Here is a 57671-nt window from a genome sequence, read left to right as displayed (position 1 = left end):
TTTCCACCCTAGTGCAGAATGGCGGAAATAACTGACCAGTTACAAAATCCTAAAAGCCTTACCAATCAATACTTCTGACTTCTGACTTCTGACTTCTGACTTCTGACTTCTGACTTCTGACTTCTGACTTCTGACTTCTGACTTCTGACTTCCGCGTAGCGGCACTAGGAAGGATAGATGGAAAGATTTGATGAGGAAAAAACTAACCGTTTAGGGCAAGCTATACAAGATGAAAAGATTTTTGGTACTGTTTCTGGGAAAAAATCCTCAATCTTTGATTGTCTCTAATCTTTGATTGTCTCTTGGTAATGAAGTTTAGTTGAATAAAAAGTCATGCGTATAGACGAACAACTCCATCTAAATATTATTCTATCACAATTTGGGGGAGGATGGAACCTTATATACTTTGACGCGCCGACTTTTTTGAGCTTCATAAAATGACAATATGGAAGATTTTCCACCCTAGGAAGGATAGATGGAAAGATTTGATGAGGAAAAAACTAACCCTTTAGGGGAAGCTATACAACATGAAAAGATTTTTGGTACTGTTTCTGGGAAAAAATCCTCAATCTTTGATTGTCTCTTGGTAATGAAGTTTAGTTGAATAAAAAGTCATGCGTATAGACGAACAACTCCATTTAAATATTATTCTATCACAATTTGGGGGAGGATGGAACCTTATATCCTTTGACGCGCCGATTTTTTTATAAGCTTCATAAAATGAAAATATGGGCGATTTTCCACCCTAGGAAGGATAGACGAAAAGATTTAATGATGGGAAAAATCTAATTCTAATCTTAAAAGCAGGGGAGTAAGGGAGCATTTTTCAATCTTTTTCCTGCCAAAAAAAGCCTCTACTCTATTCTATTCCCGACTCGTAACTCAAAAATTTCATTGCAGACAAAGATACCATAAGGGTTCTATAATTCTCCTGACTCCTGAGGACTGACTCCTACCCTTTAATTAATTAAAGCAAATGGCAACCCAGTAAGAAGAAACATAATAGGTAGTGTTATAGCTGATTTTTCTTCAGAAATATTAGAAATTTTTTGGCAACCACTATACATAGTTAAAATTGTATAACACAAAGCAAAAATAGCTAAAATAATACTAATTACCCAATTATTTAAAACCCCACTGACTAGCACCATCAAACCTAGAGGTAATAGTGATGCACCTGCTATAAATAAATCTCCTGTTAAACTACCATCAGCTTTGAACATAAGTCTGGCAAAACCACTTGTAACTGTCAAATTGACAAAGGGAATTATACCGATAATTATTAATAATAATAATTCTGTATGATTTGCTTTATCTAATCTCTGTAAAATTAGACTCATTCCTGCTACAAAGCAAATTTCAAATATTATGCCAAATAAAACTGCAACGTTAAATGCTCTTTTTTGTTCTAACTGAGTAAAAGCTGGTAATAAACCTCCTATGGGATTAGGAAGAAAAATCTTTACTGCTATCCAAGCATCCTGAATAGTTGTCTGAAATATTTCTAGTATTTCTAACCATGAAAAATGGTGTAAATTTTTAATAGCTTCTAGCGCTCTTTGAGAATTAGCTTTATCTCCTTGGTCTGCAAAAAGTTGAGCAGCTTTTCTGAAATCAATTATTGCCAGACGATGTTCTTTCAGCTCTAGATAAACTAAACCACGTTGATAATAAACGTGAGCAAAATAGGGATTTATTTCTAATGCTTTGCTATAGTCTTCCATACCAGCCTGAATGTATCTTAATTTCATACGACATAGACCCCGATAATAATAAACTTCTACTAAGTTTGGGTCTAAAAATAATGCCTTTGTATAATCAAGATCGGCGCTCCGGTAATCTTGCAGTTTATAACTAGCAAATCCTCTGTGATACAAAACTTCTGCCCAATTAGGATTTATTTCTAGTGCTTTTGTGTAATCTGCTATTGCTCCTTGATAATCTCCAAGCTGACTTTTTCCAACTCCTTGTTTATATAGTTCTTTAGCTTCCCCTACCCTTTGATCGTATTGCGATCGCTTCAATGGATCAGAAAGAATTTCATACATTAAGTTGATTTCTTTGAATTTTTCTGCTGCATTTATATCCCCTGGATTTACATCAGGATGATACTGACGTGCTAGGCTATGATAAGCTTTTTTAATCTGTTCTGTGGAAGCATTTTTTGATACTCCTAGAACTTCATAATAGTTACACTCTTTTTCCATCTAACCCTAGTTTCCCAAAGCACTATTTTAGGCAATTATTGCTGATTATATCATAAAGTATTTCAATGTTTATTGGAAACCAGATATTTATCAATTTGCAAGAATTTATATATTGAATTTTTAACTTTATATCGATGGATGAGTATTAATATCAAATTCGATTGAATACTTATTATATAGTTGGGAGAGATAGGGAGATGGGGAGGTAGTCCGATTTAATATTTAAGTGTGGATATAATTATAAACATATACTGTATAACCGGATTCTATAATAACAACAAATATTAAAGTCTGTATAGAAAAATTTCTCAAATTTTGAAAAATGGTCAAAGTAATCAGGAAGAGAAAAAATACTGTATCTAATTAATATAATAACTTGTATATCTACTACTCAGATATATTGTCTATTTACTGTTCCTTCTCTAGCAAGTTTCAGTTGAATTTGAACATTTATCGAATTAGATGCTTATAGACATTTAGAGCAAATAAAAATGCTGAATAGATTGAATGTTAAAGCCGTTTTTCATTTAATGAAATACATAATTTTAGAGCAATAGGGAATAGGGATGAAGATTAAACTAGATATCTGGTGGAAACTAAGTTTTTTGCCCAGGCATTACCAGGGTTTGAGATTAATTATCACCAGAAGTCTACTGTACATTACTATTTTAAAAAGTGGTTTAATATGAATTTCAGCAGACTCAAACAAATAAATAGCCTTTAAAGTACCTTTATCTCTTGAATAGAAACTAGTTTTTGCCAAATCTTAAAAACCTTAAAAAAAGCTAAGTAGAGAATAAATGAAAAACTAAAGACTGTCAATTCATTTATCAGTTATCAGTTAGCCTATTTACAGAGGAAATGCAGGCTTCAGTACCTCCTGCGGGAAACTTTGAAGATGCAGAGTTTTCTTTTTTCTCCCCTTAAAAGGCTATCCATTACCCACATTTTTTCTTAACATAAAACTTGACAAAATAGATAAGTTATGTATAAAAAATTGATAGACTTTTTCTGGAGAAAAGCGTATTGAAAAATACATTTTTTTGAGAACTGTAGACAGAATTCTTACTCCCCACACTCCCCACAAAGTTTTCAGGAGTTCCGTATAAGGGGGGAGCTTGATACCTGATTTTTTGATCAGAAATTTACATCCGAAGATTTTGTTGTTTAGTACAAACAAGGCTATAGATAAAGCAAAAAAACTTGATCTTGAGATATAGAACTAAAATTCTATTTTATACATAAAAAAAAGTAAATATAGTCCAAGTTTAGTCATATTATATAGAGACAACTATTCACTTTAATTATTTTTAATTATCATTTTCTTACTGGGGCGGAAGGATTCGAACCTCCGAATGGCTGGACCAAAACCAGCTGCCTTACCGCTTGGCGACGCCCCAATTCGTCAACAGTTAATATAATAGCATTTATATCCAGGGATTTGTCAAGGATTTTTTTGAATAATCTTGAAATTTTGAATTTTGAGGATTTATGGACTTTAATCGGATAATTAGTTAAATATAGCAGTGGAAGGAAAAGGCGCGGACATATCAAAAGCTTAAAACTCAGAGAACGCAAGATTTTTCCTTCTCTCCTAGATAACTAAAACCTTCTTCCTTCTGCTATGTAAGAGCTTATTCATCAACTTAGCTGAAACTCTGTAATATCAGCTAGCTCTCTGGCATTTTAGGATCTACTGAACTATAATTTCCAAAACCTAAGTATAGCAAAGAATTTAGCTTCTTAATATTTACTATATAAATCAGATATAAAAGACATAGAGATTGAAAGTGTTTAAATTATTGATTCAAGGACTCTAGGTGCTTTAATAGGGATCTGAATGATAAATTCTGTCCCTTCTGCTGGTTGTGAAGTGCATTTCAAGATACCAGAATGTTTGTCCACTATGATTTGATAGCTAATAGAAAGGCCAAGACCTGTTCCTTTACCTACTGGCTTAGTGGTGAAAAATGGATCAAAAACTTGATTAATTATTTTTTCTGTCATTCCTGGGCCATTATCTTTAATAGATATGACAGCATATTTCAGATTAGCTGTGGATAGATGTTGATTTTCATTTGAATTATTTACTGTTTCTACTGACTCAGAGTTCATCTGGGTAGTAATTTTAATTTTTCTTGGTTTTGGTTGACCTTCGAGGGCATCAATTGCATTATTAATAATATTCAGAAATACTTGATTTAGTTGCCCTGGGTAACACTCTAATTTAGGTAATTTACCATACTCTTTAATAATTTCAATTCCAGAATCTTTTCCGCTTGATTTAATCCGGTGATCTAAAATTAATAAGGTGCTATCAATACCTTCATGGATATCTACTATTTTCTTGTCTGATTCGTCATGACGGGAAAAGTTTCTTAAAGATATGACAATTTGACGGATACGTTCGGTTCCCATTTCCATTGAAGATAGAATTTTTGGTAAGTCTTCGATTAAAAATTCTAAGTCTATATCTTCAGCCTTATCTTGAATTTCTGGTATAGGATCTGGATAATACTTTTGATAAATGTTTAATAATTCAAGAATATTGTTGATATAATTTTCAACATAAGTAAGATTGCCATGAATAAAGTTCACAGGATTATTAATTTCATGGGCTAAACCTGCCACCATTTGACCTAGAGATGACATTTTTTCTTGCTGAATTAACTGAGCTTCTTTTTGTTGTAAACTCTGTAAGGCATCACTGAGATAGTGAGCTTGGGTTTGAGCAGCTAAAGCAGCAGCACGGGTTTGAGCATAAAGTTCGGCCTGGTCAATGGCGATCGCTAGTTGGTCTACTACTGCTTGCAATAATTCTACTTCACTATCCCTCCAAGGTCGAGGACTACTATATTGGTTACAAATAACTCCCCCTTGTTGACCAGAAAGAGTTTGTAATGGGAGCAATAATGTAGATTTCACTGCCAATTTTTGCAGATATGTCTGTATTGGTTCAAGATGAGGTTTATTGATTGTTTCAATATTATCAAATCGTATAATCTCACGATTACGAATTTTATCTGATAAAATTTTTACCTGTTCTGTAGGATAATCTGGGGTATGAACTGATATTTCTGGGTTAGAATCTTCATGGGTAACGGCAATGCTAGTGATTTGATTGGGTAAACACCAAATGAATAAACATTGGTCAATTTGTAGAAGATTTCTAATTTCTGCAACTGCTGTTCCCAATATCTTATCAAGGTCGAGGGAATCTCTGATTTGACTAGCGAGGCGAAATAGTAAAGCTTCTCGGTTGTTTAATAGTTGTTCTTGGGTGATAATTTTATCAATAGTAGTAGCGATCGCATTAGCTATCCAATTGAGCACATCTCTAGCTGACTCGGCAAGAACTTGACTGCTCCATATACACATTACCCCAACAACTCGATTATCGGAAGTCAGGAGGGTAAAATCATTTGTGAGGATTTGTTGTTCGTTGTCATACTTAATTTCAGAATTTAGACTGTCAGAAGGTAAGAGACTCTTAGGAGTCAGTAGTCTTTGTCTATATTCGATGTCTAATTCTAAATTGTTACCAGATAATGCTTGTAGGTCTAGTTGACTGGTTTGAGTGTTAAGAGTCCATATACCCGAGCAAATCACATCTAGTTCTGTAATGATCGCTTGGGTACAACGTTGAAGGATATCGCTCAGAGAACCACCTTCTCCCATAGCAACTCCCACTTCAGCTTCTAGAGCTGATAAATGCGATCTTTCTATTAAAGCTGCTTCTATACGTTTACGCTCTGTGATGTCTCGTGAAACTGCAACTAATTCTATTACTTTACCTGTCTGTGGGTCGTTAATTTTTTGACAAGTAGTTTCAAACCAAATATAATGCCCTTTTTTGTGGCGTAGTCGATGAGTGAAGGTATTGCTTTCTAGATGTTTTAGGTTGTTGAGTTCATATAATTTTTTGTCTTCTGGGTGGAATAAGTCATCGTAAAGACAACACCCCACTAACTCTTTTGGTTCGTATCCCAGGAGATCGCGACTAGCAGGAGAGGCGAACAAAAATATACCTTCTATAGTTTGCCTAGAAATGAGGTCAGTAGAATGATTGGTTAAGAGTCGATAACGTGCTTCACTTTCTCGGAGTGCTTCTTCCCCTTGTTTTTTTTGAGTGATATCTGTTTGGATACCAATAAAGTTTGTCAGACGACCATCGTTGTCTCTGACTGGAGATATTGCTAATTCGTTCCAAAAGGTAGTACCATCTTTGCGGTAATTTTTTAAGGCGACTAAGCAATTGGTTTCTAACTTAAGTGCTTGGCGAATTTGAGATACTGCTGTAGGATCGGTGTCAGCACCTTGTAAAAATCTACAGTTTTTTCCTAATATTTCTTGACGAGAGTAGCCTGTAATTTTTTCAAAGGTTGGGTTACAGTAAATAATAGGGTTATCAGGTTGAGTATTATCAGAAATTACTATGCCATTATTGCTGGCAGCGATCGCTCTTTCTAGCAGATGTAGTGTTTTTTTATCTTGATTTTCGTCAACTTTTTCTTGTGATTCGATAAATTTTCCACTAAAGTTATACAGTTTATATTGTAGTTTGACTTGGGTACTGATATGAATACTTAGTTTTTCTAATAATTTTTGACATTTATTTGTTATAGTTCTCGATACATAATCCATTACTGACAAAATACCGATTTGTTTGCCATTAATATTAATCGGAATTCCGGCATAAAATCTAATTTTAGTTTCTGATATTACTAAGCTATGATGTGCTGTCCTTTGATCGGCTAGTGTATCAGATATAATTAATTGTTTTGTTTCTTTCTCCTGTAGAGTGCCTAGAATAAGTTTCACAAAGTCTAGATAGTCATTTTTTTTCTGATGAATACCTATTTGAGATTTTAACCATATATAGTTAGAATCTATAAAGCTAATGAATGCAATTGGAGCCTCAGCAATGTGTGCTGCTAACTCTACTGTTTCTTCAAAGGAAGTTTCAAGAGCTAATAAATGGTATAGTGATTTTACTTCCATTTTCTTGACCTTATTTGTTTGATTTTTTATTCTTATAATTCGTAATTTTGTAACGACCTATTACTTTCTTTATCGTATAGTTTTGAATATATTAGCAACTTTAAAAATCATTAAATCACATTGATTTATGATAGAAGTATAACATCAACCAACAGTTTTTGACTACAAACTTATCTAATCATTGATTTGGCGTTGTACAGTTACTACCTATTAACAAGCTACGATTATTACTCAGCAATTAGTGAGCAATACTTTGCTCTAATTTGAATGTAATAAAGTCTGGGTTGAAATTTATTTTCAAACTATAAGCTACTGATTATTATTTTTAGGCAATTTTGTAGGAAATACTGACTGTTGTTGGCTAATAATACTAAATCCGGTTTATAGAACCCATTTGATAGCTATATAATTATGGTAGCCAAGTCTTTTCGCGCATCAATGAGTGAGGAAAAATCTGAAAAGGAGTGTTGAATTTTTTGTATTATTTCTCCCCACATCTTCCCTCTTCCCTCTTCCCTCCTGTCTCCTGTCTCCTGTCTCCTGTCTCCTAGCTAAAAAAATTTAATATTTATGAAGATACGCTTAGGGGTTCTATAGAGTACCCTTTTGTGTCGATAAGGATATGGGGTATAAAGCAGATCAGGAGAGAACTAGAGAATATTTTTAAAAGTGCCTTTTGATAACCGGATTTGCTATAACTTCGTAAGTAGGTGAGCATCAATAAACGCAATATTAGAGGGCGGATTTTGAGAACTAGATCGTTCTTACATCAAGACTTTCGGTTAAACCCACCCCCTACAATTTTTTTAACGTTTAATTAGACCTACCTACTTAGGAAATACTATTTAAAATAAAATAGATTACTTTATCTTTTTCTCAATCAGCAGTAAATGTAAGTAATAATAGAGTTGTTGGGAATCAAGCTAAAAAAATGGCTAAAACCCTTATTAGTCAACGTTTATAGTGTTTTTAACCCTCCAATCCTGAAAATCTTATATAGTAAGCTTTTGAGGCTTTTGAATTTTTATTTCCCAACAACTCTAATATATCTGGAACTGAAAATATGAAAAAAACAATTTTAGCAGTAGATTATAGTACTATTATGCATCAGATTTTCAAACAAGCTTTGAGTCAAGAATATCGGGTATTAGTAGTTGATAATGCTATAGATGCTTTGTCAATGATTTACCATGAGCAGGTGAAAGTTATTTTGCTAGATATTTTAATGCCTGGTATAGATGGTTTAGAACTTTGTCGGACAATACCTAGTATTCCTCAATTTCAAAATCTACCAACTATGATGTTAACAGCAACAGATAGTTATTTTGATAAAGTTCAAGGACATTTAATATCAAATCCGTTGGCTTCGGAGTGATATAATTCTGTTGATCGTTATACAATGTGTAAGGGCGAATGGCCATTCGCCCCTACAGTTCTTTAATACTGAATAACACCGATGCTACCGGATTTGATATAACTGGTGCTACAGAAGATCTGACTAAACCTTTTGAACTAAAAAAGTCACATCAGGTAATTCATAGGCTGTTAAATTAATTTGAAGTAGTATTAAAATTTTTATTTATCTGCATTTACTAATAGAAATCTGTTCAATAATTGATAATTGATAATGACATTGCTGAAATGTAAATGTAATGGTAAGTAGCTGAAGGTAAAATTGAAAAACTTATGTTTTGCCTTGATACTTAATTTAAAAATCATTACCATTCAGCAACGCCTAATTTTGACCTTTGAACTTTGACTTTTGAATCTTAATTACATTCCCTTACGCTGGATAAATTCGCAGACGTCGGTTAGGCTCATCTCCAAAACTAGAAGACTTCAAGCGATAATGCTCCACAAGTTCATGCTGCATCTTCCGCACCTTTGGAGAACGTGGCAAAAGTTCCACAGGTTGCCCCTTTGGAATCACAATTTGCTCCACTGCTAATCGTGCTTCTTCCAAAGCCTCCATCTCATCTTCCGAAGCTGAAGCAGCAAACAAATTCAAGTCAGCAAACTCAGGAGTGCTAGGATCTTCCATATCCAATAACCGTCGCAGTGCCTTAGCAATTTGAGGCAAACCACTATTCTTAATCACATGAATAGGTACATGACGAGCCTTAGCAATATGCCGTAACTTAGACTGCTTCCGAGTGTGCGTTCGCAAAGCCAACACCACATCCGCACTATCAATATCCTTAGTCAAAACCACAGGCAAACCCAAAGTACTAATCACCTGTTCCATTTGATGACGTGGAATTGCATAAGGATAAATATGCAAAGGCAAATCCTCACCATTCGGACCCGTCGCCTGAGCTTCCCAACGCCCTACATTACCATTAGAAAACATCCCATTTCCCGAGAAAGACTCATCCAATAATTCTTCAAAAGACTTAGACTCAGAAAACTCCACTGGTTGATTAACATGACCCGTACTAGGCAATGGCATGATATAACCAGAATCACGAAAACCACTACGAGAAGTCAACATTCCCCCTGACTTTCCCAATAGCGCTCCCGCATTGTGATTAACACCCCCACCCAATCTTGGAGTACCATTATACTCCCGTGTTATCTTCACCTCACCATTCTCATCCACAGTCCTCACTTGTGGATTAGGTTTCTGCCCCCGCAGTAAAGCATCAACAGTATCAGCCACTTGCTCGTGAACCACCCAACGCTGTCTTTCCAACATTTCCACAGCAATTTCAAAAGTAGGCGGTGCTTTACGTTCCAGAACAGTTTTTTGAGAACCCCGACGTCGTGCCTCATCATCACCCAAAGTCACAGCCTGAATACCCCCAATTAAATCGGATAGAGTCGGATTTTTCACCAAATTTTCCATCTGATTACCATGAGCAGTTCCCACTAACTGTACGCCACGCTCCGCAATAGTTCTCGCTGCCAGAGCCTCCAATTCCGTACCAATCTCATCAATCACAATCACCTCTGGCATATGATTTTCCACCGCCTCAATCATCACTTGATGCTGTTGTTCCGGGCGAGCAACTTGCATACGACGGGCACGACCAATAGCAGGGTGAGGAACATCTCCATCCCCAGCAATTTCATTAGAGCTATCAATAATCACCACCCGTTTTTCTAAATCATCAGCCAGCACCCTTGCAATTTCTCGTAGTGCCGTTGTTTTTCCTACACCAGGGCGACCGAGCATCAAAATCGACCTTCCGGTTTCCACTAACTCGCGAATCATACCAATTGTGCCAAAGACTGCCCTCCCCACTCGGCAAGTTAAACCAATAACTTCTCCCGTGCGATTGCGAATAGCACTAATCCTGTGTAGCGTTTGCTCAATACCTGCTCGATTATCGCTGCTAAAATTACCAACTCGTTCTATGGAATAATTGAGGTCTTTTCTAGAAATAGGAATTTCGCCCAGGTATTCTGCATGGGATGGAAAACGAGCTTCTGGGAGACGACCCAGATCCATCACAATTTCGATTAGGTTATTTCGCTGTTGATGTTGCAGTAGAGGCCGTCTAATTTGGTCTGGTACAATTTCTAGTAATCTATTAAGGTCGTCTGTAATCTGCATACTTTGTTAAAAGTGACTTCTATTCTACTGGGTAAGAAAAAAGCTTTTGAGGCAAAAACTGAAACTATGATTTATATCAATTCCGGCAACTGACCGAATGATAGATAAATCTTTAGGGGGGTGAGCTTAACACATACATATTGAAGTTTAAGCGTTTTTACCCTGATTTCAACCTGCCTTCTATTTCCATGTTGGTATCAAATAAAATTCTATTATGGAAATTCATTACTAATTCCTCATTTTACTTAAGATCCGATGTTTTGATTTGGGAAACCAGAGAGTTAGCTAAACTGACAGCTTCCCAAAGAAGTTCCGGTAAAACTTCTAGCTTCGTTAGCTGGGAATCATTAGTGAGTTCTTTGGCATGAATGCTAGTTGTACCGTAGGCAAATTCAATTGCCTGCAGCTGTGATTTGTGCATTTTTTCTAATTTTTCCAAAATTGGTGACAACAAAACGCGGGCATAGCTACCATAAGCTACACCAGAAACAAATCTATTTTCCGGAATATAAGTATTTAAATTTTTAGCAGAGTTTTCCTGTTTGTTATTCTCAGAAGCTAGCAAACCTTTAGCAACAAGCTTGGCTACAGTAAAATTATTTGTGCCTCCTGCTAACTGTACATACCCTGGTAGTTTTGCATTCAGCACCTTTTGACTAAATCTGATCGCAGCCATTGTGCTACCTGCCCCAATATCCCCACTCATCGGTTTACCATCAGTTTGCCAGATTAGAGCGCAAGGAAGAGGAGAAATAATTTCATACAGACTTTGTAAATATTCTACTAACCCTTCTCCGTCAGGGCAACTAATAGCAATTAGTTTTAATTGATTTACCCAAGGTTTTATGCTTTTCCAGAGTCGCTGAAAATCACTTTCTCTTCCCACTTGAGTATGAATTTCAATGGCATCTACACCAGTCTGCAATACTAATGATGCAATAGAACTAGGAGTGGATACATAAGAGCGAGCCTGTATTAGTTGCTTAGGACATACAGACAAACATCTTCCACAACCGTAGCAAAGTTCATCAATAACCCCCGAATTACCACAAGTTATAGTATTTCTATCTTCAGAAAAAACTATAGCGTCTGCCGGACAAACTTTCTCACAAGGTCGCCAGCAGTCTGTAGGGCAAACACTAGGGTCAAACTCAGCTTTCCGGAAATGAGGATCTTCTCCATCATTGATACTTACCATTATCCATGGTAACGCTTGGTAGCCAAATCCCTGAGACTTGGCCCAATCCTGGAGGCCACTTGCAACCTGTAAAGCCTGACCAGCAGAAGCGATCGCCGCCGGATCGGCAGCCACATCAATACAATCTGCACCTGCCAAAGTATAAGCTAATGTTAAATTTCTTACTGTTGGCAGGTGTTGAAAGCTGGCCCCACAGATTAATTTAAACCAGTGGCCTTTTTTTAGCGAAATTAGGGGAGAATAGCGTTCTCTCACGCTGTATATAGTAGAGCCTTTAGCTCAAAAAAATTTGAAGTACAAAGATAAAATGTTAGCTCAAAAAATTCTTTAACTAGCTATCAGCTTTTCCGTTCCGGAATGCTCGGCAAACAGCATTTAGCTGTCAGCTGAAAATTCGAGGGTTTAAGTCCCCCACTATATTTGAAAAAATTAGTGGTAGGTGTTAATGTAGGTTTTAATTCCTCATTATACACCAAGAATAAGCTGACTGCTGATAGCTGACTGCTGACTGCTACTTTAAGCAGGTACCAAAGCATTTTGAAGTGGTGTCCATCTAAAGAAGCGATCGCCACCCATTTCCACTATCACCTTAACTCGTGGTTCTGATTTAGGTAGGACAGTTAAATACTCAATTTCTTGACTAGATAGAATCTGACCTTCTATAATCCACAAAACCAAACCCTTAGCTTTAGGTGGTAAGTGTTCCAATCGATAACTCACAATTGGCGGTACATAGTAAACATAACCAACTGCTGGGCCATTACCCGTACTTTTCTTACCTAAGTGAGGAGGTCTGACTCCATGCACCCCTGTCAGATACATGGCCAAATCTCCAAGACCTCTAGCAGTAATATTGTGACTTACATAGCCAGAAGCCCTTAACCGACGTTGATAACGCCCTTCAAACCCTCCTTCCAAAGGAACATAAACGGCCAAAGACCCAGACTTCTCCAAATCCTTAATCATTCCTCGACCAGTCGTAATCAGTGCCATGGTTAATCTTGTCCCTAATCTTTAAATTGTAGGTAATTATATGTGACGTTCTCTCCCGCTAAATAAGAATGATTATAGCGGGAATCTCTCTCCTCCTCACGGATGGAGTTTCCTGTTTCCCTGGCTGACTAATGTCTACGCCTCCACAGGCAGCAACGATGAGACCCACCGCCACTCTTGTACTACAAAGTTCTATACTCACCCGGTTTCCTTCAAGATTTTACCTCAAATACCGAATTACCAGGACTTCTGAGTTGAACCCCATATCTTGAGTTTTCTAGCTTCAGCAGTCAGGTGCGTATTACCGCCACTCCTAACTGGCCTGAGCAAAGCACGCTTCAGCTACCTTGTCAACTAAAGAACGCTACTAGTTTTTTTGCGGGTTGCCCTCTGCCCTCCCCTTAATCCTAACGGGTATAACGAGAAACCCAGAGCGATATCTAGTTGGTCTACATTATAGTTGTTTAAACCAAAGATACTTGTGTTCCTAGCGACCTCAAAAAAAATTATTTAAACCACTAGACAAGTCTTAGTAAATAATATACAATTATATATTGTCGCCAAAAAAAAGTGATGTAATAGGTAAGTATGGCCTATGTTAACCCTATGATTGAGTTCAATCGTTAAATGGGGATTATACAAAGGTTAGTAAATTATTACCTAGCTAGCTATTTCAAGGCTAAAAATCAAGAAGTAGTTAGTTGTGTAAATTTCTATACTTCCTAAAATAAAAAGGATACTGATTAGCAAGCTACTCAAGTCCTGGTGACCATAAAGTAAGAACTAGAGCTAAAGACAAAAAGCTAAAAAATAATAGCTGGTAAACATAAATATTATCGTTATCAGCAAACGGTAATATATTGTCTTGCTGGGTATTAGTTGCATAATTTCTCTAGTATTAAGAGAAAAAAAATGAGAATCAAAACTAATACAAACTTAAGTCATTAGTCAAATCTAGCAACACTACTGGTTTAATCCTTGGCTGAATATTTTCCTAAGAATATCTTTTATAGATCGACTTGGTTGAAACAGTAAAACCTATCCCAATAAAATCAATCAAACAGAAGTTGAGTATGACGAACAATTGACTTAGGCAATCAACCCTAAGAAATAGTCAGGAAATTAACAACTGTTGTAATAAGGATAAGTTTAAACTATTATCTATGGTGAAAAAACTAAAAATCACCAAGATAAATTTTTATGTGTAAATAGTATGATTTATTAACTATTAGGTAAAAAAAAGTCTGTTAAAAAAGACAAATTATTTCCATAAAAAAAAATTATTGTTGTAGTGCATAAATAAAAGTATCAGGAGAGCGACAGTGGTAGTTGGTATCCTTGGCAAAAAACTAGGCATGACACAAGTATTTGAACCTGAAACAGGAGCAGCAATTCCTGTAACAGTTGTACAAGCTGGTCCATGTGTAGTTACCCAAATTAAAACCGAACAAACAGATGGTTATACTTCAATTCAAATAGGATATGGAGAAGCCAAAAATAAAACCCGTCAACTCAATATCAAAGAACCAAAAGAAGTTAATAGATACTTGACTAATGCTCAACAAGGACATTTAGTTAAGTCAGGCGGTATTCCCTTACGTCATCTACGAGAATACAGAGTAGAAAATACAGGTGACTTTGAACTAGGTCAACAAATAAAAGTCGATCTATTTGAAGCAGGCCAACTCGTTGATGTCACAGGAAAAAGTATTGGTAAAGGCTTTGCTGGTTATCAGAAACGTCATAACTTTAGACGTGGACCAATGGCTCACGGTTCCAAAAACCATCGTTTGCCTGGCTCCACAGGTCCAGGAACAACACCAGGGCGTGTTTATCCAGGTAAGAAAATGGCAGGACATTTAGGAAATGTGCGAGTCACTACTAGAAAACTCAAAGTAGTGAGAATAGATACAGAAAGAGACCTATTGCTGATCAAAGGAAGCATTCCTGGTAAACCAGGCACATTAGTCAGCGTTGCTCCAGCCACAATAGTAGGTCAGAAATAGAAAAAATTTTTGAGAAAAAAAGATGGTTGATTGTGTCATAAAAAACTGGCAAGGTGAAGAAGTTGGACAAGCAACTCTCAACTTACGAGTAGCAAAAGAAGAAAGTGCAGCTCATGTTGTTCATAGATCCTTAAGACTACAAATGGCGAATAACCGCCAAGGAACAGCCAGCACAAAAACAAGATCTGAAGTCAGAGGTGGAGGTCGTAAACCTTGGCGACAAAAAGGAACAGGTAGAGCAAGAGCAGGTTCCATCCGTTCCCCTCTATGGCGTGGTGGTGGTGTAATTTTTGGTCCTAAACCAAGAGACTACTCCCATAAAATGAACCGCAAGGAAAAACGTCTAGCACTCAGCACTGCCTTCCAAAGTCGTTCAGAAGATTTAATTGCGATCGAAAACTTTTCCGACCAATTAACAAGGCCGAAAACAAAAGAATTAGTCCAAGCGATCACTCGTTGGGGAGTAGAAGCAGGATCTAAAGTTCTGCTGGTATTAGAAGATAAACAAGAAAATGTATATCTGTCAGGTCGTAATATTGCGAAACTGAAAATCTCTCTAGCTAATAACTTGAATATTTACGATATTCTGGCAGCAGATAAAATCATAGCGACAGCAGCAGCAATAGAGAAAATTCAGGAGATGTATGGGGATAAAAGTTGATTCACGAGACTTAGTGGATATAGTCAAATGTCCAGTTGTCACAGAAAAAGCTACTAGATTAATGGAACTAAATCAATACACATTTGATGTAGATCCAAGGGCAACAAAGCCAATGATCAAAGCAGCAATTGAACAACTATTTGAGGTAAAAGTAACAGGTATGAATACCCTAAATTTACCAAGAAAAAAGAAAAGAGTAGGTAAATTTCAAGGCTTCAAACCTAGATATAAAAGAGCTATTGTCAGCTTAGAAGATGGGGAACCAATTAGGAAAGTTCTATTCCCAGACCTCTAAAAAAACTCAACTAAATTTAAAATCTTTAAATCTGTAAAATCTCAAGTGGCATAGAAAATTAATTATGGGTATTCGTTCCTATCGACCCTATACTCCAAGTACCCGAGAACATAGCGTATCAGACTTTGCTGAGATAACTAGCTCAACACCAGAAAAATCTCTGGTAAAAAGAAAGCATAGACGAAAGGGTCGTAATAACCGTGGTGTAATTACCTGTCGTCACCGAGGCGGAGGTAGCAAGAAACTATATCGTGTTATCGACTTCCGTCGTAACAAACATAATATTCCGGCCAAAGTAGCATCAGTAGAATACGACCCGAACCGGAACGCCAGAATAGCACTACTACATTATCAAGATGGAGAAAAACGTTATATCCTTCATCCTGTAGGATTAAAAGTTGGTGCGTCCGTTATTTCTGGCATCAACGCTCCAATCGAAATTGGCAACGCTTTACCTCTGAGCCAAATTCCCCTGGGTACAGATGTTCATAATGTAGAACTTGTTCCAGGTAAAGGAGGACAAATAGTCCGTGCTGCTGGTGCCGCGGCTCAATTGGTAGCAAAAGAAGGCGAATATGTAACAGTCAAACTCCCTTCTGGCGAACGCCGTAAAGTTAGAGCAAGTTGCTACGCCACTCTTGGCCAAGTAGGTAATGTCGATCATAGAAATATCAGCTTAGGTAAAGCAGGTCGCAATCGCTGGAAAGGAAAGAGACCAACAGTTAGAGGTAGTGTGATGAACCCAGTCGATCACCCTCATGGTGGTGGTGAAGGCCGGGCACCAGTCGGTAGAAGCGGACCAGTTACTCCTTGGGGTAAGCCAGCATTAGGTCTGAAAACTCGTAAGAAGAGAAAACGGAGTGATGCTTTAATCGTACAACGTCGTCGTAAATCCTCTAAACGAGGTAAAGGTGGACGGCAAAGCTAAAATCAGTATCTGGTTGATGAGCGTTAACGAAGTCAGAAGTCAGTAGGGGCGTTAACGATAGTTATGCGAAGCAAACGGCCGTTTGCTGGTGCAAAGCTCCGCTAACGCCCGTACAGAAGTTGTTTTTGTAACGGGGATTTGAGCAAGTCCCAAAAAACATTTTGCCTTAAAAAGCGGGGTGGCGCGACTCAATTATTTTGATAAATCTAATATAGTGCATCAACTTGATCAATTCTGACTTCAGTGAAACGGCATAACACCTCTAACTGGAATTGTATTAAATCAATCATAAATTCAATTATGGCTCGATCATTAAAAAAAGGACCATTCATCGCAGATCATCTATTGAAAAAAATAGAAGATTTAAACGAGAAAAATCAAAAACAAGTAATTAAAACTTGGTCAAGAGCTTCAACTATTATCCCAGATATGGTCGGTCATACGATCGCAGTACATAACGGACGTCAACACGTCCCGGTGTTCATCTCCGATCAGATGGTAGGCCATAAATTAGGGGAATTTGCACCGACTAGGACATATCGAGGTCACGGTTCAGATAGAAAGTCTAAAAGATAATATAGAAAACTCGTTGAAATTGATAATTGGAGAAAGGTATGCCTGTAGATACCAGTGAAGAAGTAAAAGCAGTAGCACGTTACATCCGAATGTCTCCCTTTAAAGTGCGACGCGTACTTGACCAAATTCGTGGGATATCTTACCGGAAAGCGTTGATTATACTTGAATTTATGCCATATCGTTCCTGCGAGCCAGTGCGAAAAGCATTACGTTCAGCAGCAGCGAATGCCGAGCATAATAAAGGAATAGACCCAGAAACCTTAGTTGTATCCAAAGCTTTTGCCGATCAAGGGCCTTGTTTGCCACGCTACCGACCCCGCGCTCAAGGTCGTGCTTACAGAATTCGTAAACCTACTTGTCACATTACAGTTGCAGTAGCTCCTGTAGTTGATTAGTAAGGGAAGAAATTTGAACGATTAGATGACATTAATTTAAGTTATAGAAGTAATGGGACAAAAAATACATCCAATTGGTTTTAGATTAGGCGTAACTCAAGAGCATCGCTCTCGCTGGTACGCTGATGCTAAAAACTACCCAGAACTGTTGGAAGAAGACCACAAAATTCGTAAATATGTCAAGGAAACTCTGGCAAATGCAGGCATCTCTCAAATCAGAATTGAGCGAAAGGCAGACCAGATAGACTTAGAAGTTAGCACCGCTAGACCAGGTGTAGTGGTTGGTAGAGGTGGTGCAGGTATTGAGTCTTTGAGAGTAGGTTTACAAAAACTTTTGGGTAGCAACCGTCAAATCAGAATCAACGTTGTTGAAGTGACAAAAGTAGACACCGATGCCATGCTTATTGGTGAATACATTGCTCAACAACTAGAGAAAAGGGTTTCTTTTCGTCGAGTTGTACGTCAAGCTATAACTAGGGCTCAAAAAGCTGGTGTAGAAGGCATAAAAGTTCAGGTAAGTGGAAGAGTCAATGGAGCAGAAATTGCTCGTACCGAGGTGACAAGAGAAGGTAGTGTGCCATTGCACACATTGAGAGCTGACATTGATTATGCCTACTGTACTGCTAAAACAATTTACGGCATCCTGGGAATCAAGATTTGGATCTTCAAAGGAGAAATTATTCCTGGTCAAGAAGATATGGGAAATGCTCAAGTAAATCAACCAAAACGTAGACAACAAAAACGTCGTCAGCAATATGAAGACAGGTCTAACGAAGGATGAATTTAGAATTTATAATTTAGAATTTAGAATTCAGAATTTGTAACGGGTATGCGCGAGGAACTATCCAAAAACATTGGATGAATTTAGAATTTAGAATTCAGAATTTGTAACGGGTATGCGCGAGGAACTATCCAAAAACATTTCGCCCTCAGTCAGATATTACTTTTGACTTTTGAATTGCGCGTAGCGCCATAACTGACTAGGAAAATACTAAATTAAGTAGTAAATAGTAGACTATGTTAAGTCCTAAAAGAACAAAATTCCGTAAACAGCAACGCGGACGAATGAGAGGTAATGCAAATAGTGGCAATAGCATTGCTTTCGGTGAATTTGCTCTCCAAGCATTAGAACCTTCTTGGATTACTTCCCGTCAAATAGAAGCTTCTCGTCGTGCCATGACTCGTTATATCCGTAGGGGTGGGAAAATTTGGATTCGTATATTTCCAGATAAACCCGTCACAATGCGAGCCGCAGAAACCCGTATGGGTTCTGGTAAAGGTGCCCCAGAATATTGGGTAGCAGTAGTTAAACCAGGACGCATTATGTTTGAGTTGGGTGGAGTTGCAGAAGAAATAGCCCGCGAAGCTATGCGTTTAGCATCATTTAAATTGCCAATTAAGACTAAGTTTATTACACGCGAGGGAGATTTCTAGATGCCTTTTCCTAAAGTAGAAGAAGTTAGGAATTTGAGTGATGAAGAACTTGTCGCTGAGATAGTAAAAGTTAAGCGAGAATTGTTCGATTTACGAATGTTAAAAGCTACCGGAAGGTTGGAAAAACCTCACCTGTTTAAATACAATCGTCATCGACTGGCTCAATTGTTAACAATAGAAAGAGAACGAGAATTAGTTAAAGAAGCAGAAGCTTCTACTCAAGAAGTAGCAGCATCAGTTTCAAGTACATCTGTTGAAACAGCAGATAGTCCAGAATAAAAAATTAAAAACTTAATATGTTTTGCAATTAGTAAATTATTAATTGTTGACATTTTACAAGTATTTATCGGGAAAATTAAAGAACACTTTATTACTCATAAAACAAGGAAAATTATGGCAGCTAAAGAAAGAGTAGGTGTAGTTGTCAGCAACAAAATGGACAAAACAATAGTGGTGGCGATCGAAAACAGGTCTGCTCACCCGAAGTACGGCAAAACAGTCGTGAAAACTAAAAAATATAAAGTTCACGACGAAGAAAATAAATGTAACGAAGGCGATCGCGTTCGGATTACAGAAACTCGTCCCATGAGTCGTACTAAACGTTGGCAACTTGCTGAAATCCTAAATTCCAAGATTAGTTAATGGTTGGTTCTATTGGTCGAATAAAACTATTAAAATTAACAAATCAATTAACTTGAATTCTAACACATCTATAAAACATCACAGAGACAGCAATGATTCAACAACAGTCCATATTAAATGTAGCTGATAATAGCGGTGCCCGAAAATTAATGTGCATCCGTGTAATAGGTGGTGGCAATCGTCGCTATGCTCGTATAGGTGACGTTATAATAGCTGTAGTCAAAGACGCATCTCCTAACATGGCTGTCAAAAAGTCAGATGTAGTGAGAGCTGTTGTTGTCCGTACTAGGAAAGGTTTACGTCGAGAGACTGGTATGAGCATTAGATTTGATGATAATGCAGCAGTAATTATCAACCAGGATGGAAATCCACGAGGAACTCGTGTATTTGGTCCAGTAGCTCGTGAATTACGAGACAAAAATTTTACTAAAATCGTATCCCTAGCACCGGAGGTACTGTAAATGGCTAAAAAGAAAAAAACTCAAATGAGCGCACAGGGAAAACCTATACGCTATAAGATGCACGTTAAGAAAGGTGACACAGTTCAAATAATTGCCGGAAAAGATAAAGGCAAAGTAGGCGAAATTATGAAGGTTTTGCCAAAAGTTAGCAAAGTTGTAGTGAAAGATATTAACGTCAAAACAAAGCACGTTAAACCTCAGCAAGAAGGAGAGTCAGGTAAAATTGTTACCATTGAAGCTCCGATTCATAGTTCTAACGTTATGCTCTACTCTAGCAAAGAAAAAGTAGCTAGTCGCATTTGTTATACATTTACAGATGATGGTCGCAAAGTGCGAAAGCTCAAAAAAACAGGAGAAATTATTGATTAAATAGACCAAAATCAAATTACTTTAATTACTAAGTAAATTTACTAAACTATATAGTTACTAAAACTATGGCAGAAAGACTAAAGAATTTTTACCAAGAAAAAATTGTTCCCAAAATGATGGAGCAATTTAAGTATAAAAATATTCACCAGGTACCAAAACTGGTTAAAGTAACATTGAACCGGGGTTTAGGAGAAGCATCTCAAAATGCTAAAGCTCTAGACTCATCAATCAAAGAAATAGCTACAATTACAGGCCAAAAACCAGTAGTAACTAGGGCGAAAAAAGCGATCGCAGGCTTTAAAATCCGTAACGGAATGCCAGTAGGAGTTATGGTTACTCTACGCTCTGGAAAAATGTATGAATTTCTAGACCGACTAATTAATTTAGCATTACCAAGAATTAGAGATTTTAGAGGCATAAATCCTAAAAGCTTTGACGGTCGAGGAAATTACAGCTTAGGTTTAAAAGAACAGCTAATCTTTCCAGAGATAGAATATGACAGTATCGATCAAATTCGGGGAATGGACATTTCAATTATTACCACAGCTAATACTGATGAGGAAGGCCGCGCCTTACTTAAAGAAATGGGAATGCCCTTTCGGACTAATTAACTTAAAGTAGTTAAGGAAAAAAAGGAAAAAATGGCGGCTAACGACACAATATCAGATATGTTGACGCGAATTCGCAACTCCTGCATGGCTCAACATACAACAACAAAAGTTCCAGCAACAAAGATGACTCGCAGTATTGCCAAAGTATTGAGCGAGGAAGGTTTTATTGGTGGGTTTGAACAAGAAGGCGAAGGTATTAAGAAGTTCTTAGTAATATCTTTAAAATACAAAGGCAAAAATCGACAACCCATTATTAGATATCTGAAGCGAGTTAGTAAACCTGGACTCCGGGTCTATAAAAATCGCAAAGAATTACCACGAGTTTTAGGTGGAATAGGAATAGCTATTATTTCTACATCCAGTGGAATTATGACTGATAGAGAAGCTAGAAAAAGAGGCATCGGAGGAGAAGTCCTTTGTTATGTTTGGTAGTAAATAATAATTAATAATTAATAATTAATAATTAATAATTAATAATTAATAATTAATAATTACCTATCCTTTAAAAGAACAGGATCAACTAAAAGTTTTTTCTTTTTATCTCTGTAAAAAAGGAAGCTTGAAACCACTTTTTTTTGGTAAAACTGTTGATTTCGTGTCTTGAATTGATGTGATTAAAACTTTTGCAAGAGGTCTGTTCGAGAGCTATTCACTAACCGAAAGAAAACAATATCTAGCAACCTAATATATATACAAAGAAAGCTATGTCTAGAATTGGTAAGCTTCCAATCAAGATTCCCAAGAAAGTGACCGTTACCATTGATGGTCAAAAAGTAACAGTAAAAGGCCCGAAAGGTGAACTTTCTAGGGTGATATCACCAGAAATAGCTGTTGAGCAGCAGGAAGATACTATTGTGGTTAAACCACAAACTGAAACTCGTCGTGCTCGTCAGCAATATGGCCTATCTCGAACTTTAGTTGCCAATATGGTCGAAGGTGTATCAAAAGGATATGAAAAGCGACTACAGATTCAAGGAGTAGGATATCGTGCTCAAGTTCAAGGCAAGAACTTAATCTTAAACGTAGGTTACAGTAAACCAGTAGAAATGCCCCCTCCTGAAGGTATTCAGGTGGCAGTAGAAAATAATACTAATGTAATTGTTACTGGTATCAATAAAGAATTAGTAGGAAATACTGCCGCGCGAATTCGTGCTGTTCGTCCACCAGAAGTATACAAAGGTAAAGGCATTCGCTATGCGGGTGAAATGATTAAACTCAAAGCAGGTAAATCAGGTAAAAAATAGATGAAGTATACTCGTAAAGACTCTGTCAGAAAGCGGCATCGTCGGGTGCGAAAAAAAGTATTTGGTACATCAGAACGCCCTAGATTATCAGTATTTCGCTCAAATCTGCATATCTATGCTCAAGTAATTGATGATACTAAACAACATACCTTAGTTGCAGCATCAACTGTAGAACCAGAATTAAAATCAAGTATTAGTTCCGGAGCTAACTGTGATGCTTCTGTGCAAGTAGGAAAATTAATTGCGCAGCGATCGCTAGAAAAAGGAATAGAAAAAGTAGTTTTCGACCGTGGTGGAAATATCTATCATGGCCGTGTAAAAGCTTTAGCTGAGGCAGCTCGTGAAGCTGGATTAGACTTCTAGATAATTAGTAAAGTTACAAAAAATGAACTTGACAAAAGGTAACAATTATGGCAGAACAACAGCGTCGTAAAAAAAGTAACCGTACAAAAGAGAAAGAAAGTGAATGGCAAGAAAGGGTTGTTCAAATCCGCCGAGTCACTAAAGTTGTTAAAGGTGGTAAAAACCTGAGTTTCCGAGCTATTGTCGTCGTAGGCAATGAAAAAGGTCAAGTGGGCGTAGGAGTAGGTAAAGCAGCAGATGTTATAGGTGCTGTCAAGAAAGGAGTTGCGGATGGCAAAAAACATATGATTGAAGTCCCTCTGACAAAATCTAACTCTATTCCTCATCTTGTAAATGGTTTTGGTGGTGGAGCTAAAGTGATCATGCGTCCAGCAGCACCAGGTACGGGAGTTATCGCGGGAGGAGCGGTGAGAACAGTTCTGGAACTAGCAGGTGTTCAGAATATATTAGCCAAACAGCTAGGTTCTAATAATCCATTAAACAATGCTAGAGCTGCTGTTAACGCCTTATCAGCTTTGAGAACATTGGCCGATGTAGCTCAAGAAAGAGACCTGCCTGTGGAACATCTATATGCTTAGTCCTAGAGCAGGGAATAGGCAAGAGGCAACAGCGGTGAGACCCCACGTCAGCGTTTCGCTGCGCGACATGAAAAGTTTTAGATCCTCCTTTGGAGGATAGACGCAAGCGGTGAGACCCCGCGTCGGCGTAAGACTCAAGGGAATGCTGACCAAGAGAGGGAATGCCCACCAAGAAGGCTGCTGGACTAGCAGTGTCAGTCTGTGGAGCACGCTTTTAGACCCGAAAGGAGTAAATCCCGGAAGGCGGGTGCATTGAAGCAGAAAGCCCCTATCAGTGATGCTAGGGAACCCGTGCTGTCTCGTAGAGCAGCGTCGGAAGGATGTCAATAATGGCAAATTCATAGGTAGCAAGATAAAACAAGATGAGATTAAAAGATGTAATTCCTCAAAAAGGTTCTCAGAAACGCCCTCGTAGATTAGGCCGAGGCATCTCAGCAGGTCAAGGTGCAAGCTGTGGTAAGGGGATGCGTGGTCAAAAATCTCGGTCTGGCAGCAGCACTAGACCGGGTTTTGAAGGTGGTCAAAATCCTCTTTATCGTCGCTTGCCAAAGTTAAAAAGCTTTCCGATGGTCAATCGGAAGAAATATACAATTATCAATGTGGGTAAGTTGGCATCATTATCAGCGAACACAGAGGTAACTCTTGCCTCCCTAATGGAAGCGGGAATTATTACAAGTAATGATGGACCGCTCAAAGTCCTCGGAGATGGAGAGTTGAATGTTGCACTAAATGTTCATGCTATAGGTTTTACAGCTACAGCTCGTTCCAAAATAGAAGCAGCAGGTGGTAGTTGCCAACAAATAGGAGTGAATAAATAAACTTTCTAGTTGTTTCAGGTTATCTCAAGTAGAGTCTAAAAAGCTTTAGTACCAACCGCCAGAAGCAACGCACCATATTCTTCCGGATTAGCGAAGGGATGAATGGTGGGCAAAATGCTGGTAAAATAAATGATGTAGGTAAAGTTATTTCAAGAGCTAACCGCCACCTACAAAACGAACCTAGACAACTGAAGGTAGGGGGTTTGACAAGGTAATTGTGCATTCAAAGTACAGCTTGATTGTATATAAAACTTTCACCGAACGTAGGTAGAGCGAGAAATTAATCCCTACTTCCTTCTCCGGTGGGGCAGCACTGGGAAGTAAAACCAAAGTTTCTCCTGCGGAGACGCTTCGCGAACATGAAATGTCCGACGGGTTGCCGGGAGTCAACGAGAAGCCCGCGCTATAGCTCGCAAGAGTTTAGCGACTGGAGCTGTCACTTGAAGAAAAAACCTTAATTATAAAACAAATAAAATATCTAGAAGCGGAGGATTCTACCTAATTTTGCTAAAATCAAAAATATAAAATAAAAATCTCAAATAAATATGGACATTAGTAGAGATAAGGCACCAACTGCTCAAGAAACATTCTTGCAGATGGCCCAAGCAGCAGGGTTGCGGGGGCGACTGCTAGTGACAATAGGTTTACTTCTTTTGGTGCGTCTAGGTGTGTACTTACCAGTACCAGGAATAAATAGAGGAGCTTTTGAAGCAAGTATCGGAGATCAGGCTTTAACTGGATTTCTGGATCTGTTTTCTGGTGGAGGTTTCTCGGCATTAGGTATTTTTGCATTAGGCATCATACCTTATATTAATGCTTCAATTATCATTCAATTGATGACAGCAGCTTTACCCAGCTTAGAAAATCTGCAGAAGAATGAAGGTGAAGCAGGACGTCGTAAAATTTCTCAAATAACTCGCTATGTGGCCTTGGGTTGGTCAGTCCTACAAAGCTTTGGTTTAGCAATATTTCTGAATAGTTCATCTGCAAATATCAATGGCTCGTCGATAAGTGTAGCGATTAACCCGGGGCCTCTATTTATTGCTAAGACTATTTTAGCAATTACAGCAGGTTCTATGTTCGTGATGTGGATATCCGAATTAATTACAGAAAGAGGAATTGGTAATGGAGCATCATTGTTAATATTTGTTAACATTGTGGCTGTGTTACCTCAATCACTGGGCGACACTATTAAATTATTTGAAGGAGGAGACCGTGCTATCGTAGGTCGTGCGATTATTCTGCTTCTAGTATTCTTAGTGATGATTGTAGGCATTGTCTTTGTACAAGAGGGAAGCCGCAGAATTCCCATACTTTCAGCTCGTCGTCAAGTAGGTAGAAAACTTTATCGGGAAACAAAAAGCTATTTACCTTTACGATTAAATCAGGGTGGAGTAATGCCGATTATCTTTGCTTCTGCCGTCCTCATATTACCTGTATCCTTAGCTCAGTTTTCTAACAATCCACTTTTATCTCAGATAATTACTTCTATCAGTCCTAGTGGCCCGACTCCTTGGTTGTATGCTCTATTTTACTTTGTTCTAATTCTATTCTTCAGTTATTTCTACGCTTCCCTAATTATGAACCCAGTGGATATGTCGCAGAATTTGAAGAAAATGGGAGCAAGTATCCCAGGAATTCGCCCAGGTAAAACTACTAGCGATTATATAGAGAAAGTTTTGAATAGGTTGACTTTCCTAGGAGCTATTTTCCTTGGTTTAGTAGCAATTATTCCTACGGCAGTAGAAAGTGCAACCCGTGTACCTACTTTTAGAGGATTAGGAGCTACCTCTCTATTAATTCTAGTGGGTGTAGCAATAGACACGGCAAAACAAATTCAAACTTATGTTATCTCTCAGAGATACGAAGGAATGGTGAAGCAATAGTGGTAAAACTGATATTCTTAGGTCCGCCAGGAGCAGGCAAGGGAACACAGGCATCTCGAATAGCAGATTTTTACCAAGTTCCTCATATTTCTACAGGTGATATTTTACGCAATAATGTGGCACAAAAATCTCCCCTGGGTTTACAAGCGAAAGAATACATGGACAAAGGTGAATTAGTTCCCGATCAACTCATCCTTGACATGGTTGAAGAAAGACTGAAACAAAATGATGCTCAAAATGGTTGGATTCTAGATGGCTTTCCGAGAAATGTGACTCAAGCAGATTTTGTAGAAAAACTTTTATCTGCAAGTAAAAATGGAAATGACACTCGAGAAGAAAAAGCTGAAATTATTAATTCTTTGATGGTCATAAATTTACAAGTTCCAGATAAGGTTTTAGTCAGTCGCTTATTATCAAGAGGTCGGCAAGATGATAATGAGGAAACTATAACAAATCGTTTAAAAGTCTACCATCAACAAACAGAACCTTTGATTGAATTTTACAAAGAACGTCAACAGCTAGTTACTATAGATGGAAATAACTCCGTTGATGCTGTGACTAATTATCTAAAACAAGCTATTAGATGAGCGTCATAAGGTAAATAGGAATTAGAAGATTTTGATCGACTTTTTCCACCCTCAAATTAGCTATAGATAGTTGAAGCTGTTGATGCCAACTAAATATTTAGAGATATGATTATACCTCATACTCAATAACCTCTAAAAATAACAAATTTTTGATAAGATATGTTGAGGGGAATCACCTGAAATAACAGGCTGTTCCGAATATAAATTGGTAACTTGCAGGGTTGAGGTGATTAACAGTTGGCAAAACAAGATCTTATAGAAATGGAGGGTACAGTGACGGAGTCCCTACCGAATGCTATGTTCAGAGTAGACTTAGATAATGGGTTTAATGTGCTAGCTCATATTTCTGGTAAAATCCGTCGCAATTACATCAAAATTCTACCAGGCGATCGAGTCAAGGTAGAGTTAACACCTTATGACTTGACAAAAGGTCGAATTACATATCGGCTGCGGAAAAAGTAGTAACTATCGAATCTCTACTCAATAATTTGTAGAGAGATTATCTACTTGCTGAAAACATTAGTAAATGATACAATACTAAATTTGTAGTATTGCCATAATAAGGCATGAAAGTTAGAGCATCTGTCAAAAAAATGTGTGAAAAGTGTCGTGTTATTCGTCGTAAAGGACGAGTAATGGTTATATGCGTTAATCCCAAACATAAACAACGTCAAGGTTAAGCATATTTCGACACAGGCATCAGATTTTTTGTTGCCTACTAATTAACCTAGTTTAAGTTTAATTTTAAGGTGATGGAGATAAAGTAAAGTGGCACGAATTGCAGGAGTGGATCTCCCACGCGATAAGCGTATAGAAATTGGTCTGACATACATCTATGGAATTGGACTATCTCGGTCTCAAGAAATTTTAGATGAAACTGGTGTAAATCCTGATACCCGTGTTAAGGATTTAAGTGATGCTGATATAGCAGCACTTCGTTCTACGGTTCAGAATAACTACCAAGTGGAAGGAGACCTAAGACGATTGGAAGCCATGAACATCAAGCGATTGATGGATATTGGTACTTACCGGGGTCGTCGGCACAGGATGGGTCTACCAGTTAGAGGACAACAGACTCGCACCAATGCCAGAACTCGTAGAGGTGTACGTCGAACTGTAGCTGGTAAGAAAAAAGCCAGTGCTAAGAAATAGAAGTTTGGTTCTATCTTTATAATTGATAGATACTTTCCCAGTTCTAAGCTTTGTTCAGACTGTGGATATGTAGTTGATAAACTACCTCTAAATATTAGAGAGTGGAATTGCAGAGAGTGGGATTGCCCAGAATGTGTAGTTCACCATGGTAGAGATATCAACGCTAGTATAAATATTTTGGCTGCGGGACTCGCAGTGTCAGTCTGTGAAGCACGTTTTTAGACCTGAAAGGAGTAAGTCCCGGAGGGCGGGTGCATTGAAGCAGAAAGACCTAACCCGTGATGGTTAGGGAACTTGCGTTTTATCTATTGATTCAACGCCGGGATGATGTCAACTAAAGCTATTACTATCATTAGTAAAGACCAAGCTCGCCAAAGGGCGGGAACAATTTAGTTAAAGCCTTACTTGCGACTGAGTATTATTTGATTTGATTATCTATTTAAGTTTTAATTCTATTTCTGTATAGCTTACTTAAGTACAAACAAATCATTAATACTATTAATAATAGCAAATGAGCTTAAATTATGAGTAATTGACAGTAATTATAGTAATGTAATTCAGTCAGATTGAAAAAAATTAATCGAATTAAACGATCAACTCTGAAAGTCAATTGTTATTGTCTAATTATAACTATTAAGTTAAGGAGAAAAAAGAATTATTTATAGTTAAGTCTGTTGACTTAGGTGAGAAAAACTTGCCAGGGTTGAAACACCAAAAATTAGCTACTTCAGATATTACAAAAAAAAACTCTATACTCATAGAACTACTAAATAAAAGTCAAAACTTTACTAGCTCAGAAAATTATCTCTCAGATGTCAGTAAAATGTGGCTATTACTACTAAAAGTATAGCATTTAAAAAATCAATAGCCAGCAAAAAAGTTTATTTCTCAGACATTAAGTGATGTAAAACCAAAATACAATATTTCTAGTCACTTAAGGATATAGCATAGCTTTTAAAGCTATATCATCAAAGTAAACAATTCTTATAAGATTAAGATTAGAAATAATTCCACTTGTTCTGAGAAAAGTACATTATTACCTTGAGATATCACTCATAAAGACAAATATGGCACGACAACCAGGTAAAAAAATAGGGGCAAAAAAGCAAAAAAAGAATGTGCCCAATGGGGTGGCTTACATTCAGTCTACCTTCAATAATACAATTGTAACCATTACTGACTTGAATGGTGAAGTAATTTCTTGGGCATCAGCAGGTTCTAGTGGTTTCAAAGGAGCAAAAAAAGGAACTCCCTTTGCCGCACAAACAGCAGCAGAAAGCGCAGCACGTCGAGCTAATGACCAAGGAATGCGTCAGATTCAAGTTATGGTTAGTGGTCCTGGAGCAGGAAGAGAAACTGCTATTAGGGCTTTACAAGGGGCCGGACTAGAGATCACTTTGATCCGAGATATTACCCCAATTCCTCACAATGGCTGCCGTCCACCAAAACGGCGTAGAGTCTAATCAAATTATTAACTCTGGGGTTTAATGTTCAAGGGAGGTCACTCCGTGGCGCAGTTTCATTACGAGTGTATAGAATCTAAAACTGACAAAGATCGTAGTCAGTATGGAAAATTTATTATAGAGCCACTAGCTCGCGGTCAAGGGACAACAGTAGGCAATGCACTGAGGCGGGTTCTACTAGCTAACTTAGAAGGAACAGCCATTACATCAGTGAGGATAGCTGGAGTTAATCATGAGTTTGCCACAATTAAGGGGGTAAGGGAAGATGTTCTAGAGATCCTACTGAACATGAAAGAGGTTGTTCTCAAAAGCCATTCCAACCAACCACAAATTGGTAGAGTCAGGATAGAAGGGCCAGCAACATTAACTGCAGATCGTTTTGATGTGCCTTCGGAGGTGGAAATCATTGATCGCAGTCAATATGTCGCTACCCTATCTCCTGGGTCAATTCTGGAGATGGAGTTTAGAATTGAGAAAGGGACTGGTTATAGAGCGGTAGATCGTACTCGCGATGATGTTACAGCTCTTGATTTTCTGCAAATTGATGCTATTTTCATGCCAGTTCGTAAGGTTAACTATACAGTTGAAGCTCGTATAGGTAGCTCTTTAGAAGAAGACCGACTCATTATGGAGGTTTGGACAAATGGCAGTTACACACCTCAAGATGCTTTGAGTCATGCTGCTAGTATCTTAATGAGTTTGTTTGAGCCACTCAAAGATATTACTAATATGGCAGAGCCTCCATCAGGAGAGCCTACAGACCCAACAAGTCAGATTCCAATAGAAGAATTACAACTATCGGTTCGGGCTTATAACTGTCTGAAAAGAGCGCAAATTAACTCTGTTGCAGATCTACTGGAGTACAGTCAAGAAGACCTATTAGAGATTAAAAACTTTGGTCAAAAATCTGCTGAGGAAGTTATAGAAGCTTTACAGAAACGCTTGGGAATAACTTTACCTCAAGAAAAAGTTGCTAAAGCTACTTAGAGGCCAAAAGTTAGAAATTCAAACCAGTTTTTGTCAATGGCATAAAAAATGTCAATCTGAAATACTATTTGCTTTCAAAAATGACCGATTGAGTTTTTGAAGCTGTTAGTAGCAGTAGGGAAACACAAATCAAAAACATCAGCTCAAATATTTTAGATACTCAAAGTAGTCATGCGTCATAGTCGTCGTGTTCCAAAGCTAGGAAAACCAGCAGATCAGCGTCGCGCTCTTCTGCGTTCTCTAGCAACTGAATTAATCCGTCATGGTAGAATTACTACCACAAAAACCCGTGCTAAAGCTGTACAGTCAGAAGCAGAAAAAATGATTTCCTTGGCAAAGGATGGATCGTTAGCAGCTCGCCGACAAGCTTTAGGTTATATATTTGACAAAAAGCTCGTTCACTCTCTATTTGAGGGGGCACAGGATAGATACGGTTCTCGTAATGGAGGTTATACCCGTGTTCTTAGAACTGTTCGCCGTCGTGGAGATAACGCAGAAATGGCAATTATTGAACTGGTTTAAGGTCTATACTTAAGAAGTAGTTGGGAAATCAATCTTGAAGAAGGAGACAGGAGACAGGAGACAGGAGACAGGAGACAGGAGACAGGAGACAGGAGACAGGAGGAAAATTACATGGGGATTCTAACCCCAAGTAATTTTGAACACCGTATAGACGGTGGGGTATTAAACCCATAAAGAAAATGATAAATATAGAAGTCTCTGAGAAGCCTACATCTGATTATTGTAATCAGTGTGGGAGTATCTCACCTGAATCGGCAGCAAATTGAATGGGTTCGATACCTATTCAATTTGCCAAAATCTCACCAGAAGCTTTTGCCCTGATTGAAAAACTTGTATTATTATCTTACAATAACACCGGAAATTTTCCACCATGTGCACTGCCTACCAATATAAATTAAGGCCCAACAAAGAACAAGCCGCAGTAATAGAAATGTGGTTTGAATTGTTGCGTGGGCAGTATAACTCTCGGTATAAAAAGGTTGCTGATAAACGTCAAGATTTTCATTTGAAAACAGCTAATGAATTGTTATCAAAAGCGGATGTTATTGCCCATGAAAACTTAAACACTAAAGGGCTAGCAAAGACCCATTTGAGTAAATCAATTAACGATGCTGGATGGGGTAAATTTCTGTCTATTTTGACTGTCAAAGCCGGAAATGCTGGACAGAAAACTATAGGGGTAAACCCCAAAAATACTAGCCAAGATTGCTCAAACTGTGGAAAAAAAGTTCCCAAAGAATTAAACATAGGAACTCATTCTTGCCCACATTGCGCTGTTGTGATTGACCGCGATGTGTTTGCGTTTGCGCAGCATCCCGTAGGGAAGCATGACCTAGGAAACGCGGTGATAAATATCAAAAATAGGGTGGCAGGGCCTTCCGTACTTAAAGCTCGTGGAGCCCGACGGGATACCGCGGCTGGGAAACGAGAAGCCCACACTAAGCAGGCGCTATAGTGTGGGAGTATGTCACTTCAGCGTGTTGCTCTTGTAATTCAATATCAAGGCACTCATTTTCATGGGTGGCAAAGACAGCCAAATCAACGAACTGTACAAGAAGAGATTGAAAATACTATTTCTTCTGTGGTTAACCAGCCTGTAATATTACATGGTGCAGGAAGAACGGATGCGGGAGTTCATGCCGCAGCACAAGTAGCTCATTTCGATGTTCCAGGCCCAATTCCTGCCCATAAGTGGGCTACTATTCTCAATTCACGGCTAGCTAATGATATCTTAATCGCAAGTTCGGCTCAAGTCGAATCTACCTGGCACGCTCGGTTTTCTGCAACTTCGCGGCGTTATCGCTACACTCTGTATACAGAAAAACGGCCTAATTTGTTTGTGATGCCTTTTGTTTGGCATTACTATCAAGCACCATTAGATCCATTGTTGATTCAAGCAGCTTTGAATCCTTTAATTGGCCGTCATCACTTGGCTGCTTTCCAAAGAGCTGGCTCTTCTCGTCCTCATTCTTGGGTAGATGTACAAGAGGTTAAGTGTGAAAGTCAGGGACCATTTATTCATATAGAGGTTCAAGCTAGTGGGTTTCTATATGGAATGATGCGATTATTGGTGGGGTTACTGATTCAAGTGGGTCAACAGAAGCTATCTCTGGAAAGTTTTACAGATATCTGGGTTAATCAAAGAAGGGAAGTTGTGAAGCACTCAGCTCCGGCTAGTGGCCTCTGTTTATTGCGGGTTGGTTATCTGGAATTTCCTTTTACTCAAGAAGTTTGGTATAATAATATGCCTAAATTTATTTTTTATTGATTAAGTGTCTGTATTGTGACTTTTAATTAACAGGACTTACGCAAAAACACTACATATAGTAGATAAAAACTATAGCACTATAGTACATATAGTGTTTATGTCGGAAAAATGTGTAAGTCCCGATCAAGTATCAAATAGTAATAACTGAGAATTGGGTAAATTGAGGGAATTCCATGAGATTAAACTGACAATGAAAGCCAATATAAACAGTAAAAAAAACAACTAAATTAAATAAATTATGAATACAACATACGTTCCACCACTGAATACTCTAGAGCCAAAATGGTATGTTATTGATGCTAAAGATCAGCGTTTAGGGCGATTAGCTACTGCTATTGCGATGATTATTAGGGGTAAGAATAAACCAACTTATACTCCACATCTCGATACAGGAGATTTTGTGATTGTCGTTAATGCTGAAAAGGTGAATGTAACTGGTAAAAAAAGTAGTCAGAAACTTTATCGTCGCCATTCTGGAAGGCCAGGAGGGATGAAAACAGAGGTTTTTTCTAAGTTGCAAGCTCGTTTGCCTCAAAGAATTATTGAGGAGGCAGTTTACGGAATGCTACCAAAAAATTCTCTGGGCAGAAAACTTCATGCTAAACTAAAAGTTTATCCAGGGCCTGACCATCCTCACCAAGCTCAAAAACCTGAAACGTTAATTATTGAAACTACTCCAGGAGAATAAAAATAATGCAAGCAAAAGAAAGTGGCCGTGCTATGTATTGGGGTACTGGTCGTCGTAAGTCTTCGATCGCTTCAGTACGTCTAGTTCCAGGTACAGGCAAATTGATTATTAATGGCAAGGATGGTGAGTTATACCTACAATATAATCATGGTTATTTATCCTCTGCAAAAGCTCCACTAGAGACTTTAGGTTTGGAAAATGAGTATGACATTCTAGTGAAAGCTACAGGAGGTGGGTTAACAGGACAAGCTGATTCTATTAAGTTAGGGGTTGCTAGAGCTTTGTGCCAGTTAGACCCAGATAATCGTAAACCTCTAAAGACAGAAGGATATTTGACTCGCGACCCCCGAGCTAAAGAACGGAAAAAGTATGGTTTACGCAAAGCTCGTAAAGCACCTCAATATTCCAAACGATGATATCTTAACGAAATTGCCAATTGTTACAAAGCAGAAGGCAGAAGGCAGAGGGCAGAGGGCAGAAGGAACAAGTTGCTTGGGGTTTTATACCCTTGTGCCCTTCGGTCATGGGTAGAGGCCAGGAGGAACTATTTCCTTTCTTAGGTCATGCTGCGCAAACAGCTCCCGCTGGCCTCTACCTTTCCTGATAATTGGCAAAAACTTTGATATATAGCGCTGTGCGCAGGCAACAGCTCCGGAAGGCAACAGCTCATCTGGGGTAATAAATTGCCGATAATATAAGACTTTCAGCTATTTGGCCTTTCCTGCAATTTGTAAATATACCAGCGCTCATTGCTATAATTTTAAATTATTTTAGTTGAATTCGACTTGGGGAACAATTTCTGTCTATTCTTGCTGTCAAACCCGTTAGCGCAGCTCCTCCGCAGGAGGCAAATGCTGGACAAAAACCATAGCTGTAAATCCTCAAAATATCAGCCAAGATTGCTCGAATTGCGGTGAAAAAGTCCCGAAAGAATTATCTCAAAGAACTCATTCTTGTCCACACTGTGGTATCGTCATAGACCGCGACTTGTTTGCGCAGCATGACCTAGGAAATGCGGTAGTAAATATAAAAAATAGGGCGGCGGGGCATCCCGTCCTTAAAGCACGCGCTTGTCCGATGCAGTGGCAGGACGGCGAAGAGATAAGCCCACACTATAGCGTCAGCTTAGTGTGGGAGTATGTCACTAGAATAAGTTAAAATAGTACATAGAAAAAATATTTGTAATTTTAAGTAGAGTAAAGAAAATGCCTAAAGCTGGTATTCATCCTGAGTGGTATCCAGAAGCCAAAGTTTACTGTAATGGTGAAGTAGTAATGACAATTGGCTCTACAAAACCAGAGATTAATGTTGATGTTTGGTCGGGAAATCATCCCTTTTTTACAGGGACTCAGAAAATTATTGATACTGAAGGAAGAGTTGAGAGATTTATGCGTAAATATAGCAAGAAAGATGGGGGTAAAAGCTCTAAATCTAAAAAGAGTAAAGATAAAAAATAGCTGGAATGTCAATTGTCCTTAATTAGTTGTCTGTAATATTTTATAGACAACAATTAATATCAAAATCTCAATAAAAATTTCCCATAAATAAAATACTAATTAAGACAAGGGACAACTGACAATGGCTGAAACATATTTACTAGAAAAATTAAAATCCGTTGAGCAAACTTACAATGAGTTAACTCTACGTTTAGCCGATCCAGATATTGCAAAAGATCCAACTGAGTTCCAAAAAGTAGCTAAAGCACGCTCCTCATTAGAAGAGGTGGTAAATACTTATGAAGAGTGGAAAAATACTCAGGAAGAATTAGCTGATGCTAAGGAAATATTGAAAGAAGCTGGTGGCGACCAAGAAATGGAAGAGATGGCCAGAATGGAAGTACAGGAATTGGAGGCCAAGCTGGAATCTCTGGAAACTCAAATGAAAATCTCCCTACTACCACGAGACCCCAACGATGATAAGAATATTATGTTGGAGATTAGAGCTGGTACAGGAGGGGATGAAGCCAGTATTTGGGCTGGGGACCTGGTGAGAATGTACTCTCGTTATTCAGAAACTCAAAAATGGAAGGTGAGTTTATTGAGTGAGTCTTTAGCAGATATGGGCGGTTTTAAAGAAGCAATTTTAGAAATTAAAGGAGAGCAGGTTTACAGTAAGCTGAAGTTTGAAGCAGGAGTTCATCGAGTTCAAAGAGTTCCAGTGACAGAAGCAGGAGGGAGGGTGCACACTTCAACGGCAACGGTGGCCATTATGCCCGAAGTGGATGATGTGGAAGTTGAGATAGATGCAAAAGATATTGAACTAACAACGGCTCGTTCTGGTGGAGCAGGTGGACAAAATGTGAACAAGGTGGAAACTGCTGTAGATTTATTTCATAAACCCACGGGAATTAGAATTTTCTGTACTCAGGAGCGCAGTCAGTTACAAAACAGAGAGCGGGCAATGCAAATTTTACGAGCTAAACTTTATGAGATTAAGCTACAAGAGCAACAACAAGAAGTTAGTTCGATGAGGCGATCGCAAGTAGGTACTGGTTCCCGCTCAGAAAAAATTCGGACTTATAACTATAAGGATAATAGGGTGACAGATCATCGCTTGAGTCAGAACTTTTCCCTTGCACCTCTTCTTGAAGGAGATATAGAAAATGTAATTCAAGCTTGTATTACCCAAGACCAGCAGGAACGTTTGCAAGAGTTGGCAGCATCAACATCTACTCCAATGTCAGTCTAATTGACATTTTGTGAAATGGACCTATTCAAATAATATCAATACCAGTCAAAAAGCGAGGACAAGGTTCTCGTTTTTTTTATAAAATACGCTTATATTAGCAAGTATTAATATCAAATCCGGGAGAATTGGACATCAAAAAAATCTCGAATCATCATAACTAATAAATCTTTGTGATTTTCTCTCCTCCTGACTCCTGACTACTGACTCTTGACTCCTAAAGACTTAACTAATCTATAACTGTTTAACTGGATTTGATATAACGTAGTAAACTATTCTAATTCTAGCAAATTAAAGAAAAGTAGGAGATTTGGGCATGACTACCAATGAAGAATTATCTTGGGAATGTGGAATGGGTTTCTATGTGCCAATTTTAAATGATGGAGAATTAGTGGGCATTTGTAAACCTGAATATGCCGAAGAAATTCTAGAAGTTATGAATGAGCAGGAAAGGCTACGCAAAGCTTTAAGGCTAGCTTGTCTAGATTTACTGCGAAGGGTGGGAGGAAAAAGAAGTAGAGTCAATGACTTAATGCAGAAATATATAGCCCTGGCTGAACGACCTAAATATGGACCAAGAGCAGTCGCTCTCTTGTTGCGAGAAAGGCAAGAACAACTGCAGGTTAGTGGCCATGAGTTTATTAAATTTTGTGATATTCATAAAATTTCTCCTGAACAACTCAAAGATATTTATGCAGGCAAAGCAGTAGATACAAACTTAGTAGGACCTATAGCAAGAATTTTAGGCAAAACAAATAATGAAGTACAAGAAATACTAGAAGGCCCTAGCGAATAAGATTGTAATTATTAATTGGCACTCAGTTTTTTGATTTTCCTGGTCTTAAACTATGTCTTAAAATTTAATTAATATGCTTTATCATCTTTATTAGATGAGTTGTTCAATTAGATTATTATTTTTTCTGCTTACAAAAACTTTTTCAAATCTGCCACTCTTCCCTATTTTCTAAAATATTGAATTTCCTGTTCATATCTCAAACATAAATGGTATTTATACTACATAGTTAAAATACTAAAAATGTCAAGGTTAATCATTATAATTGACTTTACCATTAGGCATAATTGTTTCCTGAAGATTAGCCTCAGAAAGGTTAATATCATTAATCAAAGCATCAGTAAGATTAGCTTTATTCAGGTTAGCACCTCTCAAATCAGAACCTCTCAAATCAGCTCTAATTAAAATAGCCTTACTTAGATTAGTTCCTCGGAAATAAGCCCCCCTCAAATTTGCATTTAGAAAATTAACTTTTTTGAGGTTTGCAAACCTTAAATCTGCTTTATAAAGATTTGCTTCCTTTAAAGAAGCATTTGATAAATGAATTCCACTAAGATGAGCTTCAATCAAACTGGCTTTGTCTAAATTAGCATAGTAAAAGTAAGCCCCAATCAATTCAGCTTCATGGAGATTAGCGCGACTAAGATTAGCATAACTGAAGTTAGTTTCCATTAAATCTGCTTTGGCTAAGTTGCTTCTTCTCAGGTCTGCTGAAGTAGCATCAGCATATCGAAAAATAGCATTTTGTAAATCGGTTCCAATTAAATTTGCATCAACTAAATCAGCGTCTATTAAGTTAGCCTGTCTTAGATCTGAAGAAATCAAATTAGCATATCTTAAGTTAGCTCCCTGAAGATTAATAGAAGTAAGGTTAGCATGAATCAGTTGAGCTGAAGTTAAATTAGCATCACTACAATTAGCTGTTTTTAATTGAGTTAAACAGAGATTAGCTCCTGTGAGATTTACTCCTTGAAAATTAATACCTTGCAGGTTAATACCTCTGAGGTTGACATTAGTAAGATCTGCTTGTAGATGTAGATTTTTCTGTCTCCATTCATTCCATGTAATTATACCCCGATTAAGTAGGGCTAGATATTCTTTATTCATTCGCCATTTTTTGATCAAGAGCTTCTTAGGAATATATAGCTATTACTGTTATAGAGTAATAACTATAACTTGAGAATTAACAATTTTTATACTATCAGAATAAGTGGTAATTCTATACACCGAAAATTTACTCACACTTCTCTTTGCTTATAAGCGCTGTTAATAATTAATTTCGCTTCATGTAATTCAGGCATTTTTTGAACAATAACTAATCTTAATCCCCATTTTTTTTGCTCATAATATAGCTTCAGTAAATTCAATAACTACCTGTAGTTTAATAGCCTCTAGGAATCACAATGAAAATAATCAATTACTTTAAATGCCTAAATGACTGCTGAATTTTCAACCAAATACTTGTGATTTTTACTACTGGACTTACTAAATAATTATGGTTTAAAGCCTCTGATTTAAAGAATAAATCAATCAAAAAAATACTTTTCGCTAATTCCATCTGTTTTCAGGAGAGGTAATTGTTAATTATCAATTGTTGAATGTATTTTTAAGAAGATTCTATCATCATTTCAGTTATCAGTTAGCCTCCTGCCGGAGGAACTGTGTTAACAGTACCTCTTGCAATAAGGAGGCTTGAAATATGGAATATTCTCTTTTTTCTTGGTCGATTGGATATGGTGAGGAAACCCGCTCTTACAGAGCTGCTCCACTTTTTATCCCCTTAACAAAGAAAGGCTTTGAGACCAAAATTTTTTGGTCAATTACTTGATAATAGCCTTACTAGGAAAGTCAAAAGTTATTTCCTTTTTGATGTGTTGTTCAAGGGAATTCATTACTTTTCCTTTAGCTGTCAAAAAAAATACCACACAATATATATAGTAACCAATAATCAATTACAGGACTTACGCACGGACACTAAATCGAGTGAGGGCGAATGCCATATAGCCTGACGGCATGGGCTTCGCAATTGCGCCCCTACATATGGCGTTTTCAAGGTAAATTTGCGTAACTCCTGATATATTTTTCACCTTCACAGAGAAATGTTTTCGATCTATTGCTTGCTGATACCACTTATTTTGTTAAATTATAATTTATATAACCCTTCACAATATCATATTTATATGGTATAAAATCAATATATTTACTAAACTTATATATAATTGCCAAATGTTAATAAATATTAACTTGATATTAAGTTAAATGATAGAGATCAAAGGTTAAACTATCAGACAAGAGTCAAAATAAACACTAAATAGTGATGACTCGATCATTGCTACTTAATAGTGAAATTATTAGTATCCTCCAAAGAAGAGAAAATCTTTAGCTTTTAAAGATTTTACTAAAAGCCTGCCTTCAGGCATAAGTTAAGTGTGTCAGTTTAGGAGCATCACAAAAAGACTCCTGTGGATATCAGGCAAGGAATGAGTGAAAATCTATAGAATGTGAAAAGGCGATCGCAAACTTATGCGCAAACTATGAGATTCACGTCGCTAGAATTAAAATTGCCCAGTCAGTCAATTAGTCATCAATAAAGGATTTGACAACTATGCTAAACACAATACCTATCAAGCAGCCGTTAAATCCATATCAAAACGTGAATCACGGTTGTAATCTGAAGTGGAAGTTAGGAGATAAACAAGAATACCAGTTTTCTACTATAGTATTGAGAAGAAGTCAAATAACAAGAGAACACGAATAACAGTATTAGTTCCGTTTTGCTATTAAAGACAAGGAAAATCAACTAGATTTTGATGTTGAAAAAATAGCGATTATTAGTAGCTGGTTAGCCTCTGACAAGAGGGCTTCCTAAACCTGAAGGATTAATCAATCTTTAGATTCCGTGAAGATTGTTAGCTTTGTGGCGCGTAAAACTGCTTAAATGTCTTTCTAATAATTTCATAGATATTTCCAAGAAGCGATCAAAAACAACTGTAAATGTACTAGACTATATTATATTCAGTATTAGATCGCACTGCTCACAGACACTGTAGCAGTAAAAATAATTCACTTAACCATTAATTAGAAAAACTACTCTCAGTAGCAATACCTTTAAAAAACAACCTCACTGAGGTATTGTACTGTGCTGCTACTTTGATTGAGAGTACAAGCAGAAACATTAATGCGATCACAGAGGTAAAACTTCAGAACAAACCATTATTACCTAAGGTACAATTATGACCAACACAATATTTCCGCCTAAAGCATTAACCGAAGAAATCAGCAAACCAGACTTCACATTTGACCCCAGTATTCGGCGCGATCATGCAAAGAAGTACCGAACCTCAGAGTGGTACGATGGTCGTGGAGAAATCAGGGCAGTAGAAGATGGTCGCTCATTCGAGATTTCTGCAACCTTTAGTCTCAAATCAGAAGTAAAGTTGGTATATGGAGTCTTAAACCCATCTAACCCAGTTTTGGCAGAAATCTACAAAAGTCGCGGTCGTTGTGTAGCAGTTGTCGATCAAACAGTCGATGAACTTTATGGAGAATCACTGCAAGCTTATTTTAAGCACAATGAAATTCCCTTAGAAACTCTAGTTTGTCGTGCATGGGAATCAGACAAAACTCCAGAAACAGTCCAGCGGATACTCAAATTCTTAGGCAAAGATGGCTGTGATGTATCCCGCAACGAACCAGTACTAATCATTGGAGGTGGCGTACTCAGCGATGTGGCAGGTTTGGCCTGTGCTTTGCAGCACCGACGAACACCTTATGTGATGATTGGAAGTTCCATTGTTGCAGCTATTGACGCCGGACCATCCCCTCGTACCTGCACAAATGGTCAGCTATTTAAAAATAGTATCGGTGCGTATCATCCCCCAGTTATAACAATAGTAGATCGTAGCTTATTCCGTACTTTGGCAAAAGGTCATATCCGTAATGGGATGGCAGAAATTATCAAAATGGCAGTAACTGATGACCCAGTGCTATTTGATTTACTAGAAGAATACGGCCCACGGTTAATTGAAACCCATTTTGCTAACTTTGATGCGGATGAGGAACTGATCCAGGTAGCTGATGAAGTAATTTATCGAGCATTGTATTCCTACATGAAGCATGAGGGAACAAATATGTTCGAGACCTATCAAGACAGACCCCATGCTTACGGTCACACCTGGAGTCCCAAATTTGAGCCAGCAGTCAAATTGATGCACGGTCATGCTGTTACTATTGGTATGGCTTTTGGAGCAACCTTAGCAATGGAAATGGGTTGGTTAGAAAAAGGCGATCGCGACAGAATAGTTGCACTATGTTCTTCTCTTGGTTTATCAGTTTATCATCCTATCCTCGAAGACAGTGATTTGATGATTCAAGGACAGAAAAATATGCGTCGCAAGCGCGGTAGTAGTGGGTTATGGGCACCTTTACCTACAGGTATTGGTAGTTGTAGTTTTGCTGGAGAAGTTCCCTCAGACTTATTAATATCTGCTGTGGAGGAACATAAGAATTTTTGTACCTCTGTGCCAAATGAAGGAAAAGGCGAACAAATGTATTTAAGTGATCTTGGTTTGGAGTAAAATAAATAGAAGTTGTGATGTGGGGTGGAGAAAACAAGAAATTCCTCCCTGCTCCCTTTTGAAAAAAAAGAACAACAATGGGCAAAGACCGCAAAATTTTCATCAGACCTCTGCGATAATTAATCTCAAACCCTTTTCATTAATGGATAATTGATAATGGATAATTGATAATTACCTCGGGTTTTAACCGCTCTTGATTGAATATAAGGAAATATTATTTCTTCTCTTGGTCGATTGGATATGGCGAGGAGACCCGCTCTGATCAGAGCCGCTCCGAATTGCGCCATCCCTCGACCGCTTTTTTCCCCTATCCAAGGGGAGGCTTCAAGGCACGAATTATTTAATTATTAATTATTAATTATTCGGTAATGCTTAGGATAAAACTTAGTTTTCGCATGCTATAGATGATTTAGTCTTTGCCCATTCTACTTATCCAATAGTAATGGAATAGAAATATGATAACCGTTGTAAATACAGAAACTGTAAATACAAAAACCGCCAGACCAGTTACACCATTGGGTATTTTAGTAGAACAACTTGAAAAAACTGTCAAGATGGCAGAAACCGTAGAAATACCTGCCAAACTTGCTGAGGCTATTAAAGATGCTTACCAATTAGCAGAAGGTCTTGACCCCTACATTGAAAAAAATACTACCCAGGAGTCAGATGCGTTAGCAGCATTAGCAGAAAAGACTCGCCGGGAACCCTGGAATTTACGATTTTCTGATGGCGAAACAGTGCGCCAGTTAGAACAGGAAATGTTATCTGGGCATATTGAGGGGCAAATTCTAAAAATGTTCGTTCACATGACTGGGGCGAAACGTATCCTAGAAATTGGAATGTTTACCGGGTATTCTGCATTGGCAATGGCAGAAGCGCTGCCAGAAGATGGACATGAAGTTGCTTGTGAAGTCGATCAATATGTAGCTGACTTTGCTAAAGCTTGTTTTGAAAAGTCTCCCGCTGGAAAGAAAATATCAGTCGAAGTTGCACCAGCATTGGAAACTATGCAAAAGTTGGCAGATGCCGGAGAAACTTTTGATTTAGTGTTTATTGATGCCGATAAAAAAGAGTATATAGAATATTTCAGAATTCTCTTAGATACAAGTTTATTAGCACCAAATGGATTTATTTGTGTTGATAATACTTTACTGCAAGGGCAACCTTATCTTCCACCAGAAAAGCGTGCTGCTAATGGAGAAGCGATCGCTAAATTTAACCGTTTTGTTGCAGAAGATCCCAGAGTAGAACAAGTTTTGCTACCTTTACGAGATGGGGTAACTATTATTAAACGAAAGTAGTTATGGTTTGAGGATATTATTAACCCAATAAATAATTGGATATAACTCCTGAATATTCGGTAACATCATAGGTGTTACCGATATAAATAATTATAATCAAATGCTACTGACAATTTTTAAGAGTAAACTGCATCGACTCAAAGTAACTGAAGCACAACTATATTATGAGGGTTCAATTACCATTGATGAAGAACTACTAAAAACTGCCAGTATATTAGCTTATGAAAAAGTACAAGTAATTAATGTCAATAACGGTTCACGGCTAGAAACCTACACTATTCCAGGGGAATGGGGTAGTCGTATTGTCTGCCTCAACGGTCCAGCAGCCCGAATAAATGCTGTTGGGGACGAGATAATAGTCATCGCTTATGCTCAAATGACACCAGAAGAAGCACTTCTACATCGTCCCCAAGTAATTTTAGTGGATAAAAATAATAATCCTCTACAGAAAAATTAATACTTAGACCTACCTTTGCAGCTAAATTTTTATTCTCAAAAACTTAAAGAAGCTGTCAGCAGTCAGTAGAATCATTTTTGTTTACGTTGATAAGGGGATTTTAACCCAGAGCTGCTAAGAGGTTGTTTGTAAATAATTATGAAGTGTTTTTACCCCTGGCAAATTGGGTATTTCAGCCTATAAATCTGGGATAAATAACCAAGTTGTTAGAGTTTAAAGGTCAATCATTGTATATTACAAAACTTTACAAACAGTCTCTAAAAGCTGTTAACGCAGTTCCGACCTAGGAGACTAGCTGTTTGCGGAGCATTCCGTCAGGAAATGCGCTCAAGCAGATAGCTAGTTAACACTTTTTTCCTGATCATAAATAATAACATGGCACTAATTTTATTTGTTCAAGGACCTGCTTATGCACTGTTCCAAAATCTCGGTTCTCTGATTTTATTGTTAATTGTTTTACCGTTGAATTTACTAAAGGTAATACCATCACTGCTCTGGAATTTTATTAGTCAACCTTTTCAAAAAAAAATAGTAGCTGAAAACCCAAAAAAAATCCTAATTACGGGCGCAAAAATGACAAAATGTTTGCAACTTGCCCGTTCATTCCATGCAGCAGGACACAAAGTTTTTCTACTAGAAGCAAATAAATATTGGTTATCAGGAAATAGATTTTCTAATGCTGTTACGAGCTTCTATACATTACCCTTTCCCCAAAAAGATTGGGAGGGCTATTCTCAAGGATTATTAGAGATTGTTAAAAAAGAAAAAATAGACGTATTTATCCCGGTATCTAGTCCGGCAGGAAGCTACTATGAATCTTTAGCAAAACCGCTTTTATCAGAACACTGTGAAGTATTGCATTTTGATGCTGAAATTACGCAACTATTAGATAATAAATTTACATTTATTGAAAAAGCTAAAAGTTTTGGTTTATCTGTACCAAAATCATTTTTAATTACAAATCCTGAACAAGTTCTCAATTTTGACTTTGCTACTGATGGGAGTAAGTATATTCTCAAAAGTATTCCTTACGATTCAGTGCGTCGTTTAGATATGACAAAACTGCCCATGAATTCAAAATCAGAAATGGAAGAATTTGTCAATATATTGCCGATTAGTGAAGAGATACCCTGGATTATGCAGGAATTTGTTAAAGGCAAAGAATATTGTACCCATAGCACTGTCAGAAAAGGTAAAGTTAGACTATATTGTTGTTGTGAATCATCAGAATTTCAAGTCAATTATCATCATGTAGATCGACCTCAAATCTATCAATGGGTAGAAAAATTTGTCAGAGAATTAGATATTACTGGGCAAATTTCTTTTGACTTTATTGAAACAGAAGACGGTCGAGTTTATCCCATTGAATGTAACCCCAGAACTCACTCAGCTATTACTACATTTCACGACCATCCAGGAGTAGCAGATGCTTATTTGAAAGATAGTAAAGATGAAAATGAAGCCTCACTAATACCACTGCCAAATAGTAAACCTACTTATTGGACTTACCATGAATTATGGCGACTGACAGGAATTAGGTCTTTGGGGCAATTAAAAACTTGGATTAACAAAATTTTTCAAGGAACAGACGGAATTTTTCAAGTGAATGACCCCTTACCATTTTTGATGGTACATCATTGGCAAATTCCTTTACTTTTGTTAGGTAATCTGCAAAAATTAAAAGGCTGGGTAAGAATTGACTTTAATATTGGGAAATTAGTAGAATTGGGCGGAGATTAATCAATTGGATTTCTGTAGACTGTAAACTCAGAAACTAAAAAATACAAACCAGATTTATACTGGTATTTAGATTTAAAAACCGGGTTTGTGTAAGACCAATTGTACAAAATAATATTATGAATAATAGGGGGGATATAAATACTTTACAAGAGATGTCTCTTTGACTAAAAATATGATTTACAACAAAAAAAATGTTATCAAAGCTATTCATTCTGTACGTCGCCAATCTGAAGGATTCCCTACCTAACTTCTAATAAATCCCATAGCTATTTGTAGCAGACAGTTGTAAAATTAGTATCAGGTTTAACGAAGTCAGAAGTCAGAAGTTATTTTTGTAACGGGGATTTGAGCTTCGCTCCAAAAATATTTCGCCTTAAAAGGCGCGGTTTTAGACCCAATTATTTTGATAAACCTAACTTCATTAATTGATAATTGATAATTGATAATTATCTCTGGTTAAAACCGTTCTTGATTGAATATAAGGAAATATTATTTCTTATCTTGGTCGATTGGATATGGGGCAGGTTTCCTCGCCATCCCACCCTACGGGAAGCTTTCCTTACGGAATGCTATCGCAAACGCTAACGACCGCTTTTTTCTCCTGAAAAGGGAAGGCTTTAAACCAGAATTATTTAATTATTAATAATTAAATAATTAAATAATTCGGTAAACAAAAGTAGAAAAACCAGGTATTGAGGCGGAGATTAACAAACCGGATTTATGTAGAGTGTAAACTCAGAAATTAAGCAAGAGAAACCAAGTTTCTACTAAGGTGAAATAATCAATTTTTATGGATAAACAAATTTGGATTGCGATGACATTTATTGCCTTTCTACTGTTATTTACAGTAGTAGGTATTTACTCCGTAACCCAAAAACAAAACACAACAAATGATTACTTACTTGCTAGTAGAAATGTTAATCCCTGGTTGACAGCTTTATCAGCAATGGCAACAGGTCAGAGTGGATATTTATTCATTGGAGTAGTTGGCTTTACTTACAAAGTGGGAGTTGCTTCCATTTGGATACCTGTTGCTTGGGCAATAGGAGACTATATTGCTTGGTGGCTGATATTCAAAAAATTGAGATTAGTCTCTCAACAAACAAATTCAGATACAGTGTCCTCATTCCTCGGTCAAGAAAATCTAGGGCAAGGAAAAAATAACGGACGCCTGATTACAATAATTTCAGCCTTAATTACTATTGCTTTTCTCGGTACTTATGCTTCAGCTCAACTGGTAGCAGCAAGCAAAGGACTAAATGCCATATTTGGCTGGAACTATCAGTTAGGAGTTATCATTGGAGCTGTAATTGTCGTTATTTACTGTTTTTCAGGAGGCATTCGTGCTTCTATCTGGACTGACTCAGTGCAGGCAATTTTGATGATTGGTTCCTTGTTGGTTTTGTCTGTAGTAGGTTTGATTAACTGTGGTGGGTTTGGAGAACTTTGGGCAAAACTCAATGCAATTGACCCCACCCTGACAAATTGGATACCTGCAAATCTGCCTTGGGGATTTTTCCCTTACTTTTTGGGATGGGTAGTGGCAGGGTTTGGCGCTGTAGGTCAGCCTCACATATTAGTACGAGCAATGGCAATTGACTCCGCAGAGAATGTTGCTTTGGCTCGCAATATCAAATTTGTCTGTGGTCAAATAAACTCTGCTACAGCCTTCGGTGTGGGATTAACTGCAAGAGCATTATTGCCAGATTTAATCACATCAAGTGACCCAGAGTTGGCATTACCTTATCTATCTATGGAACTGTTACCAGGAGTGATGGTAGGGTTAATATTAGCCGGATTATTTTCAGCAGCTATTTCCACAGCAGACTCTCAGATACTATCTTGTTCGGCTGCATTGAGTCAAGACTTGATTCCTAACACAGCTAATTCTTATAGAATGGCTAAAATTGCTACCTTAGTTGTTACAGCTATAGTATTAGCGATCGCCCTAGCAGGAGACAATAACGTATTCGCTTTAGTAATTTTTGCTTGGTCAATTTTAGCTTGTGGTTTAGGTCCGTTACTGGTATTGCGGGTTTGGCAAAAGCCAGTGAGTGTGCCAGTAGCGATCGCCATAATGATTATTGGTATTATTGTTTCCATAGCCTGGAATTTAGGACTTGGCTTATCTAGTGCTATTTATGAAGTCTTTCCCGGTATGGCTGCAGGCTTTATTGTTTATGGAATTGTTCATTTTTTGATCGACTCTAGACAGTTGAGTAAATAAAAAAATTGTACTACCTTGTATCAGTTTTATTGAGACGGAATAAAGATGGATGCTCCCAATAAAGTATCACGATTACAACTATTTTTATCATTACCGATAGACTGTTTAGCTGCATTAATGGGTGGAACGATATGTCTATCTTTATCACCAATTTTCATCCGTTTGAGCGAATATGAAATCGGTCCAAATGCCACAATATTTAATCGCTTGTGGATTGCGACTGTTGCCTTTGGGTTAGTGAGTCTATTTTTGGCTGTGCGCCACCGAGAACGAAAAAAGGAAATCCAAAAGGAAATCCAATCAGATCGACAAAAACTCCATCTACTTGACCTAGCCGAGGAGCTACGGCTCGGTAGGAATCCCCGTGCCTTTAGGCCGGGGAGGATGTCAACTTTTATCACTAAGAGTCAGCCAACAACTACTAGGAGATTTGGCAGCATTACTTTCAGCAGTATTTTTTGGCATACACCCACTGATAGTTGAGCAACTCCGAACTCAGATAAATCCAATCACTATTATGACTTGGTCTTCGGCAACTAGCTCTCTGTTATTATTGCCTTTTGCTTTAATTGTTGAAGAGCAACTTTTTCCAAGTTCTTTCACTGGTTGGTTTTCAGTTATTGCTCAAGCCGTTGTTGCTCAAATGTTAGGTATAGGACTTTTGGCTTATTCTCTCAAAAGATTATCTGCTGGACTTACTAGTCTAGTTGCGTTATCTATTCCTGTTCTCAGCGCTGTTGAAGGCTGGGCAATTTTCTCAGAAAATCTTAGCTTGTTGACTTCGGTAAGTTTCTTTGTAATTTTATTGGGAATGTATTTGGCTATCTCTAGTAGGTCTGCTATCAAACCGAAAATTGAGTCTTCTTATTGAAGGCAAAAGTTGAGAGCTTTACTAGAATTAAATGACATTTCATCATTAACCAGAGACCAGATACTCGGAGATTTAGAAGCTTTAATATCATCTTAAACTACCGAGAATTGGATGGGTTAAAACTTATGAAGTATTATCTGATGATGTCACTCCTAAATCTGTAACTATTAGCAAAAAAGCCGATAGATGGTTTGTCAGTTTCAAAGTAGAAACCACACCTCAAATTACTGATAAATCAGTAGATGTAGTTGGTGTAGATTTAGGTATAAAATCTCTAGCTACGTTTGAAGATAAAACATTGAAAACTATTGAAAAAGGACTACCTTCAAAGTAAAATAACAGAATATTAGGCTAAATAATTAGGGAAAAAGAATAGAAAAATGCAGTAATATTCAAGTGGAACCCAGGGGATATTATTGTCTGGCTGTAGTCCACAGTAGACTCCATACAAAATCACCTAGAAAAGTCCTAATATCATGTTTGGTTGAATACTTACACTTTGGAGGAAAGAAGGCAGCTATGCAGGAGAGAAGAAAAGGTTAAAAGGGATAAAGTTTTTTTATCACTGATTATCCGAACATGATATAACAGCTTTTGGTAATATATTTAATATTCGCTATATCAAAGCAGTCACAATTAATAAAAATTAATTTTTCTACTTTTTTTGTTTTGTTAAAATTTAGGACACAATTAACTAATTTAATAGAAACAAAACAACTAATTATGACATTAGAAAAAAATCCTCAGACTCAACCTTCATCCTTAAAGACAATGCCAATGTTACGAGTATTGCACCTCGCAGGTTCCCTTGTTTCTGACTTTTACTACAACTTATCAATAGTTTACGCAAAAGAAGTAGTGCAACCAGTGGGTGTCAATAGCTACTATGCAGTGGTACATCCTGACAGTCTTTGGCAGTTAGGAACATCCTTAGATTCCTTGTCGGAAAAGATGTCTCTCCAGGATATGATTCCTCGACTACCTCAGATTGACGTAGTAGTTCCCCATATGTTCTGCTTTCCTGGAATGACGAGTTTCCGTGCTTTATTTGAGGATATTATTGGTATCCCCGTAGTTGGGTCGCCATCCCATTGCACAGCATTAGCAACTAACAAAGCACAGACACGGAGCGTTGTGTCTGTATCTGATGTCGTAGTTGCTAAAGCACAGCAACTACGACGGGGAGATAAATTAACAATGCAGCCGCCCTTTGTCGTGAAACCAACCTCGGAAGACAATTCTTTGGGTGTGACATTGGTGTGGGATGAATCTCAGATAGAGGCAGCATTGAAAGTTGGGTTTGAACTAGACGAGACGTTGTTAGTTGAGGATTATATTCCTGGAAGGGAATTCCGTGTAGGTGTTGTTGAATATGAAGGTAAGTTGTCCGTCTTGCCGATGATAGAGTATTTAGTCACGGAGGAACACCCTATTAGAACTTTACATCATAAGTTGGAGCTAAAATCAGACGGAACCCCTGGAAAACAACCTGAGAAACCAGCAGTGAAGCCAATATGTCCAGCTAATGTCACACCAGAACTATTCAAGAAACTTGCTGATAGTGCTAAGAAGGCTCATGTTGCTTTGGGATGTCGTGATTATTCTTTGTATGACTTCCGAGTACACGCAGAAACCAATGAGCCATATCTGCTGGAAGCAGGATTATTTTGGTCTTTCGGCAAAATTAGCATGATTTCTCGGATGCTTCAAGCTGATGGGCAAAATTTAGAAGATGTAGCTTTGCAACTATGGAGTGCAGCAGCAGGGAGGACTCGCGTAGCTTGTGGTTCATTGTTTAAGTACAGTAAATCAGAGCAAGTAGCAAAGGTGTAACGAAGTCAGAAGTCAGAAGTCAGAAGTCAACCTACCCCTCCCCCTCCCAGCAGGGGAAGTAGGGGATGTGAGCAACTCTCCAAAAATATTTCGCCTTAAAAGGGAGGGTTGCGCGACCCATATTATTTTGATAATACCATTTCTCATTTTATTGAGCAGAGGAGTAGGTAGGGAGGTTGCATGCAACGTCCTTACACAGAAGTAAACATCAGAGTCTCAAGGGGTGACAAGCACCTCAACGTATTTCCGTCTAGGGAAGTAATTTCAAGTCCTAGTTTTTCGTACCTCATGGGTAAGTCCTGTTCTAATTAGGAAACTGGCTATTCAGTAGCTTTAATTTATCGTTATTATCATTCCCATTTGACTAAGTCTAGAAAAAAAGATGAATGCTCAAGCAAAATTATTAAAACTACAGTTTGTCTCATTTTTACCGATAGATTCTTTAGTTGCATTAACAGCTAGCATAATCTGTCTCTCTTTTTCACCCATTTTTATCCGTTTGAGCGAACTGGAAATCGGACCAAACGCTACAGCATTTAATCGTTTTTGGATAGCGGCTGTTGCCTTTTGGCTGCTAAATATTTTATTGACAGTACGCGACCGAGACAAAAATAAAGAAACTCAACTCGAACAACAAAAGCACCATCTAGTTAATAGGGCAAAGCTACTAATAATAGATGGTGTTCTTATATCAGTAGGTCTAATGCTTTGGGCTTGGTCTTTAAATCAAACGAGTATTGCCAACTCTAGTATGATCCATAATCTGGTGCCAATATTTACCGTCTTGGGAGGATGGCTAGCTTTAGGTCAAACTTTCGACAATCGATTTTTGATTGGTATGGTAGTTGCGATTTTTGGAGCAACTTTACTAGAAGCAAAAGAACTGTTATCATTGAGGATGAGCCAAGAACTATTAGGAAGTTTAGCAGCTTTGCTCTCAGCAGTGTTTTTTGGAATACATCCACTTGTCATTCAGAAACTCCGTAGTAATTTAAGCCCTGTCACTATTATGACTTGGTCTACAACAACAAGTTTTCTATTTATATTACCTTTTGTTCTGATCGCCGAAGAGCAACTTTTCCCAACTTCGGTAAATGGGTGGCTTGCAGTCATTGCCCAAGCTCTCGTTAGTCAGATGCTTGCTATGGGACTTTGGGCTTATTGTCTCAAAAAGTTATCTGCTGGATTTAGTAGCTTAGTGACGTTGGTTATTCCTGCTCTCAGTGCGGTGGAAGGTTGGGCTATATTCTCAGAAAGCCTGAATTTTTTGACTGTGGTAAGTTTCTTTGTAATTTTATGTGGAATGTATTTGGCTATTTCTAGCACATCTGCTATCAAGCTGGAAAATGACTGAGAAAATTAGGGACCTAAATTTTGCCATGCTAAGTCATGAGATATTTATCAAAATAATTGGGTTGCACAACCCCTCACTGATAACTGAAATGACTTGCGCTATACCGGTTAAGAAAATCAGAAAAATGTTCGCTAAATAAAATAGAGAGGAATCAAGTTTTGTCTACTTTACTATCGCTTTCTACTTCCCACATACAGCAAGCAAATTGGTTTCTGTATAAGTTTAACTCTCAGGGTTTAACAGATAAAATATCTCTGGCGGTTAGAATTAAATCTCCTCTGGATATTCAAGCTGTCAAAAATACACTGCAAGTATTAACTGAACGTTACTCAATTCTTCGCAGTATTTATTACGAACAAGATGGAAAAATAGTTCAAACAATTAGGGAAAATGTCGATATTAATTTTGAACAAATTTCTGCTTCATCTTGGAGCAATGAGGAATTAGAAGGGCAGTTATGTGACTCAATAAAACGTCCTTTTAACTTAGAAAATAGCGGGGTATTTCGTGCTTGTTTATTTAAACGTTCGGTAACAGAGAATATTTTGTTATTGACTGTTCATCAAATAGCTGGAGATTGGGAGTCTTTATTAATATTAGTGAATGAATTTGTGGCTCTCTATGAATCAAAAATTAATGATGAATTTCTAGATTTACCCATACTAAATCAATCTTATGAAGATTATATTCAGAAAGAATTAGACTTGCTCAAGAGTTCAGAAGGAAAACAGTTTGGTGATTATTGGCAACAGAATTTGGCTGATGAATTACCAGTGTTAGAATTACCAACAAATTCTCCTCGTCCAACCATTAGAACTTATAATGGAAAATCAATAAGGCGCACCATAAATTTACAATTAAGTCAACAAATTAAACAACTGGCAAAAACAGAAGTAGTAAAAGTCGAAGAGATACTATTAGCAGTATTTAAAGTCCTGCTTTACCGCTATACAGGAGAAGAAGATTTACTTGTAGGTTTATTACAAAATCGAGAAAGTAAACCATTATTCCCTGGAGTTATTGGCAATTTTACTAATGTTACGGTTATCAGAGATTCTATTTCAGGGAATCTCAAGTTTACAGATTTTTTGACTCAAGTCAGTAAAACAGTATTTGAAACAGAAAGCTACAAAGATTATCCATTTGCTCTACTTGTACAACAACTCAAATTATCTAATCTGAGTTATTCTCCTATTTGTCAAGCAGCTTTTGGTTATTACAAGTTCGATAAATTATTTAATGCCAAAGAATTAGAATTAGAATATTATCAGATCCCACAACAAAAGGTAGATTTTGAACTCAGTTTAGAAGCAATTCATTTAGAGGAATCTCTATTGGTTGATTGGAAATACAATAGTGATGTATTAGCGGCAGAAACTGTAAGTCAAATTGCCGAACATTTCCAGAATTTACTAACAGCAATTGTGGAAAATCCTCAGACAGAAGTAGATAAGTTACCGATACTGAGTGAGAGGGAAAAACAGCAAATATTAGTGGAGTGGAACAATACAAAAACAGATTATCCTCAAAGCAAATGTATCCATGAATTATTTGAGGAACAAGTAGAAAAAACTCCGGATGCAGTGGCAGTAGTTTTTGCAGAAGAAAAGCTGACTTATTCACAGTTGAATATCAAAGCAAATCAACTAGCTCAGTACTTACAAAAGTTGGGAGCAAAGCCAGAAACACATTTGGGAATATGTGCAGAACGTTCTTTAGAAATGGTCGTAGGGATATTAGGAATTCTCAAAGCAGGAGCAGCTTATGTACCGCTAGATTCCAGCTACCCCTCAGAACGTTTAGCTTATATGATTTCTGATGCACAAGTATCAGTGTTGCTGACTCAGGAATCATTAGTGACATCTTTGCCCAAACATCAAGCACAGGTTGTTTGCTTAGATAAAGATTGGGAGGCGATCGCTCAGTTGCCTACAGAAAATTTGGCAAAAGTGGCCAAACCAGAAAATCTAGGCTACATCATCTATACATCCGGTTCCACAGGTAAACCGAAAGGAGTTGCTATGAGTCAACGCGCTCTGGTTAACCTAATTATGTGGCAGGAGCAGGAAGCGATTATTGGTGAAGGTGCAAAAACATTACAATTTGCTCCCATCAGTTTCGACGTATCTTTCCAAGAAATTTTTTCCACGTTATATTCTGGAGGTACTTTAGTGTTAGTGTCTCAAGAAATCAGGCGCGATAGTTTTGCTTTGATGCAATTTATGGTTGATAACGAAGTAGATAAACTATTTGTACCATTTGTCGCTTTGCAACAGTTGGCTACAGTTGCTGCTCAATGTCAAACTTTGCCACAACTGCGTGAAATTGTTACAGCAGGCGAACAGTTACAGATGACTCCAGACCTGATTGAATTAATAAAACGACTGCCCAACTGTAGGTTACAAAATCAGTACGGTCCATCGGAAAGTCATGTGGTTTCTGCTTACAGTTTACAAGGTGCTGCGGAAAGTTGGCCAGCACTACCTCCTATTGGTCGCCCTATTGCTAACAATCAACTTTATATTTTCGATAGAAATTTAAAACCAGTTCCCATAGGTGTTCCTGGAGAACTGTATATTGGAGGAGTAGGTGTAGCAAATGGTTATCTTAATCGTCCAGATTTAACAGCAGAAAGATTTATTAATATCCCCCTTGGGTCCCCCTTGGAAAGGGGGAGACTAGAAGAAATCTCCCTTCCGTCCACCTTAGAAAGGGGGAGACTAGAGGTTCCCGCTTTAGAAAGGGAGAAACTACAAATTCCCCTCTTACAAAGGGGGGTTAGGGGGGATAATATTTCCCTATACAAAACAGGAGATTTAGCTCGCTATCTTCCTGATGGTAATATCGAATTTATTGGTCGCATCGATAACCAAGTCAAAATTCGAGGTTTTCGGATCGAAATCGGAGAAATTGAAACTACTATCAGTCAACATCCCACTGTTAAAGAAACAGTAGTTTTGGCAAGAGAAGATAATCCTGGTAATAAACGTTTAGTGGCATATATTGTGCCCGAAACTGAAGCGAATCAAAAAACTGTACCGCAACTAAAACAATATCTCAAGGAAAAATTGGCAGAGTATATGATACCTTCAGCTTTTGTGGTTTTGTCACAACTACCGTTAACTCCGAATGGGAAAGTTAACCGTCGTGCTTTACCTGCACCAGATATTTCTAGTTTTAGTGAGAGTAATAATTTCGTTGCACCACGAGATGATATTGAAGGACAATTAGCAGAGATTTGGTCAAATATTCTCAATATTCATCCAGTGGGAATTAAAAATAATTTCTTTGAGTTAGGAGGTCATTCTCTATTAGCAGTTAATTTAATGGCAAAAATTCAACAACGCTTTGCCAAACAATTACCTTTATCTACTCTGTTTACTAATCCCACAATTGAAGATTTAGCAAGTTTAATCCGAGGAGAAAGTCAAGTTATTTCTTCTTCTTTAGTTCCTTTGCAAAGTCAGGGAAATAAGCAACCATTTTTCTGCGTACATCCTGCGGGCGGTCATGTATTTTATTACCAGGAATTATCCCATTATTTAGGTAATAATCAGCCTTTTTATGGTTTACAAGCTCAAGGATTTAATGAAGGAGAAAAAATCTTTACAAATGTGGAAGATATGGCTGAATTTTATATCAAAACTATGCAAGAATTTCAACCAGAAGGACCCTATCAAATTGGTGGTTGGTCTTTTGGGGGAGTTGTTGCTTTTGAAATGGCACAACAGTTAGTTCAGCAGGGACAAGAAGTTAGTTTATTGGCTTTATTAGATCCTTGGGTTCCTATTTTATTAGACCCCAATAAAAAGATTGATAATTTATACATGAGAGGTGTATTAAGTCGTTATTTTGGCGGTATGTTCGGTATAACTAATTTAGTTAGGGAGGATGAATTAATTGGGCTAAGTTCAGAGGAGCAAATAGAGTTTATTATTGATAAAGCGGAAAAATTAGAGTTATTTCCCCAGGCAGCGACTCGTGAACAAAATCGACGGTTTATTGATGTAATTATCGGTACTTTGAAAGCAACTTATAGTTATAAACGTCGGCCTTATCCGGGAAAAGTAACGGTATTTCGTGCAGAAGAAAAGCATCCTCATGGTATAGATCCTCAATTAGTTTGGGTAGAAATGTATGCTATTTTAGATGTATTTGATATGGAGGTAGTTATGGTTCCTGGCAATCATTTTACATTTATCAAGGAACCAAATAATAAAGTATTAGCAGAACGTTTGAGTGAGTATTTGAAGTAGTTCAATAATGGATAATTGATAATTACCTCTCCCTCAAAGAAAGAGGATTGAATAAAAGGAAAATTTTTTTCTTGTTTCTCCTTTAAAGGAGAGGCTTTAAACCTTAATTATTCGGTAAGTATTCAGCAGTTAGCTACCAGCTAAACGAAGTCAGAAGTCAGAAGTCAGAAGTTATTTTTGTAATACCAAATTGAAAAAATAATGTTATACCAATTTGATAAATATTTGTTAGAAATGCTAGGGACGTTGCATGCAACGTCCGTACGAAAGAAGGAAGAGGGAAGAAGGAAGAAGGGATAAAGATTTAAAAAAATGGAAAAACCATATAAATAACTATCTAAAATGAACTAGAATAGCTATTTTTCAGCATATCTGATCGAGGTCTATCTTTTTGTAGCATTCTTTTGTCAAATTGGTATTACAAATAAACTGGTTAGTAAATAACTAATAATCCACCTAAAACCTAAAACCTAGCACCTAGTATCTAATACCTACCACCTACCACCTAACACCTGACACCTAGAAAATTATTTGTAGCAAACATTTATCAAATTGGTATAACAGGGATTTGAGTAAGGCTCCAAAAATATTGCGCCAGTCAAGGCGGGGTTTTAGAGCCATATTATTTTGATAAATTTTTTTGTCATTCTTACAACTGATAACTGATAACTGATAACTGAAAAAAATCCATGGCTTACAGTAAATTCACCCTAGAAGAACTCAAACAAAAATTTAACATAACCCTGACAGGTAGCAAAGGAAAATTTAACAACTTACCAGAAGTTACCCCCAGTCAATTTCTTCTTGAAGCCTTAGAAGAATATTTACCCTTAGCAGTGGCGATAGGTTCAGAAAAAGCTCGCTCTGAATTAATAGTTGCACCAATTTTAGTGGCAATGAAAAAACATTTAAACAAACAGATAAGTTTATTTTCTGGCATTGAGTTTAATGTTGATATAGAGCTTGGATTAAATGGCTTTTGCGACTTTATTATGAGCCATTCAACCCAACAATTTTTCATCGAATCACCAGTTATCTCCTTAGTAGAAGCTAAAAACGACAATCTCAAATCTGGTTTTGCTCAATGCATAGCAGAAATGGTTGCCGCTCAAATTTTCAACCAACATCAAGGTAACGAGATTTCCAAAATTTATGGAGCTATTACTACTAGAACTGTTTGGCAATTTTTAGAGTTAGAAGGTAAAGCTGTAATATTAGATTTACAGGAATATTCCGTTGAAAATTTACCAAAAATTTTAGGAATATTGACCAGTTTTGTCAGTTAGTAATTATGTTTTTAGGCGTTGCACAGTGACAAATGATTTTAGATTTTTGATGGAATTGGATTTTGGATTAGTCAATTGCTAGAATGATTAATATTAGGTTTTTTTTAGCCAAAGTCTAAACTAATTTTTGGCAATATCATTCCATAATGTGCAACCCCAAATTATCAATACCCCATCTCCAATATTTCCTCCTAACTCCTGAGGACTGACTCCTGAGGACTGACTCCTCACAGCAGTTATTTATAAGTATTCAACCGAACATGATATAAAACCCCGCCTTGATTGGCGAAATATTTTTGGAGGCTTGCTTAAATACCTGTGAGAAAAATAACTTCTGACTTCTGACTTGGGGACTTCTGACTTCGTTAACCCTGTTCCCTCTTTTGAAGGAGATGTCTAATGGAACAAATAAGTTTAAGTACCTCTTTGAGAGTATTTGCTTTTATCATATAGTTAGTAAAAAAATTGGAGCTTAATTATGTTAGGATCTGCCTCAGAATCTAAGAAGAAAATCTATCGAATTATTTACGGTTACTGGCAAAGTCAGTGTGTTTATGTAGCAACAAATTTAGGTATACCAGAATTGCTGCATAACGGACAACAAACCGTTGAAGCAATAGCAGAAAAAACAGGCACAAAAGTAGAAAAACTTTATGTTGTGCTGCGTGCTTTAGCTCATTTAGGTGTCTTTTTAGAAAAACCTGGACGGGTATTTGCTTCTACAGAATTATCGGAACTTCTGATTACTAATGGTTCCCCTTCTATCGGTGATTTTTTAATGCACATTACAGAGCCTAATATGTGGGATGGTTGGCGAGAATTAGAAAACAGTTTAAAGACTGGAGAAGTTCCTTTTGAATTAGCAAAAGGTAAGGATTTTTATACTTCCTATATGACAGAAA

Annotated in this window: 53 protein-coding genes and 1 tRNA gene (1 of these 54 only partly in view); 47 read left to right on the top strand and 7 right to left on the bottom strand. The window is 37.5% G+C overall.

The features are described from left to right. Positions 1-959: 959 nt before the first annotated feature. The 3 genes from F6K23_RS18365 to F6K23_RS18355 form a co-directional block, all read right to left on the bottom strand. Positions 960-2207 (bottom strand): DnaJ domain-containing protein, encoded by a 1248-nt coding sequence (locus tag F6K23_RS18365; RefSeq protein WP_293158496.1) that lies wholly within the window; start codon positions 2205-2207, stop codon positions 960-962. 1328 nt (positions 2208-3535) lie between these two features. Further along, positions 3536-3607: transfer RNA gene (locus F6K23_RS18360), tRNA-Gln, on the bottom strand. Positions 3608-4001: 394 nt separating this feature from the next. Further along, positions 4002-7208, bottom strand: coding sequence for a PAS domain S-box protein (locus F6K23_RS18355; protein ID WP_293158494.1), 3207 nt, complete (start codon positions 7206-7208; stop codon positions 4002-4004). A gap of 1063 nt (positions 7209-8271) precedes the next feature. Between F6K23_RS18355 and F6K23_RS18350 the strand changes: the two genes are divergently transcribed. After that, positions 8272-8583, top strand: a complete 312-nt coding sequence (locus tag F6K23_RS18350; protein WP_293158492.1) for a PleD family two-component system response regulator — start codon at positions 8272-8274, stop codon at positions 8581-8583. 408 nt (positions 8584-8991) lie between these two features. Here F6K23_RS18350 and F6K23_RS18345 read toward each other — a convergent pair whose 3' ends face one another. The 3 genes from F6K23_RS18345 to F6K23_RS18335 all read right to left on the bottom strand — a co-directional run bounded on the left by F6K23_RS18345 (position 8992) and on the right by F6K23_RS18335 (position 12955). Beyond that, positions 8992-10764: a R3H domain-containing nucleic acid-binding protein gene (locus F6K23_RS18345; protein WP_293158490.1), complete on the bottom strand. Its 1773-nt coding sequence runs from the start codon at positions 10762-10764 to the stop codon at positions 8992-8994. Between the two features lie 241 nt (positions 10765-11005). Beyond that, positions 11006-12217: a circadian clock protein LdpA gene (ldpA, locus tag F6K23_RS18340; RefSeq protein ID WP_293158488.1), complete on the bottom strand. Its 1212-nt coding sequence runs from the start codon at positions 12215-12217 to the stop codon at positions 11006-11008. Between the two features lie 261 nt (positions 12218-12478). Next, positions 12479-12955 (bottom strand): NAD(P)H-quinone oxidoreductase subunit N, encoded by a 477-nt coding sequence (locus F6K23_RS18335; RefSeq protein WP_293158486.1) that lies wholly within the window; start codon positions 12953-12955, stop codon positions 12479-12481. Between the two features lie 1322 nt (positions 12956-14277). Here F6K23_RS18335 and rplC point away from each other — a divergent pair. From rplC to F6K23_RS18155, 35 genes are all read left to right on the top strand, one after another. Continuing rightward, positions 14278-14961 carry a 50S ribosomal protein L3 gene (gene rplC / locus F6K23_RS18330; RefSeq protein ID WP_293158484.1) on the top strand — a complete coding sequence of 228 codons (684 nt, stop codon included), beginning with the start codon at positions 14278-14280 and terminating at the stop codon, positions 14959-14961. Between the two features lie 22 nt (positions 14962-14983). Next, positions 14984-15622, top strand: a complete 639-nt coding sequence (gene rplD / locus F6K23_RS18325) for a 50S ribosomal protein L4 (RefSeq protein WP_293158482.1) — start codon at positions 14984-14986, stop codon at positions 15620-15622. Further along, positions 15606-15917 carry a 50S ribosomal protein L23 gene (locus F6K23_RS18320; protein WP_124145130.1) on the top strand — a complete coding sequence of 104 codons (312 nt, stop codon included), beginning with the start codon at positions 15606-15608 and terminating at the stop codon, positions 15915-15917. Before rplD ends, F6K23_RS18320 begins: the two co-directional genes overlap by 17 nt. Before the next feature lie 64 nt (positions 15918-15981). After that, the gene (gene rplB / locus F6K23_RS18315; RefSeq protein WP_293158480.1) at positions 15982-16845 is read left to right on the top strand and encodes a 50S ribosomal protein L2; all 864 of its coding nucleotides are present in this window, start codon (positions 15982-15984) and stop codon (positions 16843-16845) included. 300 nt (positions 16846-17145) lie between these two features. After that, the gene (gene rpsS / locus F6K23_RS18310; RefSeq protein ID WP_124145128.1) at positions 17146-17421 is read left to right on the top strand and encodes a 30S ribosomal protein S19; all 276 of its coding nucleotides are present in this window, start codon (positions 17146-17148) and stop codon (positions 17419-17421) included. Between the two features lie 38 nt (positions 17422-17459). Continuing rightward, positions 17460-17816 (top strand): 50S ribosomal protein L22, encoded by a 357-nt coding sequence (gene rplV / locus F6K23_RS18305; RefSeq protein ID WP_293158478.1) that lies wholly within the window; start codon positions 17460-17462, stop codon positions 17814-17816. Between the two features lie 52 nt (positions 17817-17868). Continuing rightward, a complete protein-coding gene (gene rpsC / locus F6K23_RS18300; RefSeq protein ID WP_293158476.1) occupies positions 17869-18597 on the top strand; it encodes a 30S ribosomal protein S3 in 729 nt (242 codons plus the stop codon). 236 nt (positions 18598-18833) lie between these two features. After that, positions 18834-19250: a 50S ribosomal protein L16 gene (rplP, locus tag F6K23_RS18295; protein WP_293158474.1), complete on the top strand. Its 417-nt coding sequence runs from the start codon at positions 18834-18836 to the stop codon at positions 19248-19250. Further along, entirely contained in the window at positions 19251-19529 is a 279-nt protein-coding gene (rpmC, locus tag F6K23_RS18290) for a 50S ribosomal protein L29 (RefSeq protein WP_124145124.1), read from the top strand. A gap of 114 nt (positions 19530-19643) precedes the next feature. Beyond that, entirely contained in the window at positions 19644-19892 is a 249-nt protein-coding gene (gene rpsQ, locus F6K23_RS18285) for a 30S ribosomal protein S17 (RefSeq protein WP_124145123.1), read from the top strand. 92 nt (positions 19893-19984) lie between these two features. Continuing rightward, complete coding sequence (gene rplN, locus F6K23_RS18280; protein ID WP_293061408.1) at positions 19985-20353, top strand: 50S ribosomal protein L14; 369 nt, start codon at positions 19985-19987, stop codon at positions 20351-20353. Further along, positions 20354-20722 (top strand): 50S ribosomal protein L24, encoded by a 369-nt coding sequence (gene rplX, locus F6K23_RS18275; protein ID WP_293158472.1) that lies wholly within the window; start codon positions 20354-20356, stop codon positions 20720-20722. 65 nt (positions 20723-20787) lie between these two features. Then, positions 20788-21333 carry a 50S ribosomal protein L5 gene (rplE, locus tag F6K23_RS18270; RefSeq protein WP_293158470.1) on the top strand — a complete coding sequence of 182 codons (546 nt, stop codon included), beginning with the start codon at positions 20788-20790 and terminating at the stop codon, positions 21331-21333. A 30-nt stretch (positions 21334-21363) separates the two neighbouring features. Then, on the top strand, positions 21364-21765 hold the full coding sequence (rpsH, locus tag F6K23_RS18265; protein WP_293078879.1) for a 30S ribosomal protein S8: 402 nt from the start codon (positions 21364-21366) through the stop codon (positions 21763-21765). Positions 21766-22037: 272 nt separating this feature from the next. After that, positions 22038-22577, top strand: coding sequence for a 50S ribosomal protein L6 (rplF, locus tag F6K23_RS18260; protein ID WP_293158468.1), 540 nt, complete (start codon positions 22038-22040; stop codon positions 22575-22577). Continuing rightward, complete coding sequence (rplR, locus tag F6K23_RS18255; protein WP_124145117.1) at positions 22578-22940, top strand: 50S ribosomal protein L18; 363 nt, start codon at positions 22578-22580, stop codon at positions 22938-22940. Between the two features lie 47 nt (positions 22941-22987). Continuing rightward, complete coding sequence (gene rpsE, locus F6K23_RS18250) at positions 22988-23518, top strand: 30S ribosomal protein S5 (protein ID WP_293158465.1); 531 nt, start codon at positions 22988-22990, stop codon at positions 23516-23518. 362 nt (positions 23519-23880) lie between these two features. Beyond that, on the top strand, positions 23881-24336 hold the full coding sequence (gene rplO, locus F6K23_RS18245; protein ID WP_293158463.1) for a 50S ribosomal protein L15: 456 nt from the start codon (positions 23881-23883) through the stop codon (positions 24334-24336). Between the two features lie 545 nt (positions 24337-24881). Further along, on the top strand, positions 24882-26222 hold the full coding sequence (gene secY / locus F6K23_RS18240; RefSeq protein WP_293158461.1) for a preprotein translocase subunit SecY: 1341 nt from the start codon (positions 24882-24884) through the stop codon (positions 26220-26222). Then, complete coding sequence (locus F6K23_RS18235) at positions 26222-26809, top strand: adenylate kinase (protein WP_293158459.1); 588 nt, start codon at positions 26222-26224, stop codon at positions 26807-26809. The genes secY and F6K23_RS18235 overlap by 1 nt, the downstream gene beginning before the upstream one ends. 237 nt (positions 26810-27046) lie before the next feature. Continuing rightward, positions 27047-27271 (top strand): translation initiation factor IF-1, encoded by a 225-nt coding sequence (gene infA / locus F6K23_RS18230; RefSeq protein WP_008191178.1) that lies wholly within the window; start codon positions 27047-27049, stop codon positions 27269-27271. Positions 27272-27375: 104 nt separating this feature from the next. Then, a complete protein-coding gene (gene rpmJ, locus F6K23_RS18225) occupies positions 27376-27489 on the top strand; it encodes a 50S ribosomal protein L36 (RefSeq protein ID WP_287522657.1) in 114 nt (37 codons plus the stop codon). 88 nt (positions 27490-27577) lie between these two features. Then, positions 27578-27961, top strand: coding sequence for a 30S ribosomal protein S13 (rpsM, locus tag F6K23_RS18220; protein ID WP_293078893.1), 384 nt, complete (start codon positions 27578-27580; stop codon positions 27959-27961). A gap of 12 nt (positions 27962-27973) precedes the next feature. Next, positions 27974-28183, top strand: a complete 210-nt coding sequence (locus F6K23_RS18215) for a zinc ribbon domain-containing protein (protein WP_367267744.1) — start codon at positions 27974-27976, stop codon at positions 28181-28183. Positions 28184-29028: 845 nt separating this feature from the next. After that, the gene (rpsK, locus tag F6K23_RS18210) at positions 29029-29424 is read left to right on the top strand and encodes a 30S ribosomal protein S11 (RefSeq protein ID WP_293158457.1); all 396 of its coding nucleotides are present in this window, start codon (positions 29029-29031) and stop codon (positions 29422-29424) included. A 45-nt stretch (positions 29425-29469) separates the two neighbouring features. Continuing rightward, positions 29470-30411 (top strand): DNA-directed RNA polymerase subunit alpha, encoded by a 942-nt coding sequence (locus F6K23_RS18205; RefSeq protein ID WP_367267741.1) that lies wholly within the window; start codon positions 29470-29472, stop codon positions 30409-30411. Between the two features lie 171 nt (positions 30412-30582). Then, positions 30583-30933 carry a 50S ribosomal protein L17 gene (rplQ, locus tag F6K23_RS18200; RefSeq protein ID WP_202225091.1) on the top strand — a complete coding sequence of 117 codons (351 nt, stop codon included), beginning with the start codon at positions 30583-30585 and terminating at the stop codon, positions 30931-30933. Positions 30934-31303: 370 nt separating this feature from the next. Continuing rightward, positions 31304-31888 carry a zinc ribbon domain-containing protein gene (locus F6K23_RS18190; protein ID WP_367267740.1) on the top strand — a complete coding sequence of 195 codons (585 nt, stop codon included), beginning with the start codon at positions 31304-31306 and terminating at the stop codon, positions 31886-31888. A gap of 9 nt (positions 31889-31897) precedes the next feature. Then, positions 31898-32701 (top strand): tRNA pseudouridine(38-40) synthase TruA, encoded by an 804-nt coding sequence (gene truA, locus F6K23_RS18185; RefSeq protein ID WP_293158452.1) that lies wholly within the window; start codon positions 31898-31900, stop codon positions 32699-32701. A gap of 238 nt (positions 32702-32939) precedes the next feature. Then, entirely contained in the window at positions 32940-33389 is a 450-nt protein-coding gene (rplM, locus tag F6K23_RS18180; RefSeq protein ID WP_293158449.1) for a 50S ribosomal protein L13, read from the top strand. A 5-nt stretch (positions 33390-33394) separates the two neighbouring features. Further along, positions 33395-33805, top strand: coding sequence for a 30S ribosomal protein S9 (gene rpsI / locus F6K23_RS18175; protein WP_124143143.1), 411 nt, complete (start codon positions 33395-33397; stop codon positions 33803-33805). A gap of 451 nt (positions 33806-34256) precedes the next feature. After that, on the top strand, positions 34257-34547 hold the full coding sequence (locus tag F6K23_RS18170) for a zinc ribbon domain-containing protein (protein ID WP_367267743.1): 291 nt from the start codon (positions 34257-34259) through the stop codon (positions 34545-34547). Between the two features lie 47 nt (positions 34548-34594). After that, positions 34595-34846, top strand: a complete 252-nt coding sequence (gene rpmE, locus F6K23_RS18165; RefSeq protein WP_124143144.1) for a 50S ribosomal protein L31 — start codon at positions 34595-34597, stop codon at positions 34844-34846. Between the two features lie 121 nt (positions 34847-34967). Further along, positions 34968-36077 (top strand): peptide chain release factor 1, encoded by a 1110-nt coding sequence (prfA, locus tag F6K23_RS18160; RefSeq protein WP_293158446.1) that lies wholly within the window; start codon positions 34968-34970, stop codon positions 36075-36077. A 313-nt stretch (positions 36078-36390) separates the two neighbouring features. Continuing rightward, positions 36391-36870, top strand: a complete 480-nt coding sequence (locus tag F6K23_RS18155; protein ID WP_293064915.1) for a hypothetical protein — start codon at positions 36391-36393, stop codon at positions 36868-36870. 249 nt (positions 36871-37119) lie between these two features. Here F6K23_RS18155 and F6K23_RS18150 read toward each other — a convergent pair whose 3' ends face one another. Further along, entirely contained in the window at positions 37120-37974 is an 855-nt protein-coding gene (locus F6K23_RS18150) for a pentapeptide repeat-containing protein (protein ID WP_293158443.1), read from the bottom strand. A gap of 2126 nt (positions 37975-40100) precedes the next feature. Between F6K23_RS18150 and F6K23_RS18145 the strand changes: the two genes are divergently transcribed. From F6K23_RS18145 to F6K23_RS18095, 11 genes are all read left to right on the top strand, one after another. Next, positions 40101-41444 (top strand): sedoheptulose 7-phosphate cyclase, encoded by a 1344-nt coding sequence (locus tag F6K23_RS18145; protein WP_293158440.1) that lies wholly within the window; start codon positions 40101-40103, stop codon positions 41442-41444. Positions 41445-41899: 455 nt separating this feature from the next. Then, positions 41900-42745, top strand: a complete 846-nt coding sequence (locus F6K23_RS18140) for an O-methyltransferase (RefSeq protein ID WP_293158437.1) — start codon at positions 41900-41902, stop codon at positions 42743-42745. A gap of 100 nt (positions 42746-42845) precedes the next feature. Then, positions 42846-43202 (top strand): aspartate 1-decarboxylase, encoded by a 357-nt coding sequence (gene panD, locus F6K23_RS18135; RefSeq protein WP_293158434.1) that lies wholly within the window; start codon positions 42846-42848, stop codon positions 43200-43202. Between the two features lie 375 nt (positions 43203-43577). Then, the gene (locus tag F6K23_RS18130) at positions 43578-44942 is read left to right on the top strand and encodes an ATP-grasp domain-containing protein (RefSeq protein WP_293158431.1); all 1365 of its coding nucleotides are present in this window, start codon (positions 43578-43580) and stop codon (positions 44940-44942) included. Between the two features lie 790 nt (positions 44943-45732). Next, complete coding sequence (locus F6K23_RS18125; RefSeq protein ID WP_293158428.1) at positions 45733-47169, top strand: sodium/proline symporter; 1437 nt, start codon at positions 45733-45735, stop codon at positions 47167-47169. Between the two features lie 364 nt (positions 47170-47533). Then, a complete protein-coding gene (locus F6K23_RS18120; protein WP_293158425.1) occupies positions 47534-48040 on the top strand; it encodes a DMT family transporter in 507 nt (168 codons plus the stop codon). Between the two features lie 723 nt (positions 48041-48763). Continuing rightward, entirely contained in the window at positions 48764-49873 is a 1110-nt protein-coding gene (locus F6K23_RS18115; RefSeq protein WP_293158423.1) for a D-alanine--D-alanine ligase, read from the top strand. Positions 49874-50255: 382 nt separating this feature from the next. Beyond that, entirely contained in the window at positions 50256-51227 is a 972-nt protein-coding gene (locus F6K23_RS18110) for a DMT family transporter (RefSeq protein WP_293158420.1), read from the top strand. Between the two features lie 158 nt (positions 51228-51385). After that, the gene (locus F6K23_RS18105) at positions 51386-55483 is read left to right on the top strand and encodes a non-ribosomal peptide synthetase (RefSeq protein WP_293158417.1); all 4098 of its coding nucleotides are present in this window, start codon (positions 51386-51388) and stop codon (positions 55481-55483) included. A gap of 689 nt (positions 55484-56172) precedes the next feature. Further along, complete coding sequence (locus F6K23_RS18100; RefSeq protein WP_293158414.1) at positions 56173-56769, top strand: hypothetical protein; 597 nt, start codon at positions 56173-56175, stop codon at positions 56767-56769. Between the two features lie 478 nt (positions 56770-57247). Beyond that, a protein-coding gene (locus F6K23_RS18095; RefSeq protein WP_293158411.1) for a methyltransferase crosses the window boundary here: on the top strand, positions 57248-57671 show its 5' end (the start). The gene runs 614 nt beyond the window's last position; 424 of the gene's 1038 nt are visible here — the first part of the coding sequence; the start codon lies at positions 57248-57250; its stop codon lies off the right edge, out of view.

Origin of the sequence: Okeania sp. SIO2C9, from assembly GCF_010672455.1 — a bacterium.
In the GTDB taxonomy this organism is placed as follows: domain Bacteria; phylum Cyanobacteriota; class Cyanobacteriia; order Cyanobacteriales; family Microcoleaceae; genus Okeania.
This window is presented reverse-complemented; position numbering and strand designations above follow the sequence as displayed.

Bases quoted from the DNA above. Each gene is read 5' to 3' on its own strand.
- F6K23_RS18365 (WP_293158496.1), bottom strand. From the start codon at position 2,207: ATGGAAAAAGAGTGTAACTATTATGAAGTTCTAGGAGTATCAAAAAAT.
- F6K23_RS18355 (WP_293158494.1), bottom strand. From the start codon at position 7,208: ATGGAAGTAAAATCACTATACCATTTATTAGCTCTTGAAACTTCCTTT.
- F6K23_RS18350 (WP_293158492.1), top strand. From the start codon at position 8,272: ATGAAAAAAACAATTTTAGCAGTAGATTATAGTACTATTATGCATCAG.
- F6K23_RS18345 (WP_293158490.1), bottom strand. From the start codon at position 10,764: ATGCAGATTACAGACGACCTTAATAGATTACTAGAAATTGTACCAGAC.
- F6K23_RS18335 (WP_293158486.1), bottom strand. From the start codon at position 12,955: ATGGCACTGATTACGACTGGTCGAGGAATGATTAAGGATTTGGAGAAG.
- rplD (WP_293158482.1), top strand. From the start codon at position 14,984: ATGGTTGATTGTGTCATAAAAAACTGGCAAGGTGAAGAAGTTGGACAA.
- F6K23_RS18320 (WP_124145130.1), top strand. From the start codon at position 15,606: ATGGGGATAAAAGTTGATTCACGAGACTTAGTGGATATAGTCAAATGT.
- rplB (WP_293158480.1), top strand. From the start codon at position 15,982: ATGGGTATTCGTTCCTATCGACCCTATACTCCAAGTACCCGAGAACAT.
- rpsS (WP_124145128.1), top strand. From the start codon at position 17,146: ATGGCTCGATCATTAAAAAAAGGACCATTCATCGCAGATCATCTATTG.
- rplV (WP_293158478.1), top strand. From the start codon at position 17,460: ATGCCTGTAGATACCAGTGAAGAAGTAAAAGCAGTAGCACGTTACATC.
- rpsC (WP_293158476.1), top strand. From the start codon at position 17,869: ATGGGACAAAAAATACATCCAATTGGTTTTAGATTAGGCGTAACTCAA.
- rplP (WP_293158474.1), top strand. From the start codon at position 18,834: ATGTTAAGTCCTAAAAGAACAAAATTCCGTAAACAGCAACGCGGACGA.
- rpmC (WP_124145124.1), top strand. From the start codon at position 19,251: ATGCCTTTTCCTAAAGTAGAAGAAGTTAGGAATTTGAGTGATGAAGAA.
- rpsQ (WP_124145123.1), top strand. From the start codon at position 19,644: ATGGCAGCTAAAGAAAGAGTAGGTGTAGTTGTCAGCAACAAAATGGAC.
- rplN (WP_293061408.1), top strand. From the start codon at position 19,985: ATGATTCAACAACAGTCCATATTAAATGTAGCTGATAATAGCGGTGCC.
- rplX (WP_293158472.1), top strand. From the start codon at position 20,354: ATGGCTAAAAAGAAAAAAACTCAAATGAGCGCACAGGGAAAACCTATA.
- rplE (WP_293158470.1), top strand. From the start codon at position 20,788: ATGGCAGAAAGACTAAAGAATTTTTACCAAGAAAAAATTGTTCCCAAA.
- rpsH (WP_293078879.1), top strand. From the start codon at position 21,364: ATGGCGGCTAACGACACAATATCAGATATGTTGACGCGAATTCGCAAC.
- rplF (WP_293158468.1), top strand. From the start codon at position 22,038: ATGTCTAGAATTGGTAAGCTTCCAATCAAGATTCCCAAGAAAGTGACC.
- rplR (WP_124145117.1), top strand. From the start codon at position 22,578: ATGAAGTATACTCGTAAAGACTCTGTCAGAAAGCGGCATCGTCGGGTG.
- rpsE (WP_293158465.1), top strand. From the start codon at position 22,988: ATGGCAGAACAACAGCGTCGTAAAAAAAGTAACCGTACAAAAGAGAAA.
- rplO (WP_293158463.1), top strand. From the start codon at position 23,881: ATGAGATTAAAAGATGTAATTCCTCAAAAAGGTTCTCAGAAACGCCCT.
- secY (WP_293158461.1), top strand. From the start codon at position 24,882: ATGGACATTAGTAGAGATAAGGCACCAACTGCTCAAGAAACATTCTTG.
- rpmJ (WP_287522657.1), top strand. From the start codon at position 27,376: ATGAAAGTTAGAGCATCTGTCAAAAAAATGTGTGAAAAGTGTCGTGTT.
- rpsK (WP_293158457.1), top strand. From the start codon at position 29,029: ATGGCACGACAACCAGGTAAAAAAATAGGGGCAAAAAAGCAAAAAAAG.
- rplQ (WP_202225091.1), top strand. From the start codon at position 30,583: ATGCGTCATAGTCGTCGTGTTCCAAAGCTAGGAAAACCAGCAGATCAG.
- F6K23_RS18190 (WP_367267740.1), top strand. From the start codon at position 31,304: ATGTGCACTGCCTACCAATATAAATTAAGGCCCAACAAAGAACAAGCC.
- truA (WP_293158452.1), top strand. From the start codon at position 31,898: ATGTCACTTCAGCGTGTTGCTCTTGTAATTCAATATCAAGGCACTCAT.
- rplM (WP_293158449.1), top strand. From the start codon at position 32,940: ATGAATACAACATACGTTCCACCACTGAATACTCTAGAGCCAAAATGG.
- rpsI (WP_124143143.1), top strand. From the start codon at position 33,395: ATGCAAGCAAAAGAAAGTGGCCGTGCTATGTATTGGGGTACTGGTCGT.
- rpmE (WP_124143144.1), top strand. From the start codon at position 34,595: ATGCCTAAAGCTGGTATTCATCCTGAGTGGTATCCAGAAGCCAAAGTT.
- prfA (WP_293158446.1), top strand. From the start codon at position 34,968: ATGGCTGAAACATATTTACTAGAAAAATTAAAATCCGTTGAGCAAACT.
- F6K23_RS18155 (WP_293064915.1), top strand. From the start codon at position 36,391: ATGACTACCAATGAAGAATTATCTTGGGAATGTGGAATGGGTTTCTAT.
- F6K23_RS18150 (WP_293158443.1), bottom strand. From the start codon at position 37,974: ATGAATAAAGAATATCTAGCCCTACTTAATCGGGGTATAATTACATGG.
- F6K23_RS18145 (WP_293158440.1), top strand. From the start codon at position 40,101: ATGACCAACACAATATTTCCGCCTAAAGCATTAACCGAAGAAATCAGC.
- F6K23_RS18140 (WP_293158437.1), top strand. From the start codon at position 41,900: ATGATAACCGTTGTAAATACAGAAACTGTAAATACAAAAACCGCCAGA.
- panD (WP_293158434.1), top strand. From the start codon at position 42,846: ATGCTACTGACAATTTTTAAGAGTAAACTGCATCGACTCAAAGTAACT.
- F6K23_RS18130 (WP_293158431.1), top strand. From the start codon at position 43,578: ATGGCACTAATTTTATTTGTTCAAGGACCTGCTTATGCACTGTTCCAA.
- F6K23_RS18125 (WP_293158428.1), top strand. From the start codon at position 45,733: ATGGATAAACAAATTTGGATTGCGATGACATTTATTGCCTTTCTACTG.
- F6K23_RS18115 (WP_293158423.1), top strand. From the start codon at position 48,764: ATGACATTAGAAAAAAATCCTCAGACTCAACCTTCATCCTTAAAGACA.
- F6K23_RS18110 (WP_293158420.1), top strand. From the start codon at position 50,256: ATGAATGCTCAAGCAAAATTATTAAAACTACAGTTTGTCTCATTTTTA.
- F6K23_RS18100 (WP_293158414.1), top strand. From the start codon at position 56,173: ATGGCTTACAGTAAATTCACCCTAGAAGAACTCAAACAAAAATTTAAC.